General features: G+C 36.6%; 51 protein-coding genes and 1 tRNA gene (1 of these 52 only partly in view). 33 read left to right on the forward strand and 19 right to left on the reverse strand.

Features of this window, described 5'->3' with window-relative positions:
• The 5 genes from acnA to ABMA79_RS07085 all read left to right on the forward strand — a co-directional run.
• Window positions 1–19: the end of an aconitate hydratase AcnA gene (acnA, locus tag ABMA79_RS07065; protein WP_393091320.1), read on the forward strand. Its footprint begins 2,609 nt before the window's first position; only the last 19 of its 2,628 coding nucleotides appear in the window; its start codon lies beyond the left edge, outside the window; its stop codon occupies window positions 17–19.
• Window positions 20–171: 152 nt separating this feature from the next.
• The gene (locus tag ABMA79_RS07070; RefSeq protein ID WP_393091322.1) at window positions 172–990 is read left to right on the forward strand and encodes a methyltransferase family protein; all 819 of its coding nucleotides are present in this window, start codon (window positions 172–174) and stop codon (window positions 988–990) included.
• Between the two features lie 96 nt (window positions 991–1,086).
• The gene (locus tag ABMA79_RS07075) at window positions 1,087–1,680 is read left to right on the forward strand and encodes an energy transducer TonB (protein ID WP_393091325.1); all 594 of its coding nucleotides are present in this window, start codon (window positions 1,087–1,089) and stop codon (window positions 1,678–1,680) included.
• A 79-nt stretch (window positions 1,681–1,759) separates the two neighbouring features.
• On the forward strand, window positions 1,760–3,781 hold the full coding sequence (locus ABMA79_RS07080) for a TonB-dependent receptor domain-containing protein (RefSeq protein WP_393091327.1): 2,022 nt from the start codon (window positions 1,760–1,762) through the stop codon (window positions 3,779–3,781).
• Between the two features lie 15 nt (window positions 3,782–3,796).
• Window positions 3,797–4,279, forward strand: coding sequence for a hypothetical protein (locus ABMA79_RS07085; protein ID WP_393091330.1), 483 nt, complete (start codon window positions 3,797–3,799; stop codon window positions 4,277–4,279).
• A gap of 5 nt (window positions 4,280–4,284) precedes the next feature.
• Here the strand turns inward: ABMA79_RS07085 and fumC are convergent, their stop codons facing one another.
• Both fumC and ABMA79_RS07095 read right to left on the reverse strand, forming a co-directional pair.
• Window positions 4,285–5,673, reverse strand: a complete 1,389-nt coding sequence (gene fumC, locus ABMA79_RS07090) for a class II fumarate hydratase (RefSeq protein WP_393091333.1) — start codon at window positions 5,671–5,673, stop codon at window positions 4,285–4,287.
• Between the two features lie 80 nt (window positions 5,674–5,753).
• On the reverse strand, window positions 5,754–6,554 hold the full coding sequence (locus tag ABMA79_RS07095) for a TIGR02147 family protein (protein ID WP_393091336.1): 801 nt from the start codon (window positions 6,552–6,554) through the stop codon (window positions 5,754–5,756).
• A gap of 111 nt (window positions 6,555–6,665) precedes the next feature.
• On the opposite strand from ABMA79_RS07095, the gene ABMA79_RS07100 reads away from it, so the two are divergent.
• Window positions 6,666–6,959, forward strand: a complete 294-nt coding sequence (locus ABMA79_RS07100; protein WP_393091338.1) for a hypothetical protein — start codon at window positions 6,666–6,668, stop codon at window positions 6,957–6,959.
• 81 nt (window positions 6,960–7,040) lie between these two features.
• Window positions 7,041–8,018, forward strand: coding sequence for a hypothetical protein (locus ABMA79_RS07105; RefSeq protein ID WP_393091339.1), 978 nt, complete (start codon window positions 7,041–7,043; stop codon window positions 8,016–8,018).
• Here the strand turns inward: ABMA79_RS07105 and ABMA79_RS07110 are convergent.
• From ABMA79_RS07110 to ABMA79_RS07135, 6 genes are all read right to left on the reverse strand, one after another.
• On the reverse strand, window positions 8,015–8,965 hold the full coding sequence (locus ABMA79_RS07110) for a hypothetical protein (protein WP_392858756.1): 951 nt from the start codon (window positions 8,963–8,965) through the stop codon (window positions 8,015–8,017). The two genes, ABMA79_RS07105 and ABMA79_RS07110, sit on opposite strands and share 4 nt — an antisense overlap.
• Window positions 8,966–8,973: 8 nt before the next feature.
• Complete coding sequence (locus ABMA79_RS07115) at window positions 8,974–9,837, reverse strand: DUF4423 domain-containing protein (protein WP_392858759.1); 864 nt, start codon at window positions 9,835–9,837, stop codon at window positions 8,974–8,976.
• A gap of 56 nt (window positions 9,838–9,893) precedes the next feature.
• Window positions 9,894–10,400 carry a hypothetical protein gene (locus ABMA79_RS07120; RefSeq protein WP_392858761.1) on the reverse strand — a complete coding sequence of 169 codons (507 nt, stop codon included), beginning with the start codon at window positions 10,398–10,400 and terminating at the stop codon, window positions 9,894–9,896.
• Between the two features lie 219 nt (window positions 10,401–10,619).
• The gene (locus ABMA79_RS07125) at window positions 10,620–11,708 is read right to left on the reverse strand and encodes a methyl-accepting chemotaxis protein (RefSeq protein WP_393091342.1); all 1,089 of its coding nucleotides are present in this window, start codon (window positions 11,706–11,708) and stop codon (window positions 10,620–10,622) included.
• Between the two features lie 98 nt (window positions 11,709–11,806).
• Window positions 11,807–12,778 carry a cytochrome-c peroxidase gene (locus ABMA79_RS07130; protein WP_392858764.1) on the reverse strand — a complete coding sequence of 324 codons (972 nt, stop codon included), beginning with the start codon at window positions 12,776–12,778 and terminating at the stop codon, window positions 11,807–11,809.
• A 69-nt stretch (window positions 12,779–12,847) separates the two neighbouring features.
• Window positions 12,848–13,381, reverse strand: a complete 534-nt coding sequence (locus tag ABMA79_RS07135; RefSeq protein ID WP_392858766.1) for a hypothetical protein — start codon at window positions 13,379–13,381, stop codon at window positions 12,848–12,850.
• 109 nt (window positions 13,382–13,490) lie between these two features.
• On the opposite strand from ABMA79_RS07135, the gene ABMA79_RS07140 reads away from it, so the two are divergent.
• The 3 genes from ABMA79_RS07140 (at window position 13,491) to ABMA79_RS07150 (ending at window position 15,357) form a co-directional block, all read left to right on the forward strand.
• Window positions 13,491–13,868, forward strand: coding sequence for a rhodanese-like domain-containing protein (locus ABMA79_RS07140; RefSeq protein WP_393091344.1), 378 nt, complete (start codon window positions 13,491–13,493; stop codon window positions 13,866–13,868).
• A 133-nt stretch (window positions 13,869–14,001) separates the two neighbouring features.
• Window positions 14,002–14,745: a helix-turn-helix domain-containing protein gene (locus ABMA79_RS07145; protein ID WP_393091347.1), complete on the forward strand. Its 744-nt coding sequence runs from the start codon at window positions 14,002–14,004 to the stop codon at window positions 14,743–14,745.
• An 87-nt stretch (window positions 14,746–14,832) separates the two neighbouring features.
• Window positions 14,833–15,357, forward strand: a complete 525-nt coding sequence (locus tag ABMA79_RS07150) for a hypothetical protein (protein WP_393091350.1) — start codon at window positions 14,833–14,835, stop codon at window positions 15,355–15,357.
• Window positions 15,358–15,401: 44 nt separating this feature from the next.
• On the opposite strand, the gene ABMA79_RS07155 is transcribed toward ABMA79_RS07150, so the two are convergent.
• The gene (locus ABMA79_RS07155; protein ID WP_393091353.1) at window positions 15,402–17,795 is read right to left on the reverse strand and encodes a methyl-accepting chemotaxis protein; all 2,394 of its coding nucleotides are present in this window, start codon (window positions 17,793–17,795) and stop codon (window positions 15,402–15,404) included.
• Window positions 17,796–18,052: 257 nt separating this feature from the next.
• On the opposite strand from ABMA79_RS07155, the gene ABMA79_RS07160 reads away from it, so the two are divergent.
• The 4 genes from ABMA79_RS07160 to dbpA all read left to right on the forward strand — a co-directional run bounded on the left by ABMA79_RS07160 (window position 18,053) and on the right by dbpA (window position 21,350).
• On the forward strand, window positions 18,053–18,640 hold the full coding sequence (locus ABMA79_RS07160) for a Crp/Fnr family transcriptional regulator (RefSeq protein WP_392858774.1): 588 nt from the start codon (window positions 18,053–18,055) through the stop codon (window positions 18,638–18,640).
• 54 nt (window positions 18,641–18,694) lie between these two features.
• Window positions 18,695–19,165: a DMT family transporter gene (locus tag ABMA79_RS07165; RefSeq protein WP_392858777.1), complete on the forward strand. Its 471-nt coding sequence runs from the start codon at window positions 18,695–18,697 to the stop codon at window positions 19,163–19,165.
• A complete protein-coding gene (locus ABMA79_RS07170; protein WP_393091356.1) occupies window positions 19,149–19,901 on the forward strand; it encodes an arylamine N-acetyltransferase in 753 nt (250 codons plus the stop codon). The genes ABMA79_RS07165 and ABMA79_RS07170 overlap by 17 nt, the downstream gene beginning before the upstream one ends.
• Window positions 19,902–19,970: 69 nt before the next feature.
• A complete protein-coding gene (gene dbpA, locus ABMA79_RS07175; protein WP_392858781.1) occupies window positions 19,971–21,350 on the forward strand; it encodes an ATP-dependent RNA helicase DbpA in 1,380 nt (459 codons plus the stop codon).
• A gap of 10 nt (window positions 21,351–21,360) precedes the next feature.
• Here dbpA and ABMA79_RS07180 read toward each other — a convergent pair whose 3' ends face one another.
• Complete coding sequence (locus ABMA79_RS07180) at window positions 21,361–21,990, reverse strand: hypothetical protein (protein ID WP_392858783.1); 630 nt, start codon at window positions 21,988–21,990, stop codon at window positions 21,361–21,363.
• Between the two features lie 145 nt (window positions 21,991–22,135).
• On the opposite strand from ABMA79_RS07180, the gene ABMA79_RS07185 reads away from it, so the two are divergent.
• Entirely contained in the window at window positions 22,136–22,582 is a 447-nt protein-coding gene (locus tag ABMA79_RS07185; RefSeq protein ID WP_392858785.1) for a YiiD C-terminal domain-containing protein, read from the forward strand.
• On the opposite strand, the gene ABMA79_RS07190 is transcribed toward ABMA79_RS07185, so the two are convergent.
• Complete coding sequence (locus ABMA79_RS07190; protein ID WP_393057354.1) at window positions 22,572–23,792, reverse strand: NAD(P)/FAD-dependent oxidoreductase; 1,221 nt, start codon at window positions 23,790–23,792, stop codon at window positions 22,572–22,574. The two genes, ABMA79_RS07185 and ABMA79_RS07190, sit on opposite strands and share 11 nt — an antisense overlap.
• Before the next feature lie 88 nt (window positions 23,793–23,880).
• On the opposite strand from ABMA79_RS07190, the gene ABMA79_RS07195 reads away from it, so the two are divergent.
• From ABMA79_RS07195 to ABMA79_RS07230, 8 genes are all read left to right on the forward strand, one after another.
• A complete protein-coding gene (locus ABMA79_RS07195) occupies window positions 23,881–24,789 on the forward strand; it encodes a LysR family transcriptional regulator (RefSeq protein ID WP_393057356.1) in 909 nt (302 codons plus the stop codon).
• Between the two features lie 32 nt (window positions 24,790–24,821).
• Entirely contained in the window at window positions 24,822–25,214 is a 393-nt protein-coding gene (locus ABMA79_RS07200; RefSeq protein WP_393092451.1) for a MepB family protein, read from the forward strand.
• A gap of 16 nt (window positions 25,215–25,230) precedes the next feature.
• Window positions 25,231–26,073, forward strand: coding sequence for an EamA family transporter (locus ABMA79_RS07205; RefSeq protein WP_393091359.1), 843 nt, complete (start codon window positions 25,231–25,233; stop codon window positions 26,071–26,073).
• Window positions 26,063–26,530 carry a GNAT family N-acetyltransferase gene (locus ABMA79_RS07210; RefSeq protein ID WP_392858798.1) on the forward strand — a complete coding sequence of 156 codons (468 nt, stop codon included), beginning with the start codon at window positions 26,063–26,065 and terminating at the stop codon, window positions 26,528–26,530. Before ABMA79_RS07205 ends, ABMA79_RS07210 begins: the two co-directional genes overlap by 11 nt.
• Before the next feature lie 37 nt (window positions 26,531–26,567).
• Window positions 26,568–27,830 (forward strand): NCS2 family permease, encoded by a 1,263-nt coding sequence (locus tag ABMA79_RS07215; protein ID WP_393091361.1) that lies wholly within the window; start codon window positions 26,568–26,570, stop codon window positions 27,828–27,830.
• 15 nt (window positions 27,831–27,845) lie between these two features.
• The gene (locus ABMA79_RS07220) at window positions 27,846–28,499 is read left to right on the forward strand and encodes an NAD(P)-dependent oxidoreductase (protein ID WP_393057363.1); all 654 of its coding nucleotides are present in this window, start codon (window positions 27,846–27,848) and stop codon (window positions 28,497–28,499) included.
• Window positions 28,500–28,558: 59 nt separating this feature from the next.
• Window positions 28,559–28,990, forward strand: a complete 432-nt coding sequence (locus ABMA79_RS07225; protein WP_392858803.1) for a thioredoxin family protein — start codon at window positions 28,559–28,561, stop codon at window positions 28,988–28,990.
• Window positions 28,991–29,309: 319 nt separating this feature from the next.
• Entirely contained in the window at window positions 29,310–30,128 is an 819-nt protein-coding gene (locus ABMA79_RS07230; protein WP_393057365.1) for a C1 family peptidase, read from the forward strand.
• A gap of 2 nt (window positions 30,129–30,130) precedes the next feature.
• Here the strand turns inward: ABMA79_RS07230 and ABMA79_RS07235 are convergent, their stop codons facing one another.
• Entirely contained in the window at window positions 30,131–31,108 is a 978-nt protein-coding gene (locus ABMA79_RS07235; RefSeq protein ID WP_393091364.1) for a 2-hydroxyacid dehydrogenase, read from the reverse strand.
• 105 nt (window positions 31,109–31,213) lie between these two features.
• Between ABMA79_RS07235 and ABMA79_RS07240 the strand changes: the two genes are divergently transcribed.
• The 3 genes from ABMA79_RS07240 (at window position 31,214) to ABMA79_RS07250 (ending at window position 33,666) form a co-directional block, all read left to right on the forward strand.
• Window positions 31,214–31,705, forward strand: coding sequence for a hypothetical protein (locus tag ABMA79_RS07240; protein WP_393091366.1), 492 nt, complete (start codon window positions 31,214–31,216; stop codon window positions 31,703–31,705).
• Between the two features lie 40 nt (window positions 31,706–31,745).
• Entirely contained in the window at window positions 31,746–32,213 is a 468-nt protein-coding gene (locus ABMA79_RS07245; protein WP_393091368.1) for a YaiI/YqxD family protein, read from the forward strand.
• 148 nt (window positions 32,214–32,361) lie between these two features.
• Window positions 32,362–33,666, forward strand: coding sequence for a DEAD/DEAH box helicase (locus ABMA79_RS07250; protein WP_393057370.1), 1,305 nt, complete (start codon window positions 32,362–32,364; stop codon window positions 33,664–33,666).
• A 29-nt stretch (window positions 33,667–33,695) separates the two neighbouring features.
• Here ABMA79_RS07250 and ABMA79_RS07255 read toward each other — a convergent pair whose 3' ends face one another.
• The 3 genes from ABMA79_RS07255 to ABMA79_RS07265 form a co-directional block, all read right to left on the reverse strand.
• Complete coding sequence (locus ABMA79_RS07255) at window positions 33,696–34,751, reverse strand: M4 family metallopeptidase (RefSeq protein WP_393091371.1); 1,056 nt, start codon at window positions 34,749–34,751, stop codon at window positions 33,696–33,698.
• A gap of 499 nt (window positions 34,752–35,250) precedes the next feature.
• Window positions 35,251–35,982, reverse strand: a complete 732-nt coding sequence (locus ABMA79_RS07260; protein WP_393091373.1) for a hypothetical protein — start codon at window positions 35,980–35,982, stop codon at window positions 35,251–35,253.
• A 450-nt stretch (window positions 35,983–36,432) separates the two neighbouring features.
• Window positions 36,433–36,509, reverse strand: a tRNA-Asp gene (locus ABMA79_RS07265).
• 180 nt (window positions 36,510–36,689) lie between these two features.
• Here ABMA79_RS07265 and ABMA79_RS07270 point away from each other — a divergent pair.
• Complete coding sequence (locus ABMA79_RS07270; RefSeq protein WP_393091376.1) at window positions 36,690–37,775, forward strand: SO_0444 family Cu/Zn efflux transporter; 1,086 nt, start codon at window positions 36,690–36,692, stop codon at window positions 37,773–37,775.
• Window positions 37,776–37,802: 27 nt separating this feature from the next.
• Here the strand turns inward: ABMA79_RS07270 and ABMA79_RS07275 are convergent, their stop codons facing one another.
• Window positions 37,803–39,944, reverse strand: coding sequence for a phosphatidylserine/phosphatidylglycerophosphate/cardiolipin synthase family protein (locus ABMA79_RS07275; RefSeq protein WP_393091379.1), 2,142 nt, complete (start codon window positions 39,942–39,944; stop codon window positions 37,803–37,805).
• Window positions 39,945–39,955: 11 nt separating this feature from the next.
• Window positions 39,956–41,236, reverse strand: coding sequence for a hypothetical protein (locus ABMA79_RS07280; RefSeq protein ID WP_393091382.1), 1,281 nt, complete (start codon window positions 41,234–41,236; stop codon window positions 39,956–39,958).
• Between the two features lie 243 nt (window positions 41,237–41,479).
• Here ABMA79_RS07280 and ABMA79_RS07285 point away from each other — a divergent pair, with 243 nt between their 5' ends.
• Window positions 41,480–41,932: a hypothetical protein gene (locus tag ABMA79_RS07285; protein WP_392858827.1), complete on the forward strand. Its 453-nt coding sequence runs from the start codon at window positions 41,480–41,482 to the stop codon at window positions 41,930–41,932.
• Window positions 41,933–41,987: 55 nt separating this feature from the next.
• On the opposite strand, the gene def is transcribed toward ABMA79_RS07285, so the two are convergent.
• Entirely contained in the window at window positions 41,988–42,500 is a 513-nt protein-coding gene (def, locus tag ABMA79_RS07290) for a peptide deformylase (protein ID WP_392858829.1), read from the reverse strand.
• A gap of 52 nt (window positions 42,501–42,552) precedes the next feature.
• Here def and ABMA79_RS07295 point away from each other — a divergent pair, with 52 nt between their 5' ends.
• The 5 genes from ABMA79_RS07295 to ABMA79_RS07315 all read left to right on the forward strand — a co-directional run bounded on the left by ABMA79_RS07295 (window position 42,553) and on the right by ABMA79_RS07315 (window position 47,987).
• Complete coding sequence (locus ABMA79_RS07295) at window positions 42,553–43,029, forward strand: low molecular weight protein-tyrosine-phosphatase (RefSeq protein ID WP_393057378.1); 477 nt, start codon at window positions 42,553–42,555, stop codon at window positions 43,027–43,029.
• The gene (gene greB, locus ABMA79_RS07300) at window positions 43,010–43,501 is read left to right on the forward strand and encodes a transcription elongation factor GreB (protein ID WP_393091385.1); all 492 of its coding nucleotides are present in this window, start codon (window positions 43,010–43,012) and stop codon (window positions 43,499–43,501) included. Before ABMA79_RS07295 ends, greB begins: the two co-directional genes overlap by 20 nt.
• 1 nt (window position 43,502) lies before the next feature.
• Window positions 43,503–43,877, forward strand: coding sequence for a DUF6165 family protein (locus tag ABMA79_RS07305; protein ID WP_393091388.1), 375 nt, complete (start codon window positions 43,503–43,505; stop codon window positions 43,875–43,877).
• An 18-nt stretch (window positions 43,878–43,895) separates the two neighbouring features.
• The gene (locus ABMA79_RS07310; protein WP_392858835.1) at window positions 43,896–44,687 is read left to right on the forward strand and encodes a class I SAM-dependent methyltransferase; all 792 of its coding nucleotides are present in this window, start codon (window positions 43,896–43,898) and stop codon (window positions 44,685–44,687) included.
• 117 nt (window positions 44,688–44,804) lie between these two features.
• The gene (locus ABMA79_RS07315; RefSeq protein WP_393091390.1) at window positions 44,805–47,987 is read left to right on the forward strand and encodes an efflux RND transporter permease subunit; all 3,183 of its coding nucleotides are present in this window, start codon (window positions 44,805–44,807) and stop codon (window positions 47,985–47,987) included.
• On the opposite strand, the gene ABMA79_RS07320 is transcribed toward ABMA79_RS07315, so the two are convergent.
• Window positions 47,984–48,502, reverse strand: a complete 519-nt coding sequence (locus tag ABMA79_RS07320) for a hypothetical protein (protein ID WP_392912683.1) — start codon at window positions 48,500–48,502, stop codon at window positions 47,984–47,986. The two genes, ABMA79_RS07315 and ABMA79_RS07320, sit on opposite strands and share 4 nt — an antisense overlap.
• Between the last annotated feature and the right edge of the window lie 94 nt (window positions 48,503–48,596).

Here is a 48,596-nt window from a genome sequence, read left to right on the forward strand (position 1 = left end):
AGAGATGCAAAGTAATTAAGAATTTATAAAAAGCCAATTTTTACTAATTTGTCTAAACTTGCTGTGCTATTAAGTGTTTACACCTCTTTCGTATGGCGCTTTTAGTGCTCTACTTCCATGTTGTTATTCATTTTATAATGAAAGAACTCACAACAACATAGGAAGGATAATATGACGAACAAAACAGGTGTCTTAGCATTTGGGGTGATTAGTTATTTAATTGGCTTTTCCGCTCTCGTTGGTTGGATCGGCAGCATGTTAGGCTTAATTCCATTTCAATATGGAATTATTGATTACACAACGGACTCTCTTGGTAGTGCATTCGCTATTGCCATAGGGCTTAGTGCTTTATTTGCAGCTCAGCATACAATCATGGCCAGGGAGAGATTTAAAAAATTTATTAATAAGTATATTCCAGCGGCCGCTGAACGATCTCTTTATGTATTGATGTCTGGTATTACTCTTCATTGTGCAATTCTATTTTGGCCTAAGAATGGTGTTGTCATGTGGAATATCGAAAATACGATGGCATCGACTCTCATTATGAGTATTGGGGTTGCTGGATGGGCCTATCTCTTTGTCGCAAGTTTTGCTTTAAATCACTTTGAATTATTTGGGTTGGAGCAAGCTTATAACTATTATCGAGGAAGGCCAATTCAACGAGTCCCTTTTCAAGAAAGCTGGATGTACAGTTTCGATCGTCACCCAATTATGACAGGAGCTCTGATAGGGATGTGGTTTACTCCAGAAATGACTGTTGACCACCTGATATTTAGTGGAATCTTTTCTGCCTATATTGTCGGAGGAGTTTCTATTGAAGAAAGAGATCTTGTAAGGCAATGGGGGAGTCGCTATATGGACTATCGAACTCGTGTGAAAACCATTGTTCCAACATTCGATATCATTGGCCCAAATGATATTAAGGCCAGCGAAACTAAACAAAAAGATCATAAGAAGGAAGAGGCCAAAGAAAAGAAGAAGGCCGCTTAATCTTGAGGGAGCTTTGTCTCCCTCTTATTCATTGAAAATTCTTCATGAATAGAAAAGCATTTGTGAATTTAAGGCCATTTGGTGATAATAAGAGCTATGCGCAAGAATCGTTTTCTCTATTCGACAATTATTTCGATAGGAATTCATGGAATATTAGTGTTTGGGACAGCTTCAGTTTTGAAGTCAAAGTCTTCGAATGTGCATTTTTCAGCAAATCAGGCCCAGGCCATTCAGGTTAGACGCTTAGTGAAGTTAAAGAAGATCACTGAATCTCCCAAGAAGCTTACTCAAAAGAAGGCCCGTTCAAAGCAGATGATACAGAAAAAGGTCACTAAGGTAGTTGAGCAGTCACTAGAGAACGCTCCAGTGATTAAAAAGGTCGTCGATGCTGGAGAGGCGAGTGAGAAGGCCAAGTACCTCAAAACGATTAGAGATCAAATTCTTGCTCAAAAACGCTACCCAAGAGTGGCCAAGATGTTAAAAAAACAAGGGATTGTTGATATCTACTTTGAGGTTTCATATCCAAGTAACCTTTCAAATATTCAAATTCAAAAGGGTAGTGGCCATGCCATTCTGGATAAGTCGGCCCTTGAAACAGTTGAGGCCCTTGGAGATCTTCCTCAGATGCCAGACTTTCTAAAGTCAGAGGTTTTAAAGGTCGCAATTCCTATTAAATATGAGTTATTGTAATTGTCTTAACGCACTGTAAAAACTAACTTCTTTACTAAAACCATTCCAAAAATCATTTCAAATATGATAGTTTGCCTACATGATAAAAAAGTTTGATGGCCAATACAAATTAGTATTTCTAGGCCTTCTCACAAATTCACTTATCTTTGCGCAAGACGTAAATCGTCTTGAGTCGATTTATATTACCGACGAGCTAGAGGTTTATGAAGAAGGGCAAAGTGCTGCTTTAGGTTTACAGGATGAGATCACATCTGATGAGCTTGAAGAAGAAGTCGCTCAAAGTATCGATGATGTTCTAAAGAAGACATCCGGTGCGACAACTAAAGGCGGTCCACGCGCTATTGGTGAAACCCCACAAGTTCGTGGCCTCGAAGCAAATAAGCTATTTGTAAATATCGATGGTGTAAAACAAACCTTTTATTTTTCAAATCACAACTACTCCCATCTTGCAGTTGATCCGGATAGTATTAAAAAAGTTGATATCTTCAAGTCAAATACAGATTACTCACAAGGAATTAGTCTTGGTGGTGGAATGTCATTTGTTACTAAAGATGGACGCGACTACCTCAATGCCGGTGAAAAGTCTGGAAGTATCGTTAAGTATTCTTTTGAAGAAGCTTCAAATATGAATGCAGAGTCAGTGAAAACTTTTGGACTCATGAATAGTGGAGACTACCTTCTTAGCGCTAGTTTTAAAGATTCAAAAGATCTAAAACTTAGCGATGAGACAACTCTTAAAAACTCTGCTTTTGAAACATATAATCTTTCTACGAAATTTACTTTTGATCTAAAGAACTCTCAAAAGATAAAACTAAATGCTGAACTCTATAATCTTGAAGATGAATCTCCGCTAAACGCAACTCTTGATCCACCAAGTGATCTGACAACTCTTCACGGAAGAACAATCATAAAGCGTGAGTCTGTTAGTGCTGAGTACAAGCGAAAGGGCCTTGTCGGAAATCTCTATTTCTCTGAACAATTTAATAAGCAAGAGCGTGATAGTGATGGCCGAAAGGAAGAGAGAAATATCGAAACAATTGGTACACGAATAAAAGATCAACTCTCTTTAAGAGATGATTTAAAACTCGTTATTGGTGCTGATGCAACAATTGATAAGGTAACAGGTAAGAGTTCAACTGGTAGTGTTTCAGATTATCCAGATGGACAGATTACTGAGGCCGCTGCCTTTGCTCAGTTGAATTATAAAGTTGGCGCACTAAGCCTAGCACCAGGTATTCGTTTTAGTGATTATAAACTTGAGTCAAAGGATTCAAGCTTTAGTGATGTAAAAGATAATAATCTTTCATCAAAAATCTTAGTAAATTATGAATACAATGGTTTTAATTTCTTCTCTAACTTTTCACAAGGTTTTAACTCACCAGACGTTCAAGAAGTCTATGCAACTGGACTACACCGTCCAGGTGATGGGTTCTTTATCTCTGATAACTACTTTGTGACAAACTTAGACCTTAAACCAGAGATATCAAATACAATTGAGATTGGAACAGAGTTTAAGAAGCAATTATTCTCAGATATGGATCTTCTGAGCTTCAGGGCAAGTGGTTATGTCTCAAAAGCGCGTGACTATATTGATCAAGAGATTATCGACTATGCCATTTTTGATGGAAAAAATGGAACAACTCAATTTATTAATCGAGATAAAGTGACTTTGTATGGACAGGAATTTGATCTTAGGTATCTCTACGATCAATTTGAGCTTGCTGCAGGTTATTCACGAAGTGTAGGTTGGGATAATTCAAGAAAGATGTGGCTTTCTAATATGCCTGCTAATACCTATACTTTCGGGGTTAATTATCATCTCGACCAATATGGTGTAAAACTTGGCTATGATGCTCTTATGGCCATGAGGCAAGATCGAGTGAATCCTGCTTCTCTTGAGAGAACAACGGCAACGCCTGGTTATACACTTCACAATATCTTTGCTTCAAAAGAGTTCTCATCTGGGATTCTAAATGGCCTTAAGGTGACGACTAGACTTGATAACTTAACTGATAAATCATACCGAAGACACGGCTCATATATTCATGAAGTAGGTCGAAATTTTAAAATGAGTATTCAATATAAAATAAAGCATTTTTAATAAACGGAGTTTCTAATGAAAACAATTTTAGCATTCTTAATGGCAGCATCAGCATTTGCAACAATCCCTCAAGGGACATATCTTCTTGATCGTATTGAGTGTACGACAGGAGAGACTCTTAAACTTGGTGGAGCATTTATGAGATATAATGTGACTCTTAAGGTTGAAGAGGAAAAAGCTGAAATGACGGCAATTGCAAAGAGTGCAAAGTGGGCACCATACTTACTAAATTGTACTCAAGTTAATTCAGGTGACTTCAAGTATGTTGGCCCAGGTCAGTATCAAGGTGGACTTGAAATGACTAAAGTTAAGTGTAACCTTGGTGTATGGGAAGGCATTTTAAAGAAGCAACATTTTGGTGTTGAATCAAATGGATCAATCTTTGATTATGAGTATAACGACGGAAAGCTTGTCCTTAGTGTGAAAGATACTTTTACAAATTACAAGACATGTCGTGAAGCCGGTGGTTCACCAATTTATCACTACAATAAACAGTAATAATTTTATAAAGGTTGTGTCATCTTAGATGGCACAACAAATTTATCAAAGTCATCAGCACTTAAAAGTCCTAGTTCAATTGCTGACTCCTTAAGCGTCGAACCCTTAGAATGTGCATTCTTTGCAATCTTAGCTGCATTATCATAGCCAATATATTGATTTAAAGCTGTCACAAGCATTAGAGAATTACTTAGATGCTTTTCAATATTTTCATGGTTTGGTTCAATTCCAATGACACAATTTGTATTAAAAGAATCCATTGAATCAGCAAGTAATGTGAGTGAGTGGAGGAAGTTGTGAATCATAACTGGTTTATAAACATTAAGCTCAAAATTTCCTTGAGTTCCAGCAAAACCGATCGTGGCATCATTACCAAGGACTTGTACACATACCATCGTCATGGCCTCACATTGTGTGGGATTTACCTTTCCTGGCATGATTGATGAGCCTGGCTCGTTAGCTGGAATTGAAATTTCTCCAATCCCACAGCGCGGCCCACTGGCCAGCCACCTAATATCATTTGCAATTTTCATCAAGGCCGTTGCAAGTCTTCTCATAGCACTAGAGCCCGCAACAAGCGCATCGTGTGCTGCAAGGGATGCAAATTTATTTGGGGCAGTCTTAAAATTCTTTCCTGAGATTTCAGAGATTTTTTGCGCCACTAGTTTTGCATACTTTGGATGAGTATTAAGTCCTGTTCCAACTGCTGTACCACCTAGAGCAAGTTCTCTTAAGTTTTCTATCGAATGGAGTATGTCTTTTCTCGCTCCTTGAAGTTGTGCTGTGTAGCCGGAAAACTCTTGACCAAGAGTAAGTGGAGTTGCATCCATTAAGTGTGTTCTTCCAATTTTTACGATATCTTGAAAGTCTTTTGTTTTCTTTTCAAAGGCCGTGATAAGACGATTGAGTGAAGGAATTAAACGATCTTCAATTTGTTCAACAGCTGCAATATGCATGGCCGTTGGGAAGGTGTCGTTTGATGACTGTGACTTGTTGACATCATCATTAGGGTGAATTGGTTTTTTAGATCCCATAATCCCACCGCTGATTTCAATGGCGCGGTTTGAGATAACTTCATTTGCATTCATATTTGTTTGTGTTCCAGAACCGGTTTGCCAAACAACAAGAGGGAAGTGTTCATCAAGTTTCCCTTCTATAACTTCATCAGCGGCCTGTGTTATGAGAGCAGCTTTGTCTTTTGATAGTTTTCCAAGCTCTAGGTTAGCAAGTGCTGCACCCTTTTTAAGGATTCCAAGTGCTCTGATCATTTCACGTGTAAAATGATCCCTGCCAATCTTGAAGTTTTGCAATGAACGTTGAGTTTGTGCTCCCCAGTAGCGAGAAGACTCTACTTTAATTTCACCATTACTATCGGTTTCGATCCTAAATTCCATCACATGTCCTTTCTTACTGTTTAGATTCTAGTATAGAAAGTTATTAGGCCAAACCTTAAGAAAGGTTAAGTATGGAATTCTTATAACTCAAATAGATCCAATGTGAAGACAACTGGAATTTCTTCCCCTGTTTCGTTTAAGACGACTTCAAAATCTTCGAGTAGCTTTAAAACCTTTTCTTTTAGCACAGGGAGGTCTTTTCTTGAAATACCAAGTAAGCTTGAATAATGAAGATCATCTTCTTTCACATCATCAACTGATTCCATGGCCTTTTGTCGCCAGTTAACATGATGGCGTGGAAGCATATCAGAGCCCTGGGGGAGATGGATTCTCGTACTACCAATGGCAAGATTGCCATTAGAGTCTACTGTGACAAAGTTTTTATCAATAAGAAAATCAAGTGCATCCTTAACAACTTTAATACTTAACTTTAAATGAGATGCGATATCCTGAGCTTCATTGAATGCAGGAAGGGCCGTTAGAATGTGAATTGCAACATAGTACCAGCTTGAGTAGTACTTCATTTGATCTTCACTCGTAAGTGTGTTGGAGGCCTTTATTCGATTTGTGATCTCCTTACGCTTGTTTTGTACTTCATTAATTTTTTCGAGGAAATACTTCTCAAGCTCTACACTTCCAGCACGATCTTTTTGTACCATGAGAAGAAAATAGTCTTTTTCCTCATCCGTTAATTGTAGATAATTTGATGTTTTAATTGCATGTTCTAGAGAAAGGTGTGAGCGAAAAGTGAGTACCTGGTTGATAAAGGAAAGCTGGCAATTAAGCTCTTCGCTCAGGGATTTCCTCGTCAAATTCTTCGACTTTGGGCCAAGGCATTCTCTTAGGTATTCTCTATAGTCAGTAAAATCATAAGTATTCATAAGTTAGTATTTTATAACATAATAAGTAATAAAGTTATAACTTTTATATAGAGACGTGTCATTTATTTAGATATAAAGCCTTCACATTAATAAATATCAATGGAGGCATAAATGAAAACAGTAACTTACGTATTAATTTCTTTAATTTCACTTTCTGTGGCAGCGGCCAGCACCTCAGATTTAAGCTCAAGAGTTCTCACTGATCAGCTAGTTATTGAAGAAGAGTTTCTAATTAATATTGAGCCTGCATCTCTTGAATGCTTTTCTGAGAATGAAAGGGGCCAGCAGGAGCTTGGTTATTGTCTTGTTCAAGGTGATCTAAAAGCGCCAAACTCAAGTTGTGACTTTATGATCTCTGTAAGGGAATCTTCATACAATGTGCTTATGCTTCAATGTGAAGAGTAGTTGTCTAGTTCACAGACATTGGACGTAATTATTTCAAAAAGACATGTGTATCATTTAGTTGATGATAAATTTGGAGATATGATGAAAGGCTTATTTTTTATAACATCTTTATTCTTGGTTCAATCTGCACTAGCTGAGCAAGTAAAGTGTATACCATCCTTAGAAATTCCTAAGGAGATAAAGAAAGACTTTTATCAGAATTATAAAGTTCAAACTCAACGACTTGGTGTAGGAAGTAGTGGTGGTGGAGACAATATTCGCCACTACTTTATTTCTGAAGCTAGGGAAATCTTAAATGAGCTAAGAAGTCATCCTAAATCAATTAAAGGCCTGGTCTCTCTAAACAGTCTAGAGGAAATCCTCGATATCAAATTTATCAAAGTTACTTCAAAGAAGTTAATTGATAATACAGGCTCAATTGTTGATGCCTTTGCGAGGGAAGGTCAGATTACTTTAAATGAAGAGATTTGGCGTAACTACATTAAAAGAAGTGATAATGTGAAATGGCTTGTTCTACACGAGCTTCTTAGAGCAAGTGGTGTTAATGATGATAATTATATTATCTCTAATAAAATCATCGAAAGATCACCTAGGCTAACTTTTAATAGTTACCTGGCAAAATGTGGTGATTATAAATTTATTTTGAACTCGAATATTCCTGTTGCTGCTTATGTTGGCGAAAAGTATATGAAATTAGATTCTGTTAGCATGTATGATGGGAAAGCAAGTATTAGAATTCACAAGAAGAAGCTAGAGATAAACGAGAAGACGTGTCAGAAACAGGCCGTTGCAAATGGTTTAGTGGCCCAAATCTTAGTTGAAAAAGATAAAATCCAACGAAGTCATCATATTAGAATTCATTCGAATTCGTTAAAGTGTATAAAAAGACAGGTCTACGGATTTGAAGGTGCTTTTACAGGTGTCTGCACAGTAGAAGGAGACTTAAAGGCCCCTAACTCAAGCTCAACTTTCTCGTTAAGCGCTTCAATATCAGATGGGGGCCCTAAAATACACTACAATATCAATGTTATTGATGGTGAGGGGATTGAACCTTTCTAGAGATTTATAATCCTCGCTTGAATCTTGCCATCTTTGTGAGTGAATTGAATTGATAAGTCGCTTTGCTTAACTCTCATCATCTTGTCTTGGTTCTCACAATAAGTGTCCAACCAAAAATTCATTGTGATAGTCGTCTTGTTGTCGCTGTAAGTGGGTCTTTGCCAATGGCCATTATTCAAATTAAATCCATAAACAACTTCTTTATCTCCACAAGACAAGTGCTTATAAATAGTCTCACCTAGGTGTTCAAACTTTCCATTATATGTATAACTAAGATTCGAACTAATATAGTTATTTGCATTTGAAAGTAGGCGAAGTGTTAATGGTGTCCCATTAACTTCAAATTCAAAAGACTGCCAATTCTTATTCCATTGATTCCTAACTTTTGTCCCTAACTGATCCAGGAAACTATGACTGATAATTCCAATTTGATGTCCTAGTTCGTGTATTAAGATGCTAATCATTGCTGGAATATCATTCGTAATAAATTGAGACTCTTCTAAATTTATAAATATGTGACCTCGTCGACTAAAGCCTGTTTTTGCAATGCGAGAGGTAATATCAACTTCGTTGTGGAAGAAATCCCCAGCAAATTCTTTACTAACAAAGATAAGGGGTCTTTTCATATAGGCCTTAGCGATGAATGCCTGATTAATCTCTCTTAAAATTAATTCTTCTTGAGCATCGATCTGACACTCGTATTTATTGCCAAGACAGTTAAAGATTGCATTTTGAAGATTATAATAAGCAAAGGTGAAGTTTTGTTCAACTAGTCCAGAACCATTACCAACAATATCACCTGAGCCTAGTGCTTTCATGATAGGCAGCGATTTTTTATTAAAGTTCTTTGTTAAGATATAGCTTTGGGAAGGGGTGAGCCTTTCAAGTTCTTTTGAAAAAATACAATTTGAAAATAGTAATACTGATAAAATTAAATAACTTCTCATCGTTCTTCCTAGTGCTTAACAACTTGATCCGTGTGGGAAAAGAATTGTGTATTTAGCTGATAAAGATTGTCAGCATCGTGTGTTGAAAACTTCTCATTAAAGTCTTTAATAAACTCGAAGATATACTTTTTAGCTTCAGCAATATCACTTTCTTTTACTTTCATTGTGACTGCTGTTATTTGTCTCTCATTCACAGATTGTTCTTCAATTGATTCAAGAGCACGATTAATCATCCCATGATGGTGGCGTTTAATTGCTGAGCTCGGGACATCATTCGTTGTGACAAGTCCTTCTTTTAGGACAATTAAGCGACCTTCTTCATTTCTTCCGATAGTCTGAGTCTCAAGCATTGTCTCAATTGCGTACTTAATTTGATTAAGGGGAACTTTCTTTCTAAGTTTTTGATGAATCCACTGATTATCTTCAACGAATGAAGGCATTGAGATAAGTTGTTTGATTGCAAGAAAATACCAGTCACTTATCGCATTGAATTCTTTTAGGCTAAGTGAAATTCCATTTTCTTTTAAGTTCAACGTGGCAATTTTCTTTAATATCTCTTTAGTGTCTTTATTCTTTCTTTGTGCTTTTTCTAGCTGAACAAGAAGCATGAAATATTGCTTCTCTTTCATATTTAATTTTAAATCTTCAGAAATTGCATTGATCATTTCAAGACTAGGGGATCTTTGTCCTTTGATGACCATTGTTAGTGAACTAGGGGATTTATACCCAAGGCGATTCGCCCAAGTTTTTAAGTTATTTGCAGTGTGGGAATAAAGGCCATCAGGCATACCGGCCTTAATAAGGAAGTCACAGTAACTTTCAAAGTCAAAAATTGAAATTCTTGGATCTTGTATTTTAAGATTTTCTTCCATTTGTTCCCTAAGTGAAGAAAGGCCCTTTAGGGAAGGGCCCTTCATCTATCTTTTAATTATTCACAAGCTTCAATTGTGTAGTTTTTCGTGAATAGTTTTCTACCTAGCTTATTGTCATGTCTTCTACCGTGAAGTGTTTTATGTACATCGATGTCGTAAGAAAGTGGGTGAGTATATGTGTATGTTTCGTACTGCATACAATATTGACGTCCATCTCTTCGACCTTGGTGTGACCAACGTACACATCTTTCTCTTTCAGATACGATTTCAGCTGTTCCATAGAAGCTTGTATAAGCAGTACAGATGCTATCTCTATCACCGCCACGGTGTTGCCATTCAACACATCTTTTAAGCATTTTCTTTGTTCTAATAGTGTCTCCATCAAGACAAGTGAAAAATACTGAAGTTGCACCACCATTATCTAGATTTAGTGCAGGCTCATTGAAAGTAACTCTCATGAAGTTGTCTTTAATAGTCTCCCATGAGTCGTGTTCAGTAGGCATACCAGCGAAAACTGATGTCGTTACAAATAATGCGGCAATAAACGTGATTAATTTTTTCATTTAATTCTCCCTATAGTTAGCTTGATTCTGTTGAATCATATGTTCTAAAAAATCTAAACTAAAACTATGTAGTGGTGAGAATTATGTAAATAAAATTTCACGATATAGCAAACAATGTTTTCACAAGATGTGAATCCTAGACTGCGATGTGAGGCCTGCCACCCTTAGGATGAGTGGCAAGCTTTTGAAATGTTGTAGAAGTTAAAATAGTAAATTTTTTTATCTTTCTTTCTTCTCGGCCAGGATTCGATCAAGTCCTCTAAAAACTTTTTCACTGGCATCTTCCATTTGTTGAAAGCCGTCAGTAATAACATCGATATTATTCTTAACATCGTCTAGATAGTTAAAAATGACCTTTGTTCCTGAGTGAACGGCCGCATGATCGCCTTCAATGCAAGGAAAGCTTGATAGGCGAGAGAAGCTGGCCTTACCTTCTCCTTCATAATACCACTTTCCAAGACGACAGTTATGATGATCAACAAAGTTAAAGGCAGGCCTTTCTTCGATGACTGAAATATAAGTATTTATTTTCCAAATAACGTGGTCAAGCTTTGCTAAGCTCATGAATACTTCATCATTAGTTGCTGAAATATCTGAGAGGGCATCTTTATTCTTAACAGTTGTTTGAGAAATACTTTCATCAAATTGATTAATTTTATCGTTGATGTGATTTGTTTTATTAAGAGACTCATTTGCCGAACTTTGTAGCTGCTTTGAGATCGAGATAAAAGAATCCGTTTTACTTCTAATATTTTCTAGGAGGTCTGTAGTTGATGTTGCAAGCTTTTGAACTTCTTCTGCAACAACAGTAAAACCTTTCCCAACTTCTCCTGCACGGGCAGCTTCAACAGAAGCATTAAAAGAGAGTAGCTTTGATTGGAAGGCAATTGTTGAAATCCCTTCAATTGCTTCAAGGATATCCTTCACTCCTTCTTCAATATTAAGTGAAGATTTTGAAGTATATTCCATATTATTCTTAAGGCTTGAGACGTCTTCTAGAATCTCTTTTGAGTCTGTTCTAATACTGTCAAATGAAGCATCTACTTCAGTTAATCTATCAAGTGCTTGGGTGCTATTTCCAACTGAATCAGCTAAGTTCTTTTGAATCTGTGAAAGCCCGTCTTTCAGTTTGTAATTCTCTGTTTCTAACAGTGCAATCTTTTGCAAAAGAAAGTCATTCTCACTTACAAGCTCTTGAACCTTCCCTTGGGTACTTGCTAACTTATTAGTAAGCTCAATATGCTCTTGAGTCGGTTGTGTTTCTAATTCTTCTTTTTTGAAATATGTCTTAAATTTTAGAATTCCCATATTTAAATTATCGGAGTCTTCTAGATAAATTTAATCGGATTTAGATGATTATTATCAGGAAAAGTGAAAAAAGGCGTGAAGATTCACGCCTTTATTAATTATAGTTTTGGTAAAGCTTTAGCTTCAAGAGAACCAAGGAAGGCCTTGATACTTTCTCTGTCTTCAGCTGAGATTTCAACACCTAGTTGGTGCTTGGCCATAATAGTGATCGCCTCATCAAGTGTTTTAACACTTCCATCATGAAAGTAAGGTGCTGTCTTTGTGATATTTCTTAGAGTAGGTACCTTGAAGAAGAACTTATCATCTTCATTCTTAGTTACTTCAAAACGACCTTTATCTTTAGTCGGGTACTCTTCAGCAAGTCCTAGCTTTTGAAACATTCCACCTCCAATATTGGCACCATCGTGGCATGTCGTACATCCAATCTCATTGAATTTTTTAAGCCCAACTTTTTCTTGGTAGCTTAGAGCTGAATGATCACCGTTTAAGTACTCATCATAGCGGCTAGGTGTTAGAAGTGTCTTTTCAAAAGCACCAATGGCAACACCTACATTATTGAAGTTGAATGCTTCTTTGTTCCCAAATGCTCTTTCAAAAAGTGCTCGATACTCTTGTGTATCGATTTTCTTCATAGCATCTGAAGCCTGTGCTAATCCATGTTCAACTGGATTTAGGATAGGTCCTAATGCTTGCTCTTCGACGTCTTTTGCTCTTCCATCCCAGAACTGTAAGAAGTTTAGGGCGGCATTGTAAACTGTTGGAGAGTTACGTCCACCAAGGGTCCCATCATGACCTGGTGATGTTGGAAGATTATCGACTCCAAACTGATCAAGTTTGTGACAAGAGTTACAAGAAATGGTGTCATTTATTGATAGCTTCTTTTCAAAGTAAAGTGTCTTTCCTAAGTGAATAAGGTCTTTGTTAGATTTTGCATCAATTAAAGATGCAGGTAGTGGAGAAAGAACTCCATCAACTTCTGAAAGTAATCCCTTATCATCAAATTCTTTAACCTCTTGCTTGTTACAACTAATAGCAAGTACGAACATACCTAAAAGCATGCACTTCTTCATGTCTTCTCCCTCTTAAAAAATGGCGTTATCAACTCATTATATCGGATTTATTAAATTCTAAAATAGGTATTATTTCTCATTTAGAAAGTTAATAACCTTCTTCTCTAGAGGGGCCTTTGTTAGGCCTGCTTTTCTGGCCGTCTTAGTAGCTTCTTCTTTTGATAGTCCTTCATATTGATAGAGGTGAGTTAAATACCAAGCAGCGGCACGATTACCACTTGAGCAGTGAATATAGATCTTCTTGTCTTTGTTATTGTTAATGATTTTAGAGATCTCACTTAGAGAGTTTTCATCGATCTCCTTGTCTTTATTGAAGAAAGGAATTTGGTGATACTCAAGATTAAGCATCTTTGCTGTTGCTTCTTCATCATAACCCTTGAACTCATTCTTTCCTCTTAGATTTATAACGACTTCATAACCATCTTTCTTTGCCTTACTTAAAGTAAGCTTTGTCGGTTGTGGGGCAATTGCTAAGTGGCTTACAACTTTTGCTTCATCATATGTTGTAACAATAGGTGCTTTTTCAACATTGTGAGAAGTAGAGCATCCCGTAAAGAACAATGCCATGAGAATTGTTGTAAAAATAGCTGTCATCGATTTCATATATTATTCCTTTTTTTATTTAATTTAAAATTAGCATACACTTAAATAGTTAAATGATATTTGACCTACATCAAATATTTATTCAAGATAGTGGCATAGGATGATTTATATGGAAGAACTTATTCAATTTATACGACAAAATATGATTTTTATTTTTATTTTCGCCTTTGTCATGTGGCGAATTTATCGCTTTTTTAAGGCCAAGAACGAAGTTCAAAGAATCTTAAAAGAGAATAATTATCAATTAGTCGATGTTCGAAGCGAAGGGGAGTTTCAAGGATTCTCAATACCGAATTCAATAAATATTCCAATCGATCGCTTAGGCGCTGAATTTGAAAAACTCGACAAGAATAAGTCTGTCATTGTCTACTGTGCTTCTGGCGGAAGAAGCTCCATGGCCAGACTACACCTTATGAGACTCGGGTTTAAGAACGTAGTCAATGCTGGGGGTGTTCACGCTCTATCTCGTCTCCTAACTCAAAAATAAGGGATAAATTCGATAAAATTTACCCTAAATCAGCTTTTTGGTACCAAATATTGGTGCTTTTGTGTTAGTTATTTAAAATAGTTCAGAGGTGAACTACTTTCTCTTCATTAACTTACTTAGCAAGGAGAATGAAATGAGAAATGATGTATTTATTGCACTAAAAGACGTAATGAAAGTTCGAAAGGTTAACTATAAGGACTTGGCCGCTCGTATCGACATGTCTGAATCGGGCCTTAAGAAGCTTATGGCCGGCCAGGACTGTTCTGTAAGTAAATTAGACCAAATATGTGATGCGCTAAATATCAATTTAGGAGAGCTGTTTTCGATTGCCCAACAGTCCAACGACTCAGTCCTAAAATTAGATGATAAACAAGAAGCTTTATTCCTAAAAAAACCAATTATCTATCACTTTTTCACAGAGTTACTTTCTAGTGATGGAGACTGGAAGGCCGTTGTTAAAAAGCACCGTCTTGATAAGAGTGAGTCTCTATCAATGCTTAGAAGTTTGGATAAGGTTAATCTCATTGAGTTGGGAGAAAATGATCGCGTAAAGCTACTATTTAAAGGAAGTGATATTAATATCTCTTCAAAATTAGGTGCTTTGGTAAGTTTTAATATTGATCGATATTTCTTCGAATATGCCCAGGAACAATTCAAGTTAGAGCAAAAGACTTCACGTGGATCTAGAGGAAGCTTTTACTTAAAAAAAGAGTCAGTCACAGACTACCTTAAGGCCCTTGATGATTTACAATTAGAATTTGCTAAGAGGTCAAAGAGAGAGGAGCTTCTTTATGGAAGTGAGAAGCTTGAAAATATAACTTTCATGTCTTATCTGGCCACTGACTTCAGGGCAACTGACTATGTATTTACTAAGTAAATAATTCAAGATCAAAGTTAATTAATGTTATTTACTTTTTAGGTTGCTATACCTCGATAAAATTTTCGTTATCTTTTAGGAGTATGTATGAGTGGTTTTTTTAACACTGTAGGGATTATTGCAATTATATGCCTTGTCGTTCTTGGGATTGCTGTTTTTTCATCTTTCAAATATTCGAAGGATGAGGAGGGAAAGGTAACTCTTTCTCTTTTTTGGGGAGCTATCAAAGTAAATGAAAAAGAGCAGAAAGTTAATATCCTAGGAGACTTCATTGCAGTCGATGGGCAAGATGAAAAAGTGAAAGTCGGTGGACTCGTTGATGTTGATGGAAAAAATGAAATCGTAAATGTCGACAATGGAAAGGTCATCGTTGACGGAAAAGAGAAGATTATTAAAGTTAAGAAGGACCTTGTTGTCGAAGTAAAAGAAGATCACGTTATTATCAATAATAGTTTTGATTCTAATATCCTAAAAATTGTTACTTCTTTAAAAAAGAAAGATGATAAGAATTTTAAAATAGAGGGACGAGTAGTAGGAGAGGATGATGTTTATCTTATTCTAGAGCCTAGGGATTCCTCTAAAATGAATATCAATGTAAAGTTTGAGTCTTAATAGAAAATAGAAAAAAAGAAGCGCCACTTCCGTGACGCTATTTCTTATATTACATCTTTAAATCTTGAATCATCTGCACTAATTGAATCTGCATCAACTAATTCTAGATTTTTCTTCTTTTTAGCAAATGGCATCTTGATCACTGGCCTAACTGGGCTTGCCGCTACCGGTTGCGCATCTGAAATATTTTCTCCAAATACAATCATTTGAATATCTTCGACAATTCTTGAAAGATCATTTGACTGCTCTTTCAGTTCTGCTGCCTTTGATGAAGAAGTATGTGCAACTGATGTATTCTGTTGTGTTACTGCATCAAGCTGTTGAACTGCTGTTGTGATCTCGTTTACACCTGCTGATTGCTCAGTTGATGAGGCAGCGATTTGTCTAACAGAGCTATTTACTTCATTAAAGCTTTCTAGAATCTCACTTAATACAGAGTCACATGTTTTAATCTCAACTAAACTTTCATCAACAGATTTCTTACCGTGCTCAATAATCCCAGACATTTTAGACTTTGAGTTTTCAACAGTACGATGTACTTGGCCAATACTTCTTTCAAGTAGTTCCGTAATTTCTTGGGCCGCCGTACCACTCATTGCAGCTAGGGCACCAACTTCCTCTGCTACAACCGCAAATCCTTTTCCATGCTCTCCTGCTCTGGCCGCTTCAACTGAAGCATTGAAAGACAGTAGCTTCGTTTGGAAAACAATATCATTGATAACTTTTGTTTTTTCCGAGATCTCATCAATTACTTTTGTAATATTTTGAATTTCAACATTATTTTCTTCTACACTTTGAATAAGGACTTCATTATTCTTATGAATATCCTCAATCTTATGTTTTACACTGCTTACATACTCTTTACCTTCTTGTGCCTTGGCCTGACTCTTTTCAGAAAGGTCAGAAGTCGTATTAGCATTTTCAGAGTTCCTATCGACCATCGCTGAAATTTCAGTAATTGAAGCAGATGTCTCCTGTAAACTGGCCGCTTGCTGCTCAGTTGCTGAAGAGAGATCAGATGAACTCTGTGCAAGAGCGTTTGCCGAGTTTAGAACATTATGTGCTCCAAGCTTAAGGCCCTCTGCAAGCTTTACAAGGCTATTAGAGATTGTTTTTGCAAATGTTAGAGCAAGAAGTAAAATTGCAATCCCTGAAATTGTAATTAAAGTCATGATAACCTTTCTTACTGTATAAAGTGATGCCAGTGCTTCATCTTCATCCATTTCACTTAGGATATACCAGTCAAGTCCTGCAATACTTAGTGGCTTGTATGCACTAATTACATTTATATCTCTATAATCTTCAAAGATTTCAGCTCCAGTTTTTCCTAGAACAACATTATCTGCACCAAGAGTATCAATCTTAGCTGCAAGGGCAGATGTTTTCTTCGATTTCATATAATTGATCGCGCTTTCGCTTAGACCTACTTTTTGCATAGTCTTAAAGAAGTTAGCTTCGTCTTCAACAAGAGTTCTCGAAACACTTCTCATCACTTTATCTTTACCGATAATATAAGTTTCTCCTGAGTCTCCTTGACCTTGCTCTTTCCATTTTTCATCACTTGTTAAGATTTGATTGATCTTTGCAACTGGTACTTGGAAAACTAGTACAGCACTTAACTTATCATTCTCAAAGATTGGTGCTGAGATAAACTGAGCAGGTGATTCGTAGCTTGGGTAATACTTTTGAATATCTGTAAAGAAAACAGCATCTTTAGATTTTGCATTTACTGCTAGGTTATATGCTTGCGCTAGTCCTGAACTTGCATATGGACCAGTCTTAAGGTTTGTTGCAAAGTCAGCTTCTTTGAAGACAGAATAAATAACTTCGGCCTTTTGAGCATCAATTAGAAAAATATCATAATAACCAAATTTATTTAAGTAAGTGCGAAATGCATCATGATATCTTTCATGTGTTTTAGAATAATTTGTACCATCTTTAAGTGATACTAGTGCATCTTTTGATCCTAGAGGATTATTATTAGAACTAATAAAGGCGTCTTGAAGAAGTAATTCATTCTTACTTAACTCTCTAATAATTTCACTTGTTCTATCAAATTCTTTTCCAATATTAGTTTTATTATATTGACCGCCAAACTCATTAGCATAAAAGGATGTGAGTGCTGATTTAGCTGCATTAAAGTCAGTTCTAGTTTCTATCTCAAATGATTGAAAAGATTTTTTAAATTGTCTTGCGGCATCAATCGTTGAAATATTTTGGGCCAGGGCCGAGACTTGGCCACCCATTGTCTTATATAATTCCTCGAGCTGAAAGCTGCGTCCTTCACGTATCGAAATTAGCATATTCTCAGCATTCTTATGAAGAGTCTTGTCGACATTATTTAGAACGACGAATGTTATTGTTAATGAAGGTAGTAGGCCCGCCAATAAGAACCCGAGAACCAATTTTTTGTTTAGGGAAAATTTACTAATGCTCATTAACTATCCTTTTTTATTAGCATAAAATAATATTGTTAACTGGGTTATCGAATGTTTTCTAAATAACTTTATAGAAAATATTGGCATTTTATTTGTAAATGCATTGTATTTAACCTGTCAAAACCTCTTAGAAACGGTGTGTTAGAGGGCTTTTGCTAAAAATTGCTGATTTTTATTATAAAAAAACTCTAAGCAAAAATTATTAAGCTCTAGTAAGACTATTGTCTGAGCTTAGTTTCATCATTAAAATATTAGCAATGGAAGCCATCAAATTTTTAAATGAAGTCATGAATTCGTACCACGAGCTATCAAGTAATTGCTGGGAAGAGCTGCAAGAAGCCTTTAGAGTGAAGTCATTTAAAAAGGGGACAGTTTTAGTCGACTTTGGTGACACCCCAACAAAGTTCTACTTTGTCTATAAAGGCCTTGTTAGGGCCTACTCAATGGGACAGGATGAGGCCGCCAAGGAAGTTAACAAGAACTTCTTTGATGAAGGAAGGTTTCCATCTGCAGTAGTGGCCTCGCTTGATAAGAGTCCTTCTGAGATTTGTATCGAAACACTAGAGGATTCAGTTCTAGTGGAAATTGATCATGCCAAATATCGCCAGTTACTTGATAAGTACGAAGACTTAAAGTGGTACCATATCAAATACCTTGAGAGGCATTGGGTAAAAGAAAAAGAGCCTGTGGAAATCTCTCTACTGGATGGTGAGGCCAAAGAGCGCTACCTCTCATTCATTGAAGAAAACCCTGGCCTAGCAAAACGCGTTCCTCTTTATCACTTAGCATCGAAGCTTGGAATTACGCCAACTCAATTGAGCCGAATAAGAAAATCAATTAATTGATTATTTTCAACATATGTAAAGGAAGTGGCCTAGAAATTTCTATATAGTAAGGGCATGACAAATCTTGTTTTAGTTCTACTATCTATTTTATCGGGGGGCCTTATACTTTTACAAAGTAGTCTAAATGGCCAACTTTCTAAGTATACTCAAAACCCTTTCTTTTCCTCGTTTGTACTTTACTTTTTTAGTGCCGTTTTCATGATGTTAATTTTTGTAAGCACACGTCTTAAGATACCAAACTTACAAGTTATAAAAGAGATCCCTCTCTATCTTTGGGTGACAGGTAGTATCCTAAGTATTGCGGGCCTAACTCTCGTTTATTGGTTAATGCCAATTTTAGGGGTTTCAAAGGTTTTAAGTGGTATAATCACAGGACAGATAATAGCTGGAATGATTGTTTCTCATTTCGGTTTTTTCGACTTACCTGTGATTGAAATAAATCGTTATAAGATTCTAGGTGTAGCCTTTTTATTTACAGGTGTATACTTAATCAATTGGAGTGCTATTAATGAAACAATTAAATAATGAAATCAAAAACTTCTTAGTTAAAAATACTTTCAACAATATTGATATACTAATTAGTAATAGGGCCATTCTAAAACTAGATACAGAAAGTCTTTACGATAAGTTAATTGTGAGAAAACGTGGAGGTTATTGCTTTGAAAATAATCAATACTTCTATACACAATTGAAAGAAGGGGAAAACGAGGTTAGGAGAGTTCTTGGTCGAGTTGTCTATGGAGATACTCCTGATAATAAACCAAGATCTCATCAGGCCACTGTTATTATGATTGATAATAATCAATATCTAGTTGATGTGGGCTTTGGCCCTTATACTCCTGGAGCAGCTATTCCATTAAGTGGAGAAGAGGTTGAGAGCTTTAATAAGAGAGTTTATCGAGTTACAAAAATAAATGAGGTTGATTATCAACTAGAGATTGCAAAGAAAGATGGTTTCTTTTCTCTCTATCAATTCAACCTTGCTAATTATAATGATGCTGACTTTAAAGTGGCCAACTACTATACCAATACGCATGATGATTCAAAGTTTACGACATCACTAGTTCTCTCTCAGCAAATTGAAAATGGGACAAGATTTATTAGTAATCTTCTGTACTCGGAAATATGTGGTGAGCAGAGAAGAGATATTGAAATTAAATCTGCATCCGAGATGTATGAAATTATCTCTGGAGTATTCAATGCACACTTTAGTGAGCAGGAGTGTGAGGATTTATTCAAGATTGTAAGAAAATTCATTTAAACTAAGCTGTGGTGATTAACTCTTATTGTTTTGGTTGACGAGGCGTCAATAAAAAGAGAAAAGATTATTATGAGTAATAATTTCGCTAGTTTAAAAATTGATATCCGTTTAAAGAGAAACCTAAAAGATTTAAAATTTGAAGAGATGACTCCTATTCAAGAGGAAGCTCTACCTATTATTCTTGAGGGAAAAGATATAATCGCTCAGGCCAAAACAGGTAGCGGGAAGACCGTTGCATTTGGACTGGGAGTTCTTAACTCTATCGATTTAAAACAAATTAGACCTCAATGCTTAATCTTATGTCCGACAAGAGAACTTGCTGAACAAGTGGCCATGGAGTTAAGAAAGCTTGCTCGAGCTATTCCAAACTTAAAGGTTTTAACGATTACGGGTGGAAGCTCTGAATATCATCAAGAGAAATCACTGGGACACGGTGCTCATATTATAGTTGGAACTCCTGGGCGAGTTATAAAGCTACTTAAGAGAAAAATTCTCATTCTTGATTTTGTAAAGCAATATGTACTCGATGAAGCTGATCGAATGTTAGATATGGGCTTTATTGACGATATCTCACGAATCTCGACCTATGTTCCTAGAGATCGTCAAACGCTCTTATTCTCAGCCACTTTTCCTGAGGACATTGAAGAGCTTAGTAAGAGGCTACAAAATGATGCCGTAAGGGTAAGTGTTGACGTTACTCATGAAGGATCAAATATCAAAGAAGAGTTTTTTCAACTAGAATCTCATAAAGATAAGATGTCTGCTCTTATTAAAGTTTTGGCCGCCTATCAGGCGAAGCGTTTTATTGTCTTTTGTAAAACAAAGAGAATCTCTGATACTGTGGCCGATGATTTATGTAAGAACGGAATAATTGTTGAGTCAATTCACGGTGACCTTGATCAAAACGAGAGAACTGCTGCACTAACGATGTTCTCAAATAAGAGCTTAAATGGAATTGTCGCTACTGATGTTGCGGCAAGAGGTATTGATATTAAAGATCTCGACCTTGTTGTGAATTTTGACCTCTCTAATGACCCAGAAGTTTATGTTCATAGAATTGGAAGAACTGGACGAGCGGGAAGCGAAGGAAGAGCTGTTAGTTTTCTTGTTGAACAAGAACTAGAAAGCTTTGAGAAAATTTGTGAATATCAAAAAACAGATTATCAATTAAAAGACCTAGAAACTCTTTCTGGTGAGAATGAATATAATATTAAACCTGAGATGGCGACGATCTATATTCGTGGAGGAAAGAGAGACAAGCTACGCCCTGGAGATATTGTTGGCGCAATTGTTGGTGAAGCTAAAATAGACTCAAATGAAATTGGCGATATCTCTGTGACAAAGAGAAGAACTTACGTTGCTGTAAAGTCTGAGCTCGTTAAACACGTTCTTAACAGTCTTAGAAATGGTAAGATAAAGAATCGCCGTTTTAAATCGGTTATTTTGTAAATTTCGCCTCTTAAAACCTTGTTAAGAATTCAAAGTAAGTTGCACCGTCTAACATAAAAGTTGTGTAAACTTCAGTATTTTGTCCAATCTTTCCGCCGATTGGAGCAGTGTTAATATCTGAGAAGTCATAATTCTTATCACCAAACTCTTTGATCACAAAAACAAGTAGACCTGCACCTTGTGAAAGAAATTCTCCTAGACCATTTTCTTTGGCCACAGCGTAGGCAACCTTAGAAAAACCTGCATGACACCATTTATTTGAAATATCACCTTGATTGTGAAGAGCACTACAAGGATCATCATTTTCAGTGAAATAATCTGACTTAGGGTTCGATAAGAAAAGGGCCGACTCACGACTTAATCCTAAGACTTTAAATTCTTGAGGTCTCTCTTCATTATTCTTTATATACTTTTCAAAGAAGATTGAGGCAGCTCTAGCTGATTGCTCACTATCTCCAATTACTATATCTTTGTACTTATCAGAAAGTTCAACATACTCTCTGGCCATTCGTGAATAAGAGTCTTCTTGTGCCAGCATCATATTTGGTTTGATGTTAAATCGCATATCCCTTACGTCTTGCGCATTAGCAAGAGCTGAAAAAGATAGTAGGATAGTTAGTGGCATTATCAATTTCTTCATATGTCGTCCTCTTAATTATTTTGAATATCTTAACTAATTACATAAACAGAATGTGAAAATGTGAAAAAAAGAGGGCCTGTTCTGAGATTAGACAAACGTAATTTCATATGCTTATACTATAATTTAAGAGGTGGAGGTAATTGAAATGAAAGAGATTTCCGAACAATACAAGCGTGATCTACTAGAGTCGATTCCAGTCGTCTCAGAAATGAACCTTGAGATTAAGACTGTAGAAGATCAGAAAATCGTACTAAAAGCTCCTTTAAATAAGAATATTAATTATGAAGGAACAGCGTTTGGTGGAAGTATTAACACTCTCGCAATTCTTTCTTGTTATCTCCTAACTCACCATACGATGAAAATTCACGATATTGATTTTAATTCCCTCGTTATTCAAAATAGTGAAATCGATTACCTTATGCCAGTTGATTCAGACTTTGAAGCTGTGGCAGAAATTGACGAGGCTTCAGTTACTAGTTTCATTCGATCTCTTAAGCGTCGAAAGGTCGGCCGCTTAAATGTTCACTCGAAGATCATGGTAGGAGACAGCATAAGAGCAAGCTTTAAGGGCCGCTTTGTCGCTACTTTATAATTCGTATTCTTCTTTTGTTAGAAATAAGAGACCATGCCCATTGCATAAAGACCATGAGCTTATTTCTAAAATTAATTAAAAAGAATATGTGAACAAGACTCCAGGACAGCCAGGCAAGAGGTCCTGCTAGCTTAATTCCTTTCCATTCTAAGACCGCCTTGTACTTTCCCACTGTGGCCATGGAACCCTTGTCTAGGTACTTAAAAGCAAAACGTTTATTCTTGATTAACTGCTTAGCAAGATGCTTGCCCTGCTGGGCCGCAACTGGAGCAAGAGAGGGGAGAGGGGCTCCGTCTTGCGATTTAAAGTTTGCAGCATCACCTAAGATGAAAATTTCAGGATAATCTTTTAGGCTTAAGTCTTCTTCTATTATTGCTCGGCCCATTCTGTCTTGTTCGACACCAAGCTTAGAGATTAACTTTGTTGCACGATTTCCAGCTGCCCATATGATATTCTTCGACTCTATTCTCTGATTCTTTGTTTGCACATAATCGTCACCAATTTCTTCAACAATTTCATCTGTTAAAACCTTTACTCCCAAATCTTCTAGGTATCTCTTTGCCTTTTCTGAAGTCGGATGAGTATAGCTAGAAAGTATCTGCTGGCCCCCTTCAATAAGATAGACCCTAGTTAACTTGGGATCGAAGTCGCGGTATTCGTTTACAAGGGTTTTATAGGCCACTTCTGCAAATGCTCCTGCCAGCTCAACACCAGTAGGGCCACCACCAATAATAACAATATTTAGCTTCTTTTCTTCTTCATTAAGCTTTATCTCTTCTTTTTCAAATGAATCAAGGACACGGTCTCGAATATTAAGAGCATCAGTTAGAGTCTTTAGGCCAGGGGCACTCTTTTCCCAATCCTCATTACCAAAGTAAAAGGGCCTTGATCCTGTCGCTACTGCAAGATAGTCATATTGATATTCATCACCACTCTTACATTTTACAATGTTAATGTCTTTATCGATGGAAACCACTTCTTGCATATGTACTTTGATATTTTTGGCATGAGATAAAATTTCACGTATTGGCATTGAGATATCACCTGGCGAAAGAGAGGCCGAGGCAACCTGATAGAGTAAGGGGTGGAATAGATGATGATTCTTCTTATCTAGGATAACGACTTCAAATGAATCCTTATTGGCAAGTCCTTTGGCCAAGGCTATGCCAGCAAAGCCTGCTCCTATGATTACTACTTTTATCTTTTTCATAATAGTCCCCTTGATCTGCTACATGTCAAATTTAAATCATCTTTGTAGTTGAAACAATAAGGTTAATTTGAAATAATTTATTTCCAATATGGAAATAATTGAGAAAACCACATTTGACCGTTTATATGCCCTACAAGTTGCAACTGTTGTTGCACGTGAGGGGACATTTGCCAAAGCGGCAAAGGTATTAGGAACTTCGGCTTCAAATATTACAAAAGAGATTCAAAAGCTTGAAAGTTATTTAGGTGTCATTCTATTTAAAAGAACAACTCGATCTTTTGTTCTCACTGAAGAGGGGCATCTAACACTAGAGAGGTCTAAGAACCTCTTAGAGGAATTGAATAACTTAGAAGAACAGCTCCATGGAGTTGTTGATTCGGTAAAGGGAGTCATACGTATTACTGCTCCTACGACAATTGGACAGAGCTTCTTGGCCCCAATATTTGCTGAATTTCAACTACATTATCCTTATGTCGAGATTGATCTCATTTTAACGGATCGAGTTCTTGATCCTGTTGAGCATAATATTGACTTAAGTATTAGGACCGCATTTCAATTAAAGGATTCGTCTCTTTATATGAAAAGAGTCACCCAAATTGATCGTGTTATTTGTGCTTCTCCAAGGTATATTGATCATTTTAAAAGGCCGACGAATCTTGAATCTCTTAGTAAGCATAACTGTTTGTTATATCTAAGGGGAGATAGTCCTTTTATTTGGAGTTTTAAGAAAGGACAAAAGATAAGTCATATTCAAGTACAAGGATCATATAAGTCGAATAATTTGATGTCACTTATAAAGGCCTGTGAACTTGGTGTTGGAATCTTAAATGTACCTCGCTACTTAGTTGATGAACAGATCCAAAGTGGTGAACTCGTCGAATTATTTAAGAGTTGGGAGCTACCATCACATAGCTTATTCTTTCTAACTTCTCGTAGGCCCTCTAGTTCAAAGAAATTAGAAGTATTGGAAGAGTTTTTATCGGAGAGATTGACATAAAAAAGATAAGTGAAAAACTTGATTCATATATTATTCATGAGGAAGCGCAGGAATATAATGGTTGTTCATATATATATGAAGGAAAGTACTATATTCAACGATCTTCCAAAGTAACACCTAAGAAAATTGGCCAATTTGTCACATTGTGGAAGAGAGACGAAAGTGGTAAAACAATACCATACCACTTAAATGACCCTCTCGATTATGTTTTGATTATTTGCGATACAGAAAGTGAACAGGGTTACTTCTTATTTCCAAAAGATACTCTAGTGAAAAAAGGTATTCTCTCTAGTGAATATAAAGAAGGAAAGCGTGGATTTCGTCTTTATCCCAAATGGGATCAACCTACTAGTAAACAGGCAATCAGTTCACAAAAATGGCAACTCGATTATTTCTTCAATGGAACTTTTCAAGGGATCCGTTAGAAGCTAGTATGGCCTAATGAAAAGATTAATACTTGTTACTGTTTTATGGGCATTTTCATTTAGTCTAATAGGTCAATATATTGCTGGTAAGATGGATACCTATCTGGCCATATTTCTAAGACTCTTTTTCGCATTCTTAGTCTTTGTCCCATTTTTAAATATCAGAACTCTTTTTAGAGTCGAATCTCTTAAGACGATGCTCATTGGAATATTGCAAATTGGGGTCATGTATCTCTTTTACTACAATTCCTTTAAGTATCTATCTGTATCAGAAGTAGCACTCTTTACCATTTCAACACCTCTCATTATTTCAATTATTGGAAATATTATCGAGAGACGATTTATCTTAAGACAACTTTTCAGTGTTATCTTAGTTGTTTTTGGTGCTGCCATTATAAAGTGGAGTGAGATCTCAAATGATTATATTATTGGCTTCTTGCTTGTACAGGGAGCAAATATCTCTTTTGGTCTAGGACAAGTTCTTTACCGCAAGGTAATCTCTGAGCAAAATCAGATGCAAAAATTTGCACTCTTCTTCTTAGGTGCGCTCATTCCTATTTCAATCGTCTTAGTTTCAAGGACAACAGTTGATCTTTCTCAAATTTCAACTTTGCAATGGGGTGTTTTACTGTGGCTTGGCCTAGTTGCCTCTGGTGTGTGTTACTACCTTTGGAATACTGGCGCTAAGTTGGTCTCTTATGGAGAGCTAGCTGTTATGAATAATGCTGTTATTCCTGCGGCCATTCTCGTTAACGTCATCTTCTGGGGAGCAAAGATTCAATGGACATCATTTCTACTCGGTGCCTTCATTATTATTTGTGGTATTTTGATTGAAAATAGGAAGCCCCTTGAGTATTAGTGTCAGAAAATATAGAGAAGATGATAGTCTCGAATTACTTAAGCTATTTAACAGGACTATCCATACTGTTAATATAAATGACTATAATTCTACTCAAGTAAATGCTTGGGCCCCTAAAGAGCGTGACCTCGATGAGTGGTGCCAGTCTTTCTCTAACAGAGAAGTCTTCATTATCGAAGTCGATCAAGAGATTGCAGGCTTTAGTGATCTTGAGCTAGATGGCCATATCGACCGCTTCTATATCTCATCAGAGCATATAGGCCAAGGAGTAGGTGAGAAGCTTTATCTTGAAATTGAAAAATGTGCTAAATCTCATGCTATTCAAAAGCTCTTTCTTGAGGCCAGTATCACTGCAAAACCTTTCTTTTTGAAAATGGGTTTTGAGATGATAGAGAAACAGGTTGTGACATTAAGAGGAGTGAATTTTATTAATTATCGTATGTGTAAATATATTTAAGTTTTTTTGTCCTGAACTTAAATGATAGAATACATGTATGAAAGAAAATAGTATTCGCACAGAAGTCATAGCAGGAATCACAACCTTCTTAACGATGAGTTATATTATTTTTGTCAATCCACTCATCTTATCATCAGATGGTACAGGAATGTCCTTTTCTGCTGTTATGACAGGGACTATTTTGGCCAGCTTTGTTGCAACTCTTCTTATGGGCTTCATCGCAAAGCTACCTTTTGCCCTTGCTCCTGGAATGGGGCTTAATGCTTTCTTTACTTATACTTTAATTCTCGACCAAAAAATCCCTTGGGAGCAAGCCTTGGGCCTTGTCTTTTGGTCAGGTGTTGTCTTTGTTATCTTGTCAGTGACGCCATTTAGAGAGAAGTTAGTTAAATCGATTCCTAAGAATTTAAGAATGGCCATGGCCGTTGGGATCGGTATTTTCCTTGCATTCATTGGTCTTAAGAATACCGGCATTATCATTGACCATCCAGTAACACTTGTTCAAACAGCACCACTTTCAATTGAGGGGACAGCGGTCATCCTTGGTTTTGTTCTTATTATTGCCTTATTTAAGAAGAATATTCCTGGAAGTCTTCTGATAGGGATATTTTTTACTTGGACACTAGGAGCTCTCTTTGGAAAGTCGACTCTTCCTGAAAACTTCTTTGCAACTCCTGACTTTAGCTACTTTATGCAAGCAGATATCTTGGGGGCTTTAAAAATTGCTTATATCCCAAGTATTCTCACTCTTATGATGACTGATCTTTTTGATTCTTTGTCGACTTTTATTGGCGTCGCAGAGACGGCCAGTCTTAAAAATGAAAAGGGTGAAATTAAGAATATGAAACAGGCCCTAACTGTTGATGCACTTGCGACTCTCTTTTCTGCATTCTTTGGAACTTCTACGACGACAACCTTTGTCGAAAGTTCCGCTGGTGTAAGTGTCGGTGGCCGCACAGGATTAACATCAGTTATTACAGCAATCTGCTTCCTTCCGTTTCTCTTTCTTGCTCCATTTGCACAGTCCATTCCAAGCTATGCAACGGCCCCTGTTCTTATCTTTGTTGGGATTCTCATGTTTAAGAATATCTCATCAATAAATTTTGAAAAATTTGAAGAAATGATTCCTGCATTCTTATGTATTGTTCTTATTCCACTAAGTTTCTCAATTACAACAGGGATAATGTGGGGATTGTTTGTACATACTATTTTATATATTGTAGCTGGTCGCATAAAGGACTTAAGTCTAACAGAGTGCTTACTTTCTATTGTTGCTTGTTTATATATTATTTATCATTAATTAAATGGGGTTTTAATGAAAGTTTGTATTATTGGAGCATCTGGAAAGCTTGGCCAGTATATGCTTAAGCATTGTTTAGAGCGAGGTTATGAAGTCAATGCTGTATGCCGAAGTCAAAGTGTATCAAAGCTAGATACCTTTAGCGATAAGATTACAATTTTCCCTGGTCAGACAGATGATAGAGAGATCATTAAAAAGGCCGTTGAAGGTTGTGATGGGATCTTAACAGTTCTTGTCCCTTGGGGTGTTAACGATTATTCATCTGGTACTGCTCAGGCCGTTCTCGATTTTGCAAAAGAAGGTGCCAGACTTATTTTCTCTTGCGGATGGCATATCTCAAGAGATGGAAAAGATAAGTATAATTGGCAAATTAAATTTCTCGTTCCTGTTATAGCTTTCATCGCAAAATTATTTAGGCTTGTTGATATTAGCGACCAAGAAAGGGCCTGTGAAAAAATCTTTGCAAGCGATAAGAAGTGGACAGTCGTTAGGGCCAGTGATCTTGAGGAAGGGGAGAGTGAAGGACTTCCTATTTGGAGAGAGCATGTAGGTGATCCTGATCTTGCAAAGAATCGTACACGTCGTATTGATTTTGCACTCTTTATGGCCCAGGCCATGACAAATGATGAATTGATACATAAATCGCCTGCAATAGTGAGTTGTAAATAATTGATCTCCATCAAATATTTTCAATAGGCTTTTTGATATAATTAGGTGAGGAGAATTAAATGAAGAAAATTATTATCTGTGATTCATGTGGTGCAATTAATCGAATTGATACGACAAAGCTTTCTGCCAGTGGAGCTGTATGTGGAAAATGTTCTAAAGACTTGGACACTAGAGCAAAGGTTCAAAGTATTACCTTTGATAAGCTAGAAAAAATTATTCAACACTCTGAGCTTCCTGTCTTTGTTGACGCTTACGCAGATTGGTGTGGCCCGTGTAAAATGTATGGACCAACTTTTACGGAGTTTGCTCAAAAGAATTGGCAGTCTGCAGAGTTTTATAAAATCGATACTGAAAAGAATCCAATGATCTCGGTTAAGTATGGTATTCGTGGCATTCCCACGACTCTAATCTTTAAAGAGGCGAAGTTAGCGCATTCACAAAGTGGTGTTTTACAAGTTGTGCACTTAGATCAAATGCTTTCTAATTTTTAAATTAACTAATAACTTTAATTAGTTCCATATTTTGGTACTTTGAAATCTGTTGTTCTGCGCTATCTCAATATAGGGTATGATTTTTTCATCATCTAAATCTCATTAGGTGAATAATTGAAGGAGCATATTATGTTTAACTACTTAGGTACTATCATTATTAAATAATTTCGAAGCCTCCTTAAGCGGAGGCTTTCTCATTTGTACATATTTTCAAACCCTTACAGTTCAACAATATTGTAAAAGTAACTGATTCCTTAGAAGTCATTTGAAGAAGCTCTTCCTTTCTATTAAATTCAGCGAGAATAAAGAAGGGAAATTCATGAAAATCATAATCTTAAGCCTATTATTATCTCTTGGTGTTAACGCTGAAATGGTGTCGATTAGACAATATCAAACTCCAGTTAAGAACCAAAAAGACAGAAATACATGTGCATACTTTGCGGTAACTGCCATGCTTGAGGGTGCTATTAAGAAGAGATTTGATATGGAGTTCGATATTTCAGAGCAATTTCAAATCTACTATGGAAAAGAGCACTTTGGAGAATATCCAAATGCTGAGCATGGGTACACTTACGAAATTGCACGTAACTTTCGCAATCAATACTTCTTTGTCGAGGAGACCCAGCTTCCTTACCAAATGAGTTATTTTGAAAATAAAGGCCCTTGCTCACAATATGATCCATTTGATGAAAGTGCGCCGTCTTATTGCTTCTCTCATGCTCCAGTCGATACTAGCTCGCTTAAGAGAGTGAAGGTGGATGGGTTAGAAGTTAAAATGGTCACAAATCTGTGGAGCTCTTGGAAATCCAAAACTGATTTATACGAAGACGAAATTAGAAGTGGTAATGGCCTTGTTGCAACAGTTCTCGTTTATTCTCCACTTTGGAAAAATGCCCATGTGACACTTCCTGATGAAACTTTTGCAAAGTGTGAATCGGGTGAAGTCGCCTGCTATGGCCATGCGATTCACTTTACTGGATACGACAAAGAAAAGAGAATTTTTCAATTTAAAAATAGTTGGTCAAGTGAGTGGGGCGATGAAGGATATGGTTATATGTCTTATGACTATGTAATGAAGCATGCAGTTGATCCCATCTCATTTAGATGGGACCGTTTCTTGGCCGATATCAGAAAATAATATTAAACAAGATATTTAAAACTCTGACTCTCAATAGAATTAATACTTTCAAATGTTGTCTGTGCAATATTACTTAATGCCTCATGAGTTAAGAAAGCCTGATGAGAAGTAATTAGAACATTTGGAAAAGTCATTAACCTTGCTAGGTCATCATCTTGAAGTACGTCTTGAGAGTGATCATCAAAGAATAGATTTTCCTCTTCTTCATATACATCAAGACCTGCAGCTAATATCTTCTTCTCTTTTAGGTTTTTAATAAGGGCCTTCGTATCGACGAGCCCTCCACGACTTGTATTAATAAGAACGACACCGTCTTGCATTTTAGCAATATTGGCATCATTAATGAGATGGTATGAGCTTTTATTGAGAGGAATATGAAGTGAGATGATCTTCGACTCTTTTAAAATTTCGTCAAAGCCAACATACTCAACACCCAGCTTCTCTAGCTCAGAGTCTTTTGTTAGGTCAAACGCTAGAACTCGACATCCAAAACCAAGGGCAATCTTACAAAAGGCATTCCCAATCTTACCCGTACCAATAACTCCAATCGTTTTCTTATAAAGGTCAAAACCGACAAGTCCATCGAGATTAAAATTATTCTCTCTAACGCGATTATACGCCTTATGAGTTTTTCTATTTAAAGTTAGAATCATTGCCATCGTATGCTCTGCAATGGCCTGAGGAGAGTATTCTGGCACTCTTGTTACTGGGATGGACTTAGACTTAGCATAGTCAAGATCGACATTATTAAAGCCTGCACATCGTAGAGTGACTAATTTAATACCAAAATCACTTAGCTGGTCTAGTACCTCTTTATTCACTTTATCATTTGTAAAAACACAAACTACATCATGACCTTTAGCAAGTGGTGCAGTTTCTTGATTAAGTTGCTCTTTGATGAATGTGACTTTGTGTCCATTCGCTTGCTTTAATAAATATTCTTTTTCAAAATTATGGGTACTAAAAACAATTATCTTCATCGTTCTCTCTCGTTAGCTTATCTATTAAACGGCATTAATTTATGTCTAGTATATGATACTAAATTTGTTAAAATTGTAACTTATAATCTTTAAATGGAGTTCTTCATGAAACAAATGGTATTATTATCTTTAATTTCAATACAGTCTTTTGCTCAATTATCGACAATAAGACCAGATAACTCTGTTGTTATTGAAGATTATTGTATTTGTAAGGAACAAAAAGATATTCGAGTATCAGCAGGCGAGAGTTGTACTCAAGTATGTCAAAATACTTCTTTTGATTTAACAACGATGATTGCTAAAACTAGTGTAGGGGATGATATTTCTACCAACCCTGACTTAAGAGATCTTAACGGTTGGTGTTCTCACGATCTTGATAATGGAGCACTTAATCCAGCTTCATGCACATTAGTCGTAACTGATGAAGCAGGGGATCAGTATCGATTACTTCCAAAAACATATAATGGCACGAATTCATTTGAAGTTATTTTAAACGACCTTGCTACGAGCAAAGGCTCCGAATACTCTTTTTATTTGGAAGAAAGTGGTAGTGGTGTTGAGTTCGCTAGAAGTAAAGAAGGATATATTTCTTTTTAATGTTCATGAACTTTAAATGGGAATTATAGGAACTTAGTTAATGAAAAAACAAGAATTTAAAATATGGGTGGATGCGGACGCTTGCCCTAAAGTTATAAAAGAGATTCTTTTTAAAACCTCCATCCGTCTACAAATTCCACTCGTTCTTGTTGCTAATTCTTATATGAATATTCCACTTCATGAATTAATTTCTTTTGTAAAAGTTGAAAGTGGAGCCGATGTCGCTGATATGTACATCGCTGAACATGTTGAACTTCAAGACCTTGTTATTACTGCTGATATTCCCTTGGCAGCAGAGGTTGTAAAAAAAGGGACGCTTGCTATTAACCCACGCGGAGAGCTCTATGATGAAGAGAACATTGGAGAGCGCCTTTCAATGAGAGATTTCATGCAAGAGCTAAGAGACGGTGGAATGGTAACAGGTGGCCCCGATGCATTTGGCCCCAAGGATAAGCAGAAGTTCGCGAACTCGTTAAATAAAATCCTTTCTAAGAAAGGGTATCAGTAAATATAGTTTATACTTTGAATGATAAAGATTGACTTGTACCGTAAATAAAGAGATGAAGGGTATTGATCTGGATACATTTTAAATATTTGCCTTTGCTAGTATTTGGATTAAGCAACGGCACTAATGCTTTAAAGCAAGGATATTTAATATGTCATCAGTCAATTCATTTGATTCTCTTAAGCTATTACCTGAAATTCTCTCTAGTCTTAAAAAGAAGGGCTATACAAAACCTACTCCTATTCAGGCGGGCTCAATCCCTCACTTACTAAATGGTGGAGATATCCTTGGGATTGCTCAAACTGGAACTGGAAAGACTGCTGCGTTCTCGCTACCAATACTAAATAATCTTGGCTCTAATAAAATTAAAACAAAGCCAAGACATATGAGAACTCTCATTCTTACGCCAACGAGAGAATTAGCATCGCAGATTAATGAAAATATTGAAGAATACGGAAAGGGCCTAGGCATAAAAAGTACGGTTATCTTTGGTGGAGTTAAACCAAGGCCTCAGATTCAACAGTTAAAGAAGGGAATGGATGTCATTATTGCAACTCCAGGTCGCTTTCTAGACCTCATGGGTGATGATCATATCAAATTTACTCAACTTGAAACCTTTGTTCTTGATGAAGCCGATCGTATGCTTGATATGGGCTTTATTCGCGATGTAAATAAGATCATTGCTAAGCTTCCAAAGAAGAGACAGACTCTATTATTTTCAGCAACAATGCCTCAAGATATTGTGAATCTTTCAAAGAAGCTTCTTGTTAAGCCAAAGAAAGTAGAGGTTACTCCAGAGTCAACAACTGTCGAAAGAATTGATCAAAAAATTAATTTCGTTCATAAAACAAATAAGCCAAAACTTTTAAAAAGTATTTTAGAAGATCAAACAATTGAGCACGTGCTTGTTTTTACAAAAACAAAGCATGGAGCAAATCGTGTCGTAAAGCATCTTGAACAAGTGGGAATTACGGCCGCGGCCATTCATGGGAACAAATCGCAAAGTGCACGTGAGAAGGCCCTTGGTGGATTTAGAAAAGGTGACATTAGAGTTCTTGTTGCAACTGATATTGCTGCTAGAGGAATCGATGTTTCTCACATCACTCACGTTATTAATTACAATCTTCCAGATGATCCTAAAAGTTATGTTCACAGAATCGGTCGAACAGCAAGAGCTGGCCGAGATGGAGTTGCTATTTCATTTTGTGATGACACAGAAAAGAACCTTTTAAAGGATATTGAGAAAACGATTAAGTATCAAATTCCTCAAGATAAGGATCACCCATTTCATGGTGTCGCAGGAGCTCCTACACAACCTCAAAATAATCGACGTCCAGAAAAGAAGAAGCAGGCCTCTTCAAGAAGTGGTGCGAAGTCTAAAGGCAACAAGACGAGTAAGTCGAATAATCAGCAAAGAAGTGCAAGACGCAGACGTGCTGCAAGTAAAGCGAAGTAGATTAAAATAGGTTAGTGGGATTGCTTCTTTTATGGCCCAATATGCTTCCATACAGAAAGCAGGGTTTTAAGTGTTTGCTTATGATTTAAGTCTTGGGCTTCATTTAAATATTTAACTGTTGCCAACTTTATATCCCTGATAGTTGAATTCTTATTAAGATATTTCATGTAAGCATTGAAAAAAACTTCAGTTGCAACTTCATATCCTACACCCTCAAATTCAGCTGTTCCCTCAGACAAGAGATAAAAAGCATTCGTTACTATGCCTGCATTATAATAAACATTAGGGCCATTAGGCTTGTATTCGTCAAAGTTACTTGCTTGACCATTTTGTTCTGGGTTTGAAATATCACGTAAGCAATTACCTTGACCAATATATGCTTCATGTCCTAGCTGATAGCAATCTGCACTTGGATTATTTTTAAAGCAAACAAAAACCCCGATAATATCTGCAAATGCTTCATTGAGTGATCCCTGGTCACCATCGGAAGCAAGTTCTATTGTATTTGCTAACAGCCCATGAGCAAATTCATGGGCAACGATTCCAATACTTGCAGACAAGTGTGTGTGATCTGAAATATCTGAACTCTGCCCGAATGTAATTATATTTTTATCTTTATCCCACCATCTTGCATTATCATTAAATGAGCCTTTTTTTAAAAGCACTGAAATTACTTCCGACCCTTTATTATCAAAGCTATTAAACCCTAAGTGCTCTTTTACGATTCTTATTGTTTTTATAGTGTTAACATGAGTATCTACGAGAGCAGGGTTTGAGAATAAGCAATTTTGTGATTGTACAATTTTTCCTGGTACTCCCCAAAAATCATCAGAGAGAAAATACAATGGATCATTGTTTAGGTTGCCATTGCTGTGACCTGTAGTAGTTGTAACTTTATATTCTTTGGAGTGAAGGTATTGTTGAGCAGTATAAATATTTTCAACAACGTCAAACACCTGAATCTGACCTCGAGAATCTTTACTATGACATGTGACCATACGGTGATCTTTAAACTGATTAGCAAAGTTATAAGGAAAAGCCTTAAGCGATATGAAAATAGATACAAGAGCTAATAATTGATACATATGCTCTTATAAGGAATCTAAATATGAGTCGCAACTTATATAAATATAATCTCAGTATTTTGTAAAAACTACAGGTGATCTAGTTGTGGTACGTCGATACTTTTGGTATTTTTAACGACTTATATTCTTTTGAGAGGTGATTTCTCTTTTCTTACATCTCAAAACTGTATTCTTCACAAGATATTTAGCTTCTTTCAACGATTTAGAGTGATAAATGCGAAAATATGGTCAATATTGGCGGAAGTCGTTCGCTAAGTAGTTGCTTGTGCGAAAAGTATCGACGTACCGATGGAGTTCTCACTGCATTGATTGATTTGTCTGGGCCGTTTTTAGAAGTCATAAAATCAATTTCTTCACCATCTGTTTTTGAAGAAACTCTTATTATTCCGTGGCCACGATTCTCAACTTCATTGTCACTTTTATTAAAGAATGGCTTTTCTTTTAGGTGGCTGTATATTTCTTGAGTGACCTTTCCAATATAGGGCCAAGGTTTAAATTGCTAGAGCCTATATTGCAAATCACTATGTGACTTCCAAGTGTGTGTGATATTTTTCATAAGTAAGGCATTGTCAAATGAGACTGAACCATTTGGAAACAATAACCCATCATTTAAGAAACTAGTTGTTACTTCATTAACTTTTAGATTCGAAACTTCCCATTTATTAGTAATCAATTCCAATCCTTCAAATTTTCTTAATTTTTTATTTGGGGAATAGCCGATAGCACCTTTTCTAAAAAACGTAGATACATGTTCTAAATTTTTAAAAATTGATGACGAAGGAAAAGTTTGAGTTTCGTTTGCATTGATCGATAAGTATGTACCGTCATTGGGACAATTAAATGAGACTTCATAGTTTCCACTTTCTTCTTTAGTACGAAACTTTGAGTAATGATGAATCCCTGGAAAAACTCTACCGCCAACTAAAGAGTTTAAAAATAAAGAAGTGTCTCTACGAGGTATATATACACCTTCATGCTTTATTCCTTTTTCATCGTACCAATAAACTGCAAACCTATGAGCAGCATTTTCTGATGAAACTCCAAAATATTGGGGGAAAAAATTGGGGCGAATATTCTTTAGTCTGATTAAGCAAATTCCACCTATACCGTAGCCATTAACAGAAATAGGCTTGAAAGGCGCGGGAAGTACTTTTTTCATGATCTCTAAGTCAATTTTGAAATTAATAAGGATTCTTCGATCTATTAAGCCTACGATATTCGGTATCTTCATGATTATATTCTATCAAAGGTATCTAATTGGCGCCATGAATAGTAGGAGTAAAAAGTTGGTGTTTTGGCATTTCTAATTTGAAAATTAGTGATATTGAAAATGTTAGTGGGATTGCTTAGTTGGTTACCCTCTTTCGCTCCCATCGTGGTCGCTCATCAGGGTTGCACGGCTTCAATTAGCATACTGCTTTTCATGAAAGAAAATAGTCATTCAAAAAATGTGATTGAGATTGCAGAGCTGGTTACCCGAAAGCTCCCATTATGGTCAGGATGACCGGTATGTCAGCGAGAGGCAGGAGCCGAAGCTGACCGTGGTCGCTTCTGGGTTGAATTGCGTCATCTGCTCCTGCAGATAGCCGCAAACAAAAAAAAAGCCGAGTGGGTTAACTCGGCTTTTAATATCTTAGTCTCCGAAGAGATTAAAACTTGAATGTTACGAAATGAAAAAAAATGGCGGGAGCGAAGGGACTCGAACCCTCGGCCTTCTGCGTGACAGGCAGACGTTATAACCAACTTAACTACGCCCCCTCATTTCGTAAGACTTAATATAGGGACTTCGGTTTCATTCGTCAATAGAAAAATTAAAAAAAAGTTCAATTTTTTTCGCCCTTCTATAAAATTTGTCTAATGAAGAGCGAAAAAGCCAGTAATAAAGGACGTCTTAGAATATTTCTGTTAAGATAAGACTACGAAAAAAAGGTAAAATTTATGAGTTTTTTAACGTCACTTTGGAATTATATTTTAGTCTCTGCTCCGTTTTTAATGTTCGGGCTTCTCGTTGCCGGTATTATTAAGGCATTTATCTCAGTTGAGAGAATTAAAAAGGCCATGGGTGGTAAGGGCCTAATGGGTGCCATTAAAGCATCTATCCTTGGAATCCCTTTACCTCTATGTAGCTGTGCTGTTATTCCTACGGCCGCTACTCTTAAGAAGCAGGGGGCTTCAAATTCCGCTACTTCTGCATTTCTAATTGCAACGCCTGAGTCTGGAGTTGATTCAATTGCCATGACTTATGGAATGATGGATATACCTATGACAATTATTCGTCCGATCGCTGCCTTTGTATCAGCATTTGTTGCAGGAGCACTTCAATTAGTTTTTAAGACTGATAAAGATGTTGATCAGGTACAAGCAGAAGCTAAGCCAAGTTGTTGCGGAAGTTCTAAGAAGAAAGATGAAAGTGTTATTGTAAAGCAGAGCTTTGCAAAGAAAGCGAAAGCTTCATTTCACTTTGGTTTTATTGAACTTGTTGATGATATGGCCATTTGGTTGGCCTTTGGAATTGTGGCCGGAGCATTTATTGACTTTGCTCTTCCTGCAAATTTCTTTGATGGCCTTTCTGGTTGGGCCGGAAGGGGAGCAATCCTTCTTGTTGGAATTCCTCTCTATATTTGTGCATCGGCAACAACACCAATTGCAGCTTCACTTGTGATGAAGGGAATGAGCCCTGGTATGGCGCTACTATTTCTTCTAGTAGGTCCTGCAACGAATATTTCAAATATTCTCGTTATCGGTCAGTATATTGGAAAGAGAGGAGTTGTGATTAACCTTCTTTCAATCGCACTTGTTGCCTTAGGTTTTTCATTCTTAACGGATTACCTATACAGTGCTTTTTCTTGGCCACTTAACTTTAATATTTCTCATCACAATCATGAGTCATCAAGCTGGTGGGAAATTTCACTAGCAGTTGCATTTACATTGCTACTTCTTCGCTCGTTACTTTTTGTCGAGCTTCCTAAAAGAGTTAAAAAATATTTTGAAGATAAAGGAAATTCAGGTAGCTGTTGCGGATAACAGCTACCTGTTTAAATATAGAAGTCTTTATTTGTGACGTTTTTCGATATCGTCTTTTGATTTGTAGATCATACTACCAAGGGCATTGATAATGGCCGAAGAACGTTTACCTAAGGCTACTCCTTGAATATTTGCCTCAAAGTTTTCAATATCAAAGATTTCCATCTTATCTGAATCATGCCAGTCGCGACTGAAGCGTCTTTCAAAGCTTGCTACTTCTTTCTTATCAAAGATCTGAGCACCGAACTCTCTAAATGAACCCTGAAGAGTATCTGGGTTAATATTAGAAGAACCACCTAGAACTGTTATCCCATCAATTGACGTGATCTTTCTGTGGTTCTCTTGGTGATATTCTTTAGTTGAACCGTCTGGGAAATTCGCCGTGATACCATAAGTCTTACGAGCACGTACTTGAATTCCTGCATCAACAAGTTTTTTAACGAATAAAGTATTTGGAAGTCCATTCATTCCAAAGTTTCCGTTATGGTCGATAACAAGCTTGATATCAAGAAGAGGGTTTTGCCTCTTTGCTTTTACAAGAGCATCGATAACATATGAATCATATAAGAATAGCTGTTCCATGAAGATATTCTTTTCGGCCTTTGAGATCATATCAACTAAGATATTTCGAACATTTTTAATTGTTCCATCAACATCGGCTTCAGCAAGGCGAATAACTGAATCACCCTTTACTTCATATTTCTCTTTCTTAACTCTCATATCTTCTAGGATTTGATCTTTTTTAGAGAGATAGGCGCGGTTATCAAAGCCTTGCTCTTTATAATAGAACCCAATGAGCTCTTTTGGATCTTCTGTAAGAGCCGCCTCGAGGTCGCGGTAGTAAGAGGCCTGGACAAGTCCGGCAGCTGCTCCCGTCACATAGATTGCATCATCGTAGTAGTAACCACCACTGTGATCGGTCCAGTTCTTTGAACCAAAATATGCCTGAGCATTCTCCGTATTACCGTCAACGACAATAACTTTCGAGTGGTCAATTTTTGATTCAAAATAAGTACTACCTGACTCAAAATACTTAATCGCTTCAGCAGTTTTTGGAATTAGCTTTGTAATACCAAAAGGGATCCCTGGAGGGTGGCGCTGAATATTTGCCTGTAGTAGAGAGACACTCTTTTTTAATACTGGATCTTTTTCACGACGTTCTTTGATATACTCAAAGATCGGCATCATTTCATCTAACATATTGTAGTTAGTGGCATAGTCGTGGAGAAGGACAACCTTAAAATTTGGATTGGCCTTAAGTTTTTCTTTCGTCTGATCTAGCAGGTACTCTGAAAGAGTTGCTCCTAGTGTTCCTCCGAAGAGGAAAATATCGATAAAGATTGAGTCCTTAGAACTTGCAATCATATCGCGAATCTTGATGTAGATTGGATCCTGTTGAAAAATGATATTTCCAGTAGGATCATCAGCTGTTGGCATTTTGATATAATCTGAATCAAAGTCTAGCGTCCCACCAGCAAAGATAACCCTTTGGTTTAGCCAATCGATACGCTCAAGAGATCTTTCATTTTCTGAAACAATCTCTGTTTTATTTGATGGAACAAAACCAAGGGCAGAGAGTGAGTAGTTATTAATATCACTAAATGTCTCAGTGAAGTCGATCGTTGCAATTTCATTTTCTTTAATGCTTTCAATAACATCTTTACTGCTAGCGATCTTCATTGCTTGAAGTTTCAGAGTAGGAAAGTATGTTGAAATAGAATTTGAATTGATTCCCTTTCTAGTAATTTTAGAAAGAAGCTTTTGGGCCGCCTTCTTATCCTTATCTTTGGTAAGTGGGTTATCAATAAAGTCTCTAAGGATAAATAGCTTGTAGGCCAGGAAATAGTAGATAACTTTTCCAAGCTCTTTTTCATTTGGCGAGACCTTTGTCCAGTAAGTAACCGGCATGGCAATCTTACTTGGAAGTACACTGTCGATTTCTTTTAGAAATTTAACAGCGGCTTTCTCTTTTGACTTGTCTAGCTCTTTGATCGTATCAAAGAAAGATGGAGCATGAGCATAGTCACGCTGGCCATAGACTGACTGATAAGACTCTAGAAATAACTTTTGAGAGTCAAGTCGATCCTTAATGTTGAAGCTTGCGGCAAATGATTGTACTGCAAGTGTCGATAGTAGAGCTGTCGTTAATAATTTCTTCGTCGATTTCATAGTCGATCCTATTATTTAATAAATTTTTTTAAGTTAAGTTTTTCTACAAGGTACTCAGTATTTTCTTGTAGGAGAGTCTTCTTGATTGCATCTTTCACATGCATTCTTAAGTCATAATCCCTAGGGTTTGTTGTCACACGACTCTTCTTAGTAAACTTCTTGTCTTTGTGACTGTAGACAAGTGTTTTAATTTCACCATTGAAATTTGTACGAATAGTACCGTTTGAGTAGTCGCCCTTGATTTTAAATTTTGAAGTCTTAATATCGTTCTTCTTGCTAAAGAAGCTAAAGATTCTCTTGAAAAAGCTGTCATGCTTCTTATCAAGAGATACGATTTCACCAAAGTGAAAGATAGTTTTTGTCTTCTTTGGAATTAGGCTAGAAAGATTGTATTCATAAATAGTATCAACAGTAAGAACATGAGGCATCTCTTTCTTTGCTTCAAATTCTTGCTCCGTAATATTTAAGTACTTCGATTTAAAAGATTCGATCTTTAAGTCAGTAGGGTAGTTAACTCGGTAGTACTTACGAAGTCGTACATATCCTTTAACACCATTCTTCTTAGGCTTTGGAATAGGCTGAGAGATCTTCCAGTCCGTATCAATTAGTTCCGAAGTCAAAGTGATCGCTCCACCAAGATATTGATAGACATCATTAGAAATTGGAATTTGTGTGTCTAGCACACGATGAGAAAAATTCTTATTATATGTTTGGTAAGCTTCATAAAGTGTTCCTTGAGATTCAAGGTTTATGAGCTGGTTTGTTTTTAATTCGTCTTTGTATGAAACAGTATCTTTGTTATAAGGCGTAAACATAATATCGAATTCAAAGTTTGAATCGATGAGTTTGTGAACCTTAATTGTATAGACAAAGGTATTAAGGAATTCCTTTGTTAGCTCAGGAAGAACTTCTGACTTAAGAGTTGTTCCATCTTGATTGCCCTTTTCAATAAGCCTTTTGAAGCCGGCCGTAAGACCCTTTTCAATTGCTTCTTTTCCATTCTTTGTGAAATACTTTGCGCCTTTGTCAGACCAGAAGTCGACAGACATCTTGTAATCAACGTTTCCGTTAAAGTCCTCGTAGATAACAAAGTCTTCAAAGGGAAAGAGTTGTTGATACTCTTTGTATTCTCCTGGAACCTTTTGGGAGGCCGGTGCCCTTCGTTCTTGGATCTTTTCTTTCGAATAGACGTTATCAAATTTTGATGTTGAAAAGAATTGATATGCGACAAATGTATTAACACTAAGTACGCACGCTAAAGCGATAAAACTTTGTTTCTTACCTTCACTCATAATATGTCTCTCTAATTAGTAATTATCCTTCTTGTCTTGTCGGTTTTTAAATGCAAAAACTTTACTTCTTATTCGTAATGCCTTGAAAACACGATGTGGTGGTAAAGTCAGACTCTATCGCTTGTAAAAAACACTGGTCATTTTTTATAAAATGTCTCTCGACATATTACCTTTATTTAAGTTTAGAAAAATTCGGATGGACGTTATCGTTATTTACAACCAAAAAAAACATGGAGGAAAAAAATGAAAAAGGTAATTCTAAGTCTAATTCTTGCAACAGGTCTTTCGTTTAATGCATCTGCAGCAGTTGGTATGTTAACTGGTAACTGCTACATCGCTTACACTGGACTTCTTGCAATGAAAGTAGGTGTTGGTTACTCAGTAAAAGCAATCTTCTCTGGTGATCAGAAGGATTGGGTAAAGGCCGCTAAAATTGGTCTTGCTGGATTAATTCTTTTAGATGATGAAGGTCTAGCAGAGTTTGGTCCTGTTTATGGATCTATCAAGGGTGTGAATGCTGATCAAATTGCAATCTACAACTCGGAAGTTGAAGAAGCGAATTTAATTCTTGAAGAAGTTGTTGCACAAATGGATCGTGACACTTCTGTAGCAGAGACTAAAGAAATTTGGGCGCGCTACGAATCTTCTCTTTCTCCTGAAACTCTAGATGTAATGCGTGCGATTGTTTCAGAATAAATAAAATACCTTCTACAAAAAAAGAAGGCCCTCTTATGAGGGCCTTTTATTATGGCTATAAATTTTCTTCGTAAACGAGTTTCTTTATATCTTTAACATTGTCGACGTAAAGCTTTCCGTAGAGGTGATCGATCTCGTGTTGAAAAACAGTTGCTAAGAAGTCCCTAGCTTCAAAAACAACTTCTTGTGCTTTCTCATTTAAATAGCTCACGCGAATATGATTTGGTCTTTCTACATAACCTCTAAGGCCAGGAACAGAAAGACAGCCTTCCCAGTATCCATCTTCTTTATCTGTTAAGAATTCTATCTTAGGATTGAAGATAATCATTTTTCCACTCGGACTAGCATCTTCGTAGCGAGAGTCCTCTGGTACATCGATAATTGTAACTTTCTTAGAAACTCCAATTTGAGGAGCTGCGATTCCGATGCCACCAACTGCAATCATAGAATCATTCATATCTTCTAAAAGCTGCTTTGTTTCCTCACTTAGAATTTCTTCTTTTGTAAAGTCTTGCGCTATTTCTCTTAATACGGGATCACCCATTGTTCTGATTCTTTGAACTGTCATAATTTTATTCCTTTAAATTTACTTTCACCCTCGATTCTATCATAATTTTAATATGAAAATCTTATTTGTTTGTCTTGGGAATATATGTCGTTCACCTGCCGCTGATGGGGTACTGCTTCATCGAATTAAGGAGCTCGATTTACTTGAACATATTCAGGTGGATTCTGCTGGAACGAGTGCGTATCATGCGGGAGAAGGGGCAGATCGACGTATGCAAGAGCATGCTTATAAAAGGGGGTACACACTTCCTAGTATTTCGAGAGGTTTTACTAAAGATGATCTTGAAGAATTTGACCTAATCGTTGCAATGGATAAGTCAAATTATCAAAATATTCTTAAGCTAGATATTGAGGGAAAGTATAAGAATAAGGTTAAGTTATTTTGTAGCTTCTGTAGTGGCCCATATACTTCTTATGAAGAAGTTCCTGATCCTTATTTTGGCGGAGCTAGGGGCTTTGAAGAGGTAATGGACTTAGTGGAAAATGGAGTAGAAGGAATTCTAAATCAATATGGCAATAAAGAAAGATAATTATATAACACCACGTGGGTACGCTAAGCTTGAAGAAGAGTTGAATTTTTTAATGAAGACGGAAAGACCTGAGGTGACAGCAACTGTTAAGTGGGCCGCTTCTCTTGGTGATCGATCAGAAAATGCTGACTACCAATATGGAAAGAAAAGGCTTCGTGAAATCGATCGACGTATCCGCTTTTTACATACGCGAATAAACGCGGCCTTAATTGTGGACCCACTTTCTGTCTCATCTGAAAAAATCCAATTTGGTGCAACCGTCCTCTTGGAAGATGAGGATGGCAACGAGAAGAGGTACTCCATTGTAGGAGTTGATGAAGTTGATACGATAAAGGGACTAGTTAGTTGGAAGTCTCCGATTGCAAGGGCCCTGATTGGCAAGGAAGAAGGGGATGAAGTTATTGTTCAGGCCCCAGGTGATGATTTTGAATACACAATTGTAGAAATTAATTATATTGATATTGAGGTATAAGATGATAATTGAATGTCCCGTTTCTCTCGGTGAGTTAGTTGATAAAATGACAATTTTAAAAATTAAAACGGAAAGAATTGAGGATGCTGAGCGTGTCCGTCTTGCCCAAGCAGAATATGATGAGCTTGCAAATGCTTTGGCCAAACTAAATCTAGAAGGTATGGACAAGTTTATCAGTGAGCTTAAAGAGATTAATGAGAAGCTTTGGGTAATTGAAGACGATATTCGTTTGAAAGAGAAGGCCTGTGACTTTGGTGATGAATTTATCTCTCTGGCACGTAGTGTCTATAAAACAAATGATTTGAGATTTAAGGTTAAAAATTCAATCAATATGAGTTACAATTCTGGCATAAAAGAAGTCAAATCATATAAATAGATAACAAAAGAGTATTTAATGTCGAAAATTCCAACGAATTTGAAGTACCAACTTTATGAAAAGTCAGTTCAAAATCACGAAGCTGATATTGAATTTATCAACAAAGAGTATAAGAAGATTTTTGGACGCTCTCCAAGAACTCTTAGAGAAGACTTTGGTGGGACGGCCGCAATGGCATGTGACTGGGTTAAAGAAGGTGGTGAGCGTGAGGCTTGGGGGATTGATCTTGATGAAGAGCCACAAGCGTATGGAATTGAAAATCACTACTCTCGTCTAACGGATGAAGAGAAAACACGTATGCATTATATCAATGGAAACGTGCTTGATGATTACGACTTTAAAGCAGATGTTACTGTTGCCTTTAATTTCTCTTACTTCATTTTCAAAGAAAGAAATGTTCTTCTTAATTACTTTAAGCAGGTGAAGAAGAATATGGGACCAGAGAGTGTTTTCATGGTTGATATCTTTGGTGGTGAAGAATGTCGTCAAGAGCTAGAGGAAGAAACTGAGCACGACGATCATACATACTTCTGGGATTGCGACAGCTACAATCCACTAACAGAAGAAGTTCAATATTATATTCACTTTAAAACACATAATGATGGAAAACTTTATCGTAAGGCCTTCTCATATGACTGGAGACATTGGTCAATTGGTGAGATCAAGGACATCATGAAAGATGCTGGTTTTGAGAATATTATCACTTACTGGGAAGGTGAGGATGATGATGGTTCTGGTGACGGTATCTTCTATCGCTCAACTGTTGAAGAGAATTGTGAGTCTTGGGTGACTTATATCATGGCCTACTAATCTATTTTCAATAGGTTAGTGAGTGTAAATTCGATATAACTTCTCAAAAACTAAATAAATTCACATTTTTAGTGCTACAAGCTACTGTTTTTAAAAATCTAAATAGGACAGTAGCTTGTGAAAAAACTAGTTTCATACTTTGTAGGAAATAGCTTTCTAGTAAACTTATTAAGTATCATGATGGTGCTCTTTGGGATTATCTCCCTGGCCCATATGAAAAGAGACTTGATATCTAACTGGTCATCAAAAAGAATTCAAATCACTGCCACACTAACTGGTGCTGGTGCTTCTCAAGTTGAAAGATTTCTAACTTATCCGATTGAACGTGCCATTAAAGGTAGTGCTGGTATTGACAAGATTTGGTCAAACTCACAACAGGGATATATGCGCATCAATGTTGATGTAAAAGATGAGTTTGAAGAAATTGATGATCTTGAAACACGTATTAAAGATGCTATTGAAACGATTCGTGGAGATCTTCCTTCTGAAACTAAAGACATTGTTGTTCGCCATATTAAGCAAACAGATTCTTGGTTTAACTACTACGCAATTTTAAACTTTGATCAAAATAGCGATCTCCACCAGAATTGGCTTTTAAAAGTAGAAGAAGAGCTTGAAAGAGTTAATGGTGTTTCAAGGGTTGATACTTACGGCTACACTAAAGATCTCTATATTAAGCTAAATGTCGATAATATGGCCCGCTACAGAATTGCTCCTTCTGATATTTACAATAAGATTAAAGAAACATTTAGAATTTACCCTCTAGGAAGTATTCGCAAAGGAAGTGATTCTTACTCAATTGAAATTGAAAATCTAAACTATGATATCGAGTCCCTTAATAATCTTTTGATTCGTTCTAATAACTCAAGCCACACGCTTCACCTTAAAGACTTAGCAACACTTGAGTACCGTTTGCCTAAGATTAACAGAACTAATTATACAAATGGTAAACCAGGTATAAGCTTTAATATCTTTAAAGATGTTGAAGCAGACTCGATCACATTAAAAGAGATGCTAGAAGAAAAGCTAGCTAAAATTAATAAGGAAGCTCCAGAAGAAATAAATATCATTAGTGTTGAGGATGGCCCTGCATTTATTGAAAGGCAAATTAATGCACTTCAGTCGAATGCTTTAATGGGAATCATTCTTGTTCTTATCACTCTTTGTTTATTTCTAGGTTTTAGAACTGCAATTATGACATCGATTGGGATGCCACTTGCTTACTTCTTTACCTTTACTGTTCTTGAGACAATGGGGATCTCCATTGACCTTATCTCAGTTGTTGGGATGCTTCTTGTTATTGGGATTCTCGTTGATGATGCCATTATTATTTCAGAACAGTATATGCAAAACCTTGAAAAGGGAGCAAGTTCCAAAGATGCCGCTGTTGGTGCGGTTCTTTCTACTTGGAAGCCTATTTGTGGAACAGTTGCAACAACTCTAATTGCCTTTGCGCCAATCCTTGTTGGAAAGGATTCGATGTCAAATATCTTAATGGCAATTCCTGTCGTTGTATTCTCTGCGCTTCTTTTAAGTTTATTTGAAAGTTTCTTTATTCTTCCAAATCACTTAAAGCACTTTGTGACAAAGGCGAATGCACATCATGAATCAAATTACTTTCAACGATTCAAGCGTGGGTACTTAAGACTTCTCGATGGGGCCCTCAGATGGCGCTATATCGTTTTAACAGGATTTGTTGCAGCGATGATCGGTTCAATCATCTTTGCTAGTAAGAATATTAATTTCAATTTTAACTTAAGTATTTCATCTGAAACAGTGGAGTTCATTGGTGCCCTAAAAGAGTCTGAAAGCCTTGATGATTCATATAAGCAACTTGCTCCTGTTGAAGAGGTGATGAATAAGATTGATAAGAATAAGTATAATAACTATCAATTTACGATTGGCCAAAATTATACAAATGGTAAGAAGCAAGAAGGGCCACAATACTTTAGTTATCGAGTGTCCTTTTCTCAACTTGATAATAATGTCGAGGCCAATAAGAAGGATGTTCAAGACTACCTTAAGGATCAGCTAAAAGAGCTAGAGAAAACAGGTAAGTTTGAAAGACTGGAAGTAAAGATTGCAAAAGGTGGAAATGATGAAAGTCGTGAAAACCTTGTTGAAGTAACAATTCAGTCACTGTCACCATTCAATGTAGAAGAGGTAACAGAGTATACTAAGAAGGCCATTGAAGATTTAAAGATTGAAGGTATCAAGTCGGTGGATCTTGATGATTCTCTTTTTAAAGATGCTTGGGTATTTACTCCTAAGAAAAATGAGATTCAGTCTCGTGGACTTTCTCTTGGCCAGGTTTCGAGTCAACTTGTTCAATTTATTAATAAGAATGAAGTTTATGAGTACACAAGTGGTAATCGCAAAATCCGTTTCTTAACCTATGCTGCTGATGGGGATGATCTAACTTTTGAAGAGCTTGGAAACCTTCCTGTTGTTCTTGCAAATGGTGAAGTCATTAAGTCTTCAGAGATTGGTACTTGGAAGAAGCAGAAGAAGCAATCAGTAATTAGACACTCAAACTTAATGAGAAAGGTTGTTGTTGATCTACCATTTGATAAAGAAATTATTAAAAAAGAAGTACTAATTAAGAAAGTTGATCTTTTAACAAAAGAGCTTTCTAAAAAATATCCAGATCTAATGTTTAATGCACAAGATGCTGATGAACAGTCGAGAAAGAATAAGAATTCGATGGTTAAGAAATTTGCATTTGCGCTTCTTGGTATCTTCTTCATTCTTGCAATTGTTCTTAGAAGTATTATGCAACCACTGCTTATTTGTTCTGCAATTCCATTTGGAGTTATTGGTGTTATCTGGGCCTTCTATTTTCAGGGATTAGATATTAGCTTAATGGCCATTATCGGAATTATTGGGATGGCCGGTGTTGTTGTTAATGATAGCTTACTTCTTGTTGTAACGATTAACGAGAAAAGAAGTGACTGGTTCAGCTTTCACCGCCCTGAGATCCTAGAAGGAGCAGGAAGCCGTCTTAGAGCAATTATTCTAACAAGTATCACAACTCTTGGTGGTGTTTTCCCAATGGCCTACGCAATTGGTGGAGATGCTGGATTCACTAAGGGACTGGCCATGAGTATGGGTTGGGGACTGCTTTTTGCTACAGTTCTAACTCTTATTGTCCTTCCTTGTATGCTACTTATCCAAAGAGATTTTATGGTTTTCTTTAAGCGTAAAATTTTAAGAAAGGGGAGAGTCGAGGAAGTTGTTGAAGAATTAGATGAAGTTGTTATCGTAACTAATAAATTAGAAGAAGAAAGCGTTATTCACTAGAATAACTCTTTCTCTGCTTCTTTTGCTTTTTGCTCTTCAATTTTCTTGATCATTGCTTCTCTTTTGAGAATACGATCGATGCGGTAGAGGATAGTCTTTTCAAGGATTCCATCTGAGCGAACCAGGCGCCAACCTTGGAGAAAGTCTTTTTCAATCATCTGGCGACGATAGATTGAAACCTTAGAGACTTCTTGTTTTCCGCGATATCCTTTAATGACATTTATAACTAATTTAAATTGAGCTGCCTTAACCATTTCTTTAGAACCGAAGGCATCAGAGAAGTTAATTTGACTCGTATTATTGATCCAGCGTGTTTTTACGACTCCAGCTTCTTGGTTTTTCACTGAAATATCGTATTGTTGCATAATTTCTAGAACTGCTTGCCACGTTTGGTTAAAGTTAGACTTGTAAGTCTTTGAAGGAATTTCTGATTCTTCAACTAATTGTTCAAATTGTTCATATGAACTACAACCAAATAGCAGGGAAAAAAGCACTATTATTTTTAACATTTTCATATAATTATAATAACATAGTCATAGACTCGATCGAGATAGAAAAATTGACACCAAAGGAGATGGTAGTGGAGCATTTTGGTCAGATGAAGGAAGT

Source organism: Halobacteriovorax sp. HFRX-2_2, from assembly GCF_043196705.1.
Taxonomy (GTDB): Bacteria; Bdellovibrionota; Bacteriovoracia; order Bacteriovoracales; family Bacteriovoracaceae; genus Halobacteriovorax_A.

Coding starts and splice junctions, on each gene's coding strand:
- ABMA79_RS07235 (WP_393091364.1), bottom strand. CDS start 31,108: ATGAAGATAATTGTTTTTAGTACCCATAATTTTGAAAAAGAATATTTA.
- ABMA79_RS07230 (WP_393057365.1), top strand. CDS start 29,310: ATGAAAATCATAATCTTAAGCCTATTATTATCTCTTGGTGTTAACGCT.
- greB (WP_393091385.1), top strand. CDS start 43,010: ATGGCAATAAAGAAAGATAATTATATAACACCACGTGGGTACGCTAAG.
- ABMA79_RS07320 (WP_392912683.1), bottom strand. CDS start 48,502: ATGAAAATGTTAAAAATAATAGTGCTTTTTTCCCTGCTATTTGGTTGT.
- fumC (WP_393091333.1), bottom strand. CDS start 5,673: ATGGAATTTAGGATCGAAACCGATAGTAATGGTGAAATTAAAGTAGAG.
- ABMA79_RS07145 (WP_393091347.1), top strand. CDS start 14,002: ATGAGAAATGATGTATTTATTGCACTAAAAGACGTAATGAAAGTTCGA.
- ABMA79_RS07110 (WP_392858756.1), bottom strand. CDS start 8,965: ATGAGAAGTTATTTAATTTTATCAGTATTACTATTTTCAAATTGTATT.
- ABMA79_RS07305 (WP_393091388.1), top strand. CDS start 43,503: ATGATAATTGAATGTCCCGTTTCTCTCGGTGAGTTAGTTGATAAAATG.
- ABMA79_RS07150 (WP_393091350.1), top strand. CDS start 14,833: ATGAGTGGTTTTTTTAACACTGTAGGGATTATTGCAATTATATGCCTT.
- ABMA79_RS07180 (WP_392858783.1), bottom strand. CDS start 21,990: ATGAAGAAATTGATAATGCCACTAACTATCCTACTATCTTTTTCAGCT.
- ABMA79_RS07275 (WP_393091379.1), bottom strand. CDS start 39,944: ATGAAATCGACGAAGAAATTATTAACGACAGCTCTACTATCGACACTT.
- ABMA79_RS07075 (WP_393091325.1), top strand. CDS start 1,087: ATGCGCAAGAATCGTTTTCTCTATTCGACAATTATTTCGATAGGAATT.
- ABMA79_RS07245 (WP_393091368.1), top strand. CDS start 31,746: ATGAAAAAACAAGAATTTAAAATATGGGTGGATGCGGACGCTTGCCCT.
- ABMA79_RS07285 (WP_392858827.1), top strand. CDS start 41,480: ATGAAAAAGGTAATTCTAAGTCTAATTCTTGCAACAGGTCTTTCGTTT.
- ABMA79_RS07165 (WP_392858777.1), top strand. CDS start 18,695: ATGACAAATCTTGTTTTAGTTCTACTATCTATTTTATCGGGGGGCCTT.
- ABMA79_RS07270 (WP_393091376.1), top strand. CDS start 36,690: ATGAGTTTTTTAACGTCACTTTGGAATTATATTTTAGTCTCTGCTCCG.
- ABMA79_RS07105 (WP_393091339.1), top strand. CDS start 7,041: ATGAAAGGCTTATTTTTTATAACATCTTTATTCTTGGTTCAATCTGCA.
- dbpA (WP_392858781.1), top strand. CDS start 19,971: ATGAGTAATAATTTCGCTAGTTTAAAAATTGATATCCGTTTAAAGAGA.
- ABMA79_RS07215 (WP_393091361.1), top strand. CDS start 26,568: ATGAAAGAAAATAGTATTCGCACAGAAGTCATAGCAGGAATCACAACC.
- ABMA79_RS07195 (WP_393057356.1), top strand. CDS start 23,881: ATGGAAATAATTGAGAAAACCACATTTGACCGTTTATATGCCCTACAA.
- ABMA79_RS07155 (WP_393091353.1), bottom strand. CDS start 17,795: ATGAGCATTAGTAAATTTTCCCTAAACAAAAAATTGGTTCTCGGGTTC.
- ABMA79_RS07100 (WP_393091338.1), top strand. CDS start 6,666: ATGAAAACAGTAACTTACGTATTAATTTCTTTAATTTCACTTTCTGTG.
- ABMA79_RS07280 (WP_393091382.1), bottom strand. CDS start 41,236: ATGAGTGAAGGTAAGAAACAAAGTTTTATCGCTTTAGCGTGCGTACTT.
- ABMA79_RS07080 (WP_393091327.1), top strand. CDS start 1,760: ATGATAAAAAAGTTTGATGGCCAATACAAATTAGTATTTCTAGGCCTT.
- ABMA79_RS07070 (WP_393091322.1), top strand. CDS start 172: ATGACGAACAAAACAGGTGTCTTAGCATTTGGGGTGATTAGTTATTTA.
- ABMA79_RS07220 (WP_393057363.1), top strand. CDS start 27,846: ATGAAAGTTTGTATTATTGGAGCATCTGGAAAGCTTGGCCAGTATATG.
- def (WP_392858829.1), bottom strand. CDS start 42,500: ATGACAGTTCAAAGAATCAGAACAATGGGTGATCCCGTATTAAGAGAA.
- ABMA79_RS07205 (WP_393091359.1), top strand. CDS start 25,231: ATGAAAAGATTAATACTTGTTACTGTTTTATGGGCATTTTCATTTAGT.
- ABMA79_RS07310 (WP_392858835.1), top strand. CDS start 43,896: ATGTCGAAAATTCCAACGAATTTGAAGTACCAACTTTATGAAAAGTCA.
- ABMA79_RS07160 (WP_392858774.1), top strand. CDS start 18,053: ATGGAAGCCATCAAATTTTTAAATGAAGTCATGAATTCGTACCACGAG.
- ABMA79_RS07095 (WP_393091336.1), bottom strand. CDS start 6,554: ATGAATACTTATGATTTTACTGACTATAGAGAATACCTAAGAGAATGC.
- ABMA79_RS07225 (WP_392858803.1), top strand. CDS start 28,559: ATGAAGAAAATTATTATCTGTGATTCATGTGGTGCAATTAATCGAATT.
- ABMA79_RS07135 (WP_392858766.1), bottom strand. CDS start 13,381: ATGAAATCGATGACAGCTATTTTTACAACAATTCTCATGGCATTGTTC.
- ABMA79_RS07255 (WP_393091371.1), bottom strand. CDS start 34,751: ATGTATCAATTATTAGCTCTTGTATCTATTTTCATATCGCTTAAGGCT.
- ABMA79_RS07085 (WP_393091330.1), top strand. CDS start 3,797: ATGAAAACAATTTTAGCATTCTTAATGGCAGCATCAGCATTTGCAACA.
- ABMA79_RS07120 (WP_392858761.1), bottom strand. CDS start 10,400: ATGAAAAAATTAATCACGTTTATTGCCGCATTATTTGTAACGACATCA.
- ABMA79_RS07185 (WP_392858785.1), top strand. CDS start 22,136: ATGAAAGAGATTTCCGAACAATACAAGCGTGATCTACTAGAGTCGATT.
- ABMA79_RS07140 (WP_393091344.1), top strand. CDS start 13,491: ATGGAAGAACTTATTCAATTTATACGACAAAATATGATTTTTATTTTT.
- ABMA79_RS07170 (WP_393091356.1), top strand. CDS start 19,149: ATGAAACAATTAAATAATGAAATCAAAAACTTCTTAGTTAAAAATACT.
- ABMA79_RS07240 (WP_393091366.1), top strand. CDS start 31,214: ATGAAACAAATGGTATTATTATCTTTAATTTCAATACAGTCTTTTGCT.
- ABMA79_RS07250 (WP_393057370.1), top strand. CDS start 32,362: ATGTCATCAGTCAATTCATTTGATTCTCTTAAGCTATTACCTGAAATT.
- ABMA79_RS07130 (WP_392858764.1), bottom strand. CDS start 12,778: ATGAAGAAGTGCATGCTTTTAGGTATGTTCGTACTTGCTATTAGTTGT.
- ABMA79_RS07295 (WP_393057378.1), top strand. CDS start 42,553: ATGAAAATCTTATTTGTTTGTCTTGGGAATATATGTCGTTCACCTGCC.
- ABMA79_RS07125 (WP_393091342.1), bottom strand. CDS start 11,708: ATGGGAATTCTAAAATTTAAGACATATTTCAAAAAAGAAGAATTAGAA.
- ABMA79_RS07115 (WP_392858759.1), bottom strand. CDS start 9,837: ATGGAAGAAAATCTTAAAATACAAGATCCAAGAATTTCAATTTTTGAC.
- ABMA79_RS07260 (WP_393091373.1), bottom strand. CDS start 35,982: ATGAAGATACCGAATATCGTAGGCTTAATAGATCGAAGAATCCTTATT.
- ABMA79_RS07190 (WP_393057354.1), bottom strand. CDS start 23,792: ATGAAAAAGATAAAAGTAGTAATCATAGGAGCAGGCTTTGCTGGCATA.